Origin of the sequence: Aeromonas sp. R4-2, from assembly GCF_040908295.1 — a bacterium.
Classification (GTDB): Bacteria; Pseudomonadota; Gammaproteobacteria; order Enterobacterales; family Aeromonadaceae; genus Aeromonas; species Aeromonas veronii.
The window spans coordinates 1-57,315 of record NZ_JBFODL010000006.1 but is presented as its reverse complement, the minus strand read 5'-3'; the positions used below and the strand labels follow the sequence as shown (position 1 = coordinate 57,315).

The window sequence follows — 57,315 nt, the reverse complement described above, 5'->3', positions numbered from 1 at the left end:
AGCACCAGCGTGACTGGCTGGCCGAGCATGGCCGCCCCATGCTGCTGGAGTATGTGGAGCGGGAGCTGGCGGATCGCTCGCGCATCGTGGTAGATACCGAACACTGGCTTGCCGTGGTCCCCTTCTGGGCCGCCTGGCCGTTCGAAACCCTGCTGCTGCCCAAGGCGCACGTCCCCTCCATGCTCAATATGACCCAGGCCCAGCAACAGGATCTGGCGGTAGCGCTCAAGGAGCTCACCAGCCGTTACGACAACCTGTTCGAGTGCAGCTTCCCCTACTCCATGGGCTGGCACTTTGCCCCGCCCAAATCGGATTGCCCCGAGGCGTGGCAGTTGCATGCCCACTTCTATCCGCCACTGCTGCGCTCCGCCACCGTGCGCAAATTTATGGTGGGCTTCGAGATGCTGGCCGAAACCCAGCGCGACCTGACTCCGGAGCAGGCCGCCGAGCGGCTGCGCGCCCTGAGCCCCATTCACTACACCCAGACCAGCCACACCAATGAGGAGGCCCTATGACCCCCAGCCAACGCGTCAGCACCGTTTTTGCCGAGCAATTTGCCAAAGCGCCCGATCTGCTGGTGCGCGCCCCCGGCCGCGTCAACCTCATCGGTGAACATACCGACTACAACGACGGCTTCGTGCTGCCCTGCGCCATCGACTACGAGACCTGCGTTGCCATCGGCCTGCGCGATGACCGACAAGTGCAGGTGATCGCCGCCGACTACGACAACCAGCGCGACCTGTTCGACCTCGACCAGCCCATCGAGCACCACCCCAGCCAGCGCTGGAGCGACTACATCCGCGGCGTGGTGAAGTATCTGCAGGAGCGCGGCTATGCCCTGCGCGGCCTCGATCTGGTGGTCTCCGGCAACGTGCCGCAGGGGGCGGGGCTCTCCTCCTCCGCCTCGCTGGAAGTAGCCATCGGTCAGGCATTCAAAGAGGCGCTGAGGCTCGACATCAGCCAGGCCGAGATCGCCCTCAACGGCCAGCAGGCGGAGAACAAGTTCGTCGGCTGCAACTGCGGCATCATGGATCAGATGATCTCCGCCAGCGGCAAAACGGATCATGCCCTGCTGCTCGACTGCCGCTCGCTGGAGACCCGCCTCATCCCCATGCCGGCGGATCTGGCGGTGCTGATCGTCAATTCCAATGTGCGCCGCGGTCTGGTAGACAGCGAATACAACACCCGTCGCCAGCAGTGCGAAGCGGCCGCCCGTCACTACGGAGTCAAGGCGCTGCGCGACCTCGATCTGGCCGGACTGGAAGCGCGCAAGGCCGGGCTGGATGATGCTTGCTATCGTCGTGCCCGCCACATCGTTGGGGAAAATGCCCGCACTCTGGCGGCCGCCGATGCGCTGGCGAGCCACGATCTGACCCGTCTCGGCGAGCTGATGGCCCAGTCGCACGCCGCCATGCGCGATGACTTCGAGATCACAGTGCCCGCCATCGACGGTCTGGTGGAGATCATCAAGGCCAGGATCGGCACAGATGGTGGCGTGCGGATGACCGGTGGCGGCTTCGGCGGCTGCGTGGTCGCCCTGCTGCGCCCGGAGAAAGTGGCCGAGGTGATTGCCGCCGTCGAGGCGGAGTATCCGGCCATCTCTGGCCTCAAGGCCGACTGCTACGTCTGCTCTGCCAGCGCCGGTGCAGGCAAGCTATGAGCAGCGCCATGACCCCGTTCGAGCTGGAAAATGAAGAGGGGCTGCGGCTGCGCGGCCTCGACTTCGGCGCCACCCTCACCTCCCTCACCCTGCCGGTGGTGGGCAAACGGCGTGAAGTGCTGCTGGGCTGTGCCGACGACGCCTATCCCACCCAGCAGGTGTGGCTGGGTGCGGTGGCCGGGCGTTTCGCCAACCGCATCGGCGGTGCCGAGCTGGTGCGTGATGGACAGCGCTGGCCGCTGAATGCCAATCAGGCCCCCAACTGTCTGCACGGCGGGCAGGCAGGCTTTCATCGCCAGCGCTGGCAAATCAAGGAGCTGGAGGCGGATCGGGTCAAGCTGGCATTGCTCTCCCGAGCGGGGGATCAGGGCTTTCCCGGCAATCTGCGGGTCACCCTGGAGTACCGGCTGGAGCAGAACGATCTGGTGGTGGATTTCATCGCCAGCACGGATACCGCTACGCCGGTCAGCCTCACCAGCCACGCCTACTTCAATCTCGATGGGCAAACCGATGGCGACGATGTCCGTGACCACCTCATCAGCATCAATGCCGACCACTTCCTGCCGACCGACCCGAGCGGTTTGCCGATCACCATCACTCCGGTGGAGGGGCCGTTCGATCTGCGCCGCGAGCGCCTTGTCGGACAGGATTGGCTGAGCCATCCCCAGCAGCAACAAGCCAAGGGGTACGATCACGCCTTTGTGCTCAACGGCCCGGCGCAGGAGTGGGCTGCTCACGTGGTATCGGGTGACAGACAGCTGGCGATGGAGGTCTATACCAACCAACCCTCGCTACAGTTCTATACCGGCAACTGGCTGGCCAATACCCCGAACCGTAGCTGCCTGTCGCACCGGGATCACGACGGCTTCTGTCTTGAGGCGCAACAGCTACCGGACAGCCCCAATCGCCCCGAGCTGGGCAACCCCTGGCTGCTGCCGGGCGAGCGTTATCACCACCAGACCCGCTACCGCTTTATCCGCGACTAACTTAAAGAATTCATGATTTTTACATAGCCTCAGCAGTCACAATCGAGCAAGATATGCCGCCCCGAGACCCTTTCGGGGCGTTTTTACATCAACGAAGTTAAGGATTGTTTGTTCGATGACTGACACTTATAGCCTGCTGGTCGCCTTTATTCTGGGCGTCGTCGAGGGGCTGACCGAGTTCCTCCCCGTCTCCTCCACCGGCCACATGATTATCGTCGGCCATCTGCTGGGCTTTGAAGGGCCCAAGGCTGCCACTTTCGAAGTGGTGATCCAGCTTGGCTCCATCCTCGCCGTGGTCGCCGTCTTCTGGCGCCGCCTGTTTGGCCTGATTGGCATCCACTTCGGCCAGAAGCCGTCCCGGGATCACGCCACCCTGTCGCTGGTGCATGTCATCCTCGGCATGATGCCCGCCATCGTGGTCGGTCTGGCCATCCACAGCTGGATCAAGGCCAACCTGTTTGGTCCGCAGACCGTAATGTACGCGCTGGTCGCGGGGGGCATCCTGCTCATCATCGCCGAGAAGTTCCGCCCGGCCGTCACAGCCGAAACCCTGGATGACATCAGCTACAAGCAGGCGTTCGGCATCGGTCTGTTCCAGTGTCTGGCCCTGTGGCCCGGCTTCTCCCGCTCCGGCGCCACCATCAGTGGTGGCATGCTGATGGGGATCAGTCGTCACGCCGCCGCCGAGTTCTCTTTCATCATGGCGGTGCCCATGATGGTGGCGGCCAGTGGGCTTGATCTCTACAAGAGCCGCGATTTCCTCTCGATGGCCGACTTCCCGATGTTTGCTGTGGGCTTTATCACCGCCTTCGTGGTGGCGATGTTTGCGATCAAGACCTTCCTGACATTGATCCGCCGCATCGACTTTATCCCGTTCGCCATCTACCGCTTTATCGTGGCATTCGCCGTCTATCTGGTGTTTGTCGCCTGACCGGCAACCAGCAATCAAATGAAAAAAGGGACCAATATGGTCCCTTTTTCTATGGCGTCATAGTGCTCAGTAGAGGTGCTGGCTGATGCCATTCAGCAGCCGCGACAACCCCTTGGTGAACTGCACCGGCGCATCCTGCACCGTGTAGCAGAGGCAACCGTCCGGCGTATGCGGGCTGTGGGAGTGGCTGGCATCACGCCAGATGAAATCCCCCGCCTTGTAAAGGGTATCGCCATCCTGAATATTGCCAGCCAGCAGCAAGGTCAGCTCATAGCCCTGATGGGTGTGCTCGGGGATGCGGCCGCCCGCTTCGATATGGAGCAGGCTGGCGCGTGCCCCCATCTCGTCCAGCGGCAAACTCTGCTGACGAATAGCCCCGATATGGCGCCACTTGGGCGAACGGTAGCGGGCCAGCACCCGTGGCAAACGGTAGGCGTGACCGGCCACCTCCAGCTCGCCGGGCTGGACTCGGGGCTGGTCATATGTTGGCTCGGAGAGGGGCTCTGCCAGCGGCTGGGCCAGAATATCCGCCAGCATGGCGTCAAATCCGGCATCCAGCGCCACTTCATCGCGGGAGTCCAGCTCAGGCTCTGCTGGCGAAGCAAGATATAGCTGCGCCAGCTCCTCTTCGAATGTCTTCAGTCGGGCAGCACAATCGGGGCAGAGTTCACAGTGGGCGGAGAGCCCCACCGCCAGCGGCAGAGGGAGCTCGTCAGCGGCGAAGGCACGCAGCATAGGGTCGGTCGGATGGGCTTTAATCATGGCCTTGCTCCACTTGCTCTTTCAGTTTCTGTAACGCCAGCCGCAGGCGGGACTTGATGGTACCGAGCGGCACGCCGAGTCGTTCCGCCAACTCCTGCTGGGAGAACTCCTGCAGATAGATGCCACGCACCACCTGCTGTTGCGGCTCCGGCAGGGTGCCCAGATAATGGGCCATCTGACGAGTCAGCACCGCATCTTCCCCCCCGCTCAGGTGCTCCTCTTCGGCCTGAAACTCCAGCACCGGCCACAGCTCCTCGGCACAGAGATCCTCCTTGCTGGCGCGACGACGGCGCAGCATGTCGAAGCACTGGTTGCGCATCACGGTGTAGATCCAGGTGGTCGGCGCCCCCTTCTCGGGGTGGTAGAGACGCGCCTTCTGCCACACCAGCAGCATGGTCTCCTGCACCAGCTCCATGGCGTTGGCTTCGCTGCCGAGGTGGCGCAGGCCGTAGCTGCGAATACGCGGCGCAAAGTGTTGGAACAGGCGGGCAAAAGCAGCCTTGTCGGCCTGCTCTGCCACCCTGATCAGCAGAGATTTGAGATCGCCATCCGGGTTATCCATCACGGGCGAGGTCCTGCGTATGGTCGAGTGTGGTTGGCCAGTATATGCCATTGCGCCATCCCTTTGGTGTGCTGTCGAACATGCTGTGGTGATGACTTGTACGGCGCTGCGGCAGTGGCGGATCAGCGGGTCAGGAAAAAATCAGTGGCTGGCCACCAGCACCCCTTTGAGCAGGGCGATGGCGGGCTGATTGTCGGCGGCGGCCAGCAGCAGTTGTTTCTGTTCAGGGGGGATCGGCAGCACCTCCAGCCAGCGCTGGGCCACCCAGTTGCCATCGTCCCAGCGAGGGGAGGGATAGAGGGCGGCATAGTCGGGATAGTCGGCAAACACCTCCCGCAGCGCATCGACCAGCGGCTGCTGATCAGGATGGAGCCGGCGGGGCGGCCAGGCCGTCAGCGGCGTCACCTCGCCGATACGCAGGCCATCGGGCTCCTGCCACAGATCCTCTATCTGCACCCGCTCCATCCCCTGCACCGTGATCCCCAGCATGCCGTCCGGCAGCCGGTCGAAATCGATGATGGTGACCCGGGTGGCGATGGGCAGCATGTTGCGCAGAGCGTCGGGCTGGCGAGGGTCCACCATGCAGAGGGCAAAGCCGGACTCCCCCGCCTCTGCGATCATCCGCTGGTATCTCGGTTCGAAGATCCGCAGCGGCATGACGCCGCCGGGCAGCAGGTGGGCAGATAGGGGAAACAGCGCCAGTCGCATCGCAAACTCCTCGGTTGGGAACCTCTGTTGATACGCCGGGCCAGAGGGAGGAGATCATTCCCGTCAGCGGAAAGGAAAAACCCTTAACAATCAGGGGAAAATAGCCTGGACAAGCCGCTTCGATATGCAGTAGAAATGGATAAGCACCGTAATTTCCGCCCAATATTCTGGAATATGGCGCTAAACGCAGTGAAATATCCGCCCGACAGCGAGCGGCGGGTCATCCCTATAGTTTTCTCGGGCCGATGCGGGTAAAATTCACGCCCTTATATATCAGTCATTTTTCGACGCGCAACCTTGGTGGTCAGTTATGAAAGAGCATATTCATCATCTACTTGAACAAACGGTAGCCAATCTCAAGTCAGCAGGCGTCCTGCCGGCGGACCTGGAAGCCCGCGTGCAAGTAGACCGATGCAAGGAAAAAGCTCACGGCGACCTGGCTACCAACCTGGCCATGCTGCTGGCCAAACCGGCCCGCAAGAATCCCCGTGAGCTGGCGGCTACCATCATCGAGCACCTGCCTGCCTCCGACCTGATCGCCAAGGTCGAGATCGCCGGTCCCGGCTTCATCAACTTCTTCTTCGACCAGCGCTGGCTGGCCGGTCAGGTTGAGGCCATGGTGACCTCTGCCAACGCCAACGTACGGTTGCCCGCACCACAAACCGTGGTGGTGGACTACTCCGCCCCCAACGTGGCCAAAGAGATGGCGGTGCACCACATCCGTTCCACCGTACTCGGTGACGTGGCTGCGCGCGCGCTGGAATTCCTCGGCCACAAAGTGATCCGTGCCAACCACATCGGCGACTGGGGCACCCAGTTCGGCATGCTGATCGCCTATCTGGAAAAGATGTCCAACGAACACGCCAGCGACATGGCACTCAAGGATCTGGAAGCCTTCTACACCCAGGCCAAGCGTTGCTACGACGAAGACGAAGCCTTCGCCGAGCGTGCCCGTAACTACGTGGTCAAGCTGCAGGGCGGCGACGAGTACTGCCGTACCATGTGGAAGAAGCTGGTCGACATGACCATGGAACAGAACCAGATCAACTATGACCGCCTGAATGTCTCCCTGACCAACAAGGACATCATGGGCGAGTCCATGTACAACGACATGCTGCCGGAGATCGTTGCCGACCTGAAAGCCAAGGGGCTGGCGGTCGAAAGCGAAGGCGCCACCGTTGTCTTCCTGGACGAGTTCAAGAACAAGGATGGCGAGGCCATGGGCGTCATCATCCAGAAGAGCGATGGCGGTTTCCTCTACACCACCACCGACATCGCCTGTGCCAAATACCGTTATGAAACCTTGGGCGCCGACCGTGTCATGTACTTCATCGACTCCCGTCAGCACCAGCACCTGATGCAGGCCTGGACCATCACCCGCAAGGCGGGCTATGTGCCGGAATCCGTGCCGCTTGAGCACCACGCCTTCGGCATGATGCTGGGCAAGGATGGTCGTCCCTACAAGACTCGTTCCGGTGGCACCGTCAAGCTGGTTGACCTGCTCAACGAAGCGGAAGAGCGCGCCGCTGCCCTGCTGGAGAGCCGCAACAGCGACCTCTCTGCCGAAGAGAAGGCCAACGTGGTCAACGCAATCGCCATGGGCGCGGTCAAGTATGCGGATCTCTCCAAGAACCGCACTACCGACTACATCTTCGACTGGGATCTGATGCTGTCGTTTGAAGGCAACACCGCCCCTTACCTGCAGTATGCCTACACCCGTATCCAGTCCATCTTCCGCAAGGCTGGCGTCGATGCCGCTACCCTGACCGGCAATGTGACCCTGAACGAAGAGGCCGAAGAGGTGCTGGCCCAGAAGCTGATCCAGTTCTCCGACGCGGTCAATGGCGTGGCCGACAAAGGCATGCCGCACCTGCTCTGTACCTACCTGTACGAGTTGTCCGGCAACTTCATGACCTTCTATGAAGCCTGCCCGATCAACAAGGATGGCGTGGACGAGGCAACCCGTCAGAGCCGTCTGCTGCTTTGCGCCGCCACCGCCAAGGTGCTGAAACTGGGCCTCGGCGTACTGGGCATCCATACCCTGGAGCGCATGTAATAGATGGCAACCCGGGATTATGTCGGCAGCCGCCCGCGACGTCGGGCGGGTGGTCGAAACAGCAAGAAAGCGGCCCCTCGCCGCTTTCCTGTTATTCCAGTGCTGCTGGTCGTGGCACTGCTGGCAGGCTTTGGTGGCTTCCTTTACATGATCAATGGCAAGGGCAGCGACGCCCCCACCATCGAAGAGCAGGTAAAGGCCAACAAGCCAAAACCACAGAACAACGGGTTGCCACAGGAGAAGTGGAGCTACATCGAACGGCTTGAGAACAAGCAGGTCGATGTTATCGAGCCACCGCCCCAGCCGGGCGTGCTGCCACCGCCCCCCGCCGATACTCTGACCCTGCAGCCGGAAAAGCTGCCGCAACCGGTACCGACCGACATTCCCCAACCGGGAACACCTATCGGCCAGCCCAAGCCCTATCAGCCCAATCCGGCGACCACGCCTGACAACGGTGCGCCCGTTGCCAGCGCTCGGGAACAGGTGATCGATCGCCAGGCCGAACGGGAGCGAATGGAGCGGGAGATCCGTGCCGAGCTGGAGCGGGAGCAGGCCGAAGCGGCCAAGGCCAAAGCGGCTAACCCGCCAGCCCAGACCGCAGCCGCCGACAGCGGTCGCTATATGATGCAGTGCGCGGCTCTGCGCTCGCAGGATTCCGCAGAGTCGCTCAAGGCACGTATCGCCTTCACCGCCGGTCTCTCTTCCAGCCTGCAGGTGGTCAACACAGCCAACGGTACCGTCTACAAGGTGATGGTGGGCCCCTTCAACGGCAAGGCGGCCGCCGACGCGGCCAACGGCAAGCTGCAGAGCTCCGGCATCAGCGGCTGCATTCCCAAGAAAGGGTAATCCGCTTACCGATGACGCAGGGCCGGGTGGCAACACCCGGCCCTGTTCTTTTGGTGCCACTCGCACCCACGCTGTTTGCTACCCCGTTTATCCCGACCAAAGGCAGGGTTGAAAAGCCCGTTTGCCATCCCCATCTTTCTTGCCATGCACAGTCAGGCCGTCATTCGGCTCAAGCGAGGTAAGTAAAGTGACTACCATAGTTTCAGTTCGCCGCAACGGTCAGGTCGTCATCGGTGGCGATGGCCAGGTCTCTCTTGGCAACACCGTCATGAAGGGCAACGCCCGCAAGGTTCATCGTCTCTATAACGGCAAGGTGCTGGCCGGTTTCGCTGGCGGTACCGCCGACGCCTTCACCCTACTCGAACGTTTCGAAGCAAAACTGCAGGCCCATCAGGGTAATCTGGAGCGCGCCGCCGTGGCGCTGGCCAAAGATTGGCGCACCGATCGCGCCCTGCGCCGCCTTGAAGCGCTGCTGGCCGTGGCCGACGAACACAAATCCTTCATCATCACCGGCAACGGTGACGTGGTACAGCCGGAGCACGATCTCATCGCCATCGGCAGCGGCGGCAACTTCGCCCAGTCCGCCGCCATCGCGCTGCTGGAAAACACCGAGCTGGATGCCAGGACCATTGTCGAGAAGTCCCTCAAGATTGCGGGCGATATCTGCGTCTTCACCAACGGCAACCACACCATCGAAGTGCTGGACTACGCTGCCAAGTAAGGCCGCCAGCCAACCCAATTTCCCAAGGGGTGGGCACTGCCCGCCCCGGATACAGGAACACCATCATGTCCGAGATGACCCCGAGAGAAATCGTCCACGAGCTGGATCGTCACATCATTGGTCAGGCCGATGCCAAGCGCGCCGTTGCCGTTGCCCTGCGCAACCGCTGGCGCCGGATGCAGCTCAACGAAGAGATGCGCCATGAAGTGACCCCGAAAAACATCCTGATGATCGGCCCGACCGGTGTCGGCAAGACCGAGATTGCCCGTCGTCTGGCCAAGCTGGCCAACGCCCCCTTCATCAAGGTGGAAGCGACCAAGTTCACCGAAGTGGGCTATGTCGGCAAGGAAGTGGACAGCATCATTCGCGATCTGACCGATGCCGCCATCAAGCTGGTGCGCGAAACCGAGATGGAGAAGATGAAATACCGCGCCGAGGAAGCCGCTGAAGAGCGCATCCTCGACGCTCTGCTGCCCAACCCGCGCAACACCTGGGGTGAAGAAGAGAAAGCCGACAACTCCAACACCCGCCAGATCTTCCGCAAGAAACTGCGGGAAGGTCAGCTGGATGACAAGGAGATCGAGCTGGAACTCTCCGCCTCCCCGATGGGCGTCGAAATCATGACCCCGCCGGGCATGGAAGAGATGGCCAACCAGCTGCAGGGGCTGTTCCAGAATCTGGGCCAGAACCAGAAGAAGAAGCGCAAGATCAAGGTCAAAGAGGCCATGAAGGCGCTGATCGAAGAGGAAGCGGCCCGCCTGGTCAATCCGGAAGAGCTGAAGCAGAAAGCGATCGCTGCGGTCGAGAACAACGGCATCGTCTTCCTCGACGAGATCGACAAGATCTGCAAGCGCGGTGAGAGCTCGGGCCCCGATGTCTCCCGTGAAGGGGTACAACGCGACCTGCTGCCGCTGGTCGAGGGCTGCACCGTCAACACCAAGCACGGCATGGTCAAGACAGACCATATCCTGTTTGTCGCCTCCGGCGCCTTCCAGATTGCCAAGCCGTCCGACCTCATCCCCGAGCTGCAGGGCCGTCTGCCGATCCGCGTCGAGCTGACCGCCCTGACCACAGATGACTTCGAGCGTATCCTGACCGAACCGAACGCCTCGCTGACCGATCAGTACAAGGCGCTGATGGCCACCGAAGGGGTCAATATCGAGTTCACCAAGGATGGCATCCGCCGTCTGGCCGAAGCGGCCTGGCAGGTCAACGAGCGTACCGAGAACATCGGTGCCCGTCGTCTGCACACCGTGATGGAACGCCTGATGGAAGACATCTCCTACGACGCCTCCGAGAAGTCCGGCGAGACCTTTGTCATCGATACCGACTACGTCAACGCCCACCTCGGCAAGCTGATTGAAGACGAGGATCTGAGCCGCTTTATTCTGTAAGCGCAATTCTGTTTGTAAAAAAAACGCCTCCAGCAATGGGGGCGTTTTGCATTTTAAGACCCAGCGCCCTTCTCTCTATGTCCCACTCGCACCCAGCAGCAAAACACTCAACTGGTATACCTAATTTTGTATATCTTTGAATTTTATCGAATTACCCCTGACGAGATATATAAATAGACACTTGATTTGCATCAATTGCCCGCCCCGACTGACTGGGTAGCCTAGCCCCAGAATGATGTTTTATTACTCCAAACTAGAGGCAATCATGAGCAAAGTCAGACTGGTCGTTGTGGGCAACGGCATGGTGGGGCACCGCTTCATCGAAGAGTTGATCGAGCGGGCCGACCCGGGCCGCTACGAGATCACCGTCTTCGGTGCAGAACCCCGTCCCGCCTACGATCGCGTCCATCTCTCCTCCTACTTCTCCCATCACACCAGCGAAGATCTCTCCCTCGTCAAACCCGGCTTCTACGACAAGCACGGCATCCGCCTGCTGCTCGGCGAAGCGGTGAAAAAAATCGACAGGGCTAACCGCGAAGTGCACTCCAACAAGGGCACTGTGGTCGGGTACGACAAGCTGGTGCTGGCCACCGGCTCCTACCCCTGGGTACCGCCCATTGCGGGCAGTCAGCACCACGAGTGCTTCGTCTATCGCACCATCGAGGATCTGAAAGCCATCCGCAGCGCAGCCAAGAGCGGCAAGAGCGGGGTGGTGATCGGTGGCGGCCTGCTTGGCCTGGAAGCCGCCGGCGCCCTCAAGGCGCTGGGTCTCGAAACCCATGTGGTGGAATTTGCTCCGGTACTGATGGCCGAGCAGCTCGATGGTCAGGGCGGCCAGTTGCTGCGCCGCAAGATTGAATCCATGGGCGTGCAGGTACACACCAGCAAGAGCACCAGCGAGATCCTGATGCATGGCGGCGAGCAGGCGAAACACCGCCTCGCCTTCGCTGACGGCAGCCAGCTGGAAGTGGACGTGGTGGTCTTCTCCACCGGCATTCGCCCGCAAGATACCTTGGGCCGTTACGGTGATCTCGCCATCGCCGAGCGCGGTGGCATCGTCATCGACGATCACTGCCTCACCTCAGACCCCGACATCTACGCCATCGGCGAGTGCGCCGCCTGGCAGGGCCGCTTCTTCGGACTGGTGGCGCCGGGCTACAAGATGGCCCAGATCACCGTCGACCATCTGCTCGGCGGCGACAGCCGCTTCGAAGGGGCTGACATGAGTGCCAAGCTCAAGCTGCTCGGCGTCTCCGTCGGCTCCATCGGTGATGCCCATGGCCGCACCCCGGGCAGCCACAGCTATGTGTTCCAGGACGATCAGGCCGGCGTCTACAAGAAGATCGTGGTGAGCGAAGACAACAGCCGATTGCTCGGTGCCGTGCTGGTGGGTGACGTGGAAGATTACGGCAACCTGCTGCAGATGATGCTCAACGCCCTGCCGCTGCCGAGCCACCCGGACACCCTGATCCTGCCCGCCTACGCCGGTGCCAAACCGACGCTGGGGGTGGACGCCCTGCCGGAAAGCGCCCAGATCTGCTCCTGCTTCGACGTCTCCAAGGGCGACATCGCCAAGGCGGTGGCCGAGGGTCACACCACGCTGGCCGCCATCAAGCAGCACACCAAGGCCGGTACCGGCTGTGGCGGCTGCGTGCCGCTCATCAGTCAGGTGCTCAACGCCGAGCTGGTGAAGCAGGGCATCGAGGTCAACAACCACCTCTGCGCCCACTTCCCCCACTCCCGTCAGGAGCTGTTCCATCTGGTCAAGGTGGAGGGGATCAAGAGCTTCGACGAGCTGCTGGCCAAGCATGGCCAAGGCTATGGCTGCGAGGTGTGCAAACCGACCGTCGGCTCCATCCTCGCCTCCTGCTGGAACGAGCATGTGCTGAGCCCGCGCAACATCCCGCTGCAGGACACCAACGACATCTTCCTCGGCAACATGCAGAAGGACGGCAGCTACTCCGTCATCCCGCGCATGGCCGGCGGCGAAGTGACCCCGGAAGGGCTGCTGGCGGTGGCCGAAGTGGCCCGCGACTACAAGCTCTACACCAAGATCACCGGCGCCCAGCGCATCGGCCTGTTCGGGGCCCAGAAGGATGATCTGCCTGCCATCTGGCGCAAGCTGCTGGCTGCGGGTTTCGAAACCGGTCAGGCCTACGCCAAGGCGCTGCGTATGGCCAAGACCTGTGTCGGCAGCACCTGGTGCCGCTTCGGCGTGCAGGACAGCGTCGGCCTCGGGGTCTTCCTCGAGAACCGCTACAAAGGCATTCGCACCCCGCACAAGATGAAGTTCGGTGTCTCCGGCTGTACCCGCGAATGTGCAGAAGCGCAGGGCAAGGATGTCGGCATCATCGCCACCGACGCGGGCTGGAACCTCTATGTGGGCGGCAACGGCGGCATGAAACCGCGCCATGCCGACCTGCTGGCTTCTGACCTCGACCGCGAAACCCTCATCAAGCTGATCGACCGCTTTATGATGTTCTACGTCACCAGCGCCGACAAACTGCAGCGCACCTCGGTCTGGCTCGGCAATCTGGAAGGGGGCGTCGACTACCTGCGCGAGGTGATCGTCGACGACAAGCTGGGACTGGCCGAGACGCTGGAGCGCGATATCCAGACCCTGATCGACAGCTACGAGTGCGAATGGTCGCGCACCCTCAACGAAGAGGAGGCGCTCAAGCGCTTCAGCCACTTCATCAACAGCGACAAGCGCGACCCGGACGTTCAGTTCGTCAGCGAACGCGACCAGCATCGACCGGCGACCCCGGCCGAGCGCATCCCCGTCTACCAGATCGAGGTGGAGACCAAATGATGAAACTTGCCTGCCAACTCAACGACATTCTGCCGGGAACCGGTGTCTGCGCACTCATTGAAGGTCGCCAGATCGCTCTGTTCCGCCCGAGCGCGGCGGCCGAGGTATTCGCCATCGACAACCGGGATCCCTTCTTCGCCGCCAACGTGCTGTCGCGGGGCCTGATCTGCGAACACGACGGCGAGCTCTGGGTCGCCAGCCCGCTCAAGAAGCAGCGCTTTCGCCTGAGCGATGGCCACTGTTTCGACAACCCTGCGATGTCGGTTCAAAGCTACCCCGTTGAAGTGCGCGATCAGCAGGTCTGGGTCGCCGTCTAAAGCCAAATTCACTCTCTTTCGGGCTGCCAGAGGGCAGCCCTTTCAAGGACTCACAAGATGTACACGGAAACCATCAACAAGTGCGCCGCCAACGCGGCCCGCATCAACCGCTTCGAGCGCAGCGACAAGCTCGGCTTCTGGCTCAGCTCCGCCATGGCGGGGGCCTATGTGGGCCTCGGCATCATCCTCATCTTCACCCTCGGCAATCTGGTGGATCCCGCCATCCGGCCGCTAGTGATGGGGGCCACCTTCGGCATCGCCCTGACGCTGGTGATCATCGCCGGCTCCGAGCTGTTTACCGGCCACACCATGTTCCTCACCTTCGGGGTGAAGACGGGCAAAATCACCATGGCCGACCTGCTGCGCATCCTGCCGCAGACCTGGGCCGGCAACCTGATTGGCTCCATCGTGGTGGCGCTGATCTACTCCTACGGCGGCAGCCTGCTGCCGGACGCAGGCAGTCTGGCCCACAAGGTAGCGCTGGCCAAAACCCAGGCCCCGGCCCTGACCCTGTTTATGAAGGGGATCCTCTGCAACTGGCTGGTCTGTCTCGCCATCTGGATGGCGCTGCGCACCGAAGGAGCCGCCCGCTTCATCGCCATCTGGTGGTGCCTGCTGGCCTTTATCGCCTCCGGCTACGAGCACTCCATCGCCAACATGACCCTGTTCGCCCTCTCCTGGTTTGGCGCCCACTCGGAGGCCTACACCCTGAGCGGCATCGGCCACAACCTGCTGTGGGTGACGCTGGGCAACACTGTCTCCGGCGCCCTCTTTATGGGCCTCGGCTACTGGTATGCCACCCCCAAGGCTGAGCGCCCGGTTGCAGTGAGCGAAACCACCAGCACCGCCAACCAGACCCGAACCGCCTGATCCGGAGGCCCCATGGACTACTTGCCCATCTTTTGCCGACTCGACAACAAACCCGTGCTGCTGGTCGGCGGCGGCGAGGTAGCGGAGCGCAAGGCGCGCCTGCTGCTGGATGCCGGTGCCCAGCTCACCGTGGTCGCACCCGAGCTCGACCCCGAGCTGGCGGAACTGGCTGCCAACGGCAGCATCGAGTGGCTGGCCGGTGAATTCGCGCCGCAGCAACTGGCGGGCAAGTGGCTTGCGGTGGCCGCCACCGATCGGCGCGAGGTGAATGCGCTGGTCTACCAGAGCGCCAACCAGGCGCGGATCTTTGCCAACGTGGTAGATGACCCGAAACGCTCCAGCTTCATCATGCCGTCGATCATCGACCGCTCGCCGCTGATGGTAGCCATCTCCTCCGGCGGCAAGGCGCCGGTGCTGGCCCGGCTGCTGCGAGAAAAACTCGAAGCCCTGCTGCCCCAGCATCTGGGCGCCGTGGCGGCCTTCGCCGGCAGCCTGCGGGATCGGGTCAAGGCGCGCTTCGCCACCATGGGGGAGCGGCGCCGCTTCTGGGAGCGGCTGCTCGGGGCGGATCGGCTCGGGCAGGCGCTGGCACGGGGCGATCACGCTTCGGCCAACCAACTGGCCGACAGCCTGTTTGCCGACGAAAGTCACTCCAGTGGCGAGGTGGTGCTGGTGGGAGCAGGCCCCGGCGATCCGGGCCTGCTCACCCTGCACGCCCTGCGCCAGATGCAGCAGGCCGACGTGGTGGTCTATGACCGGCTGGTCTCGGACGAGGTGATGGCGCTGGTGCGCCGGGATGCCAAGCGCATCTTCGTCGGCAAGCAGGCGGGCAACCACTGCGTACCGCAGGAGGGGATCAACCAGCTGTTGCTGGAGGAGGCGAAGAAGGGGCAGCGGGTGGTGCGACTGAAGGGGGGCGACCCCTTTATCTTCGGCCGTGGCGGCGAGGAGCTGGAGACGCTGGTTGGCACAGGCATCGGCTTTCAGGTGGTGCCCGGCATCACCGCGGCCAGCGGCTGCGCCGCCTACGCCGGCATTCCGCTCACCCACCGCGACCACGCCCAAAGCGTCCGTTTCGTTACCGCCCACGGCAAGGGGGGCGCCCGGGATCTCGACTGGCCGCTGCTGGCCAAAGATCGGCAAACGCTGGTCTTCTATATGGGGCTCTCCTCCTGCACCACCATCCGCGAGCAGTTGCTGGCTCACGGCAAGGCGAGCAACACCCCGGTGGCGCTAATCGAGCGCGGCACCCAGCCCTGCCAGCGGGTCATTCGCGGCACTCTCGATGAGCTGCCCGCACTGGCGATGGGGGTCGAAAGTCCTGCCCTCATCATGGTGGGCTCGGTGGTGACCCTGGCCGACCGGCTCGCCTGGTTTGGCGAGGCCCCACAGCGCCAACGAGCCCTCGCCTGAGGGATCCTCGGCAACTCACCATGAGGCCACCAGCAGGTGGCCTCACTTTTACCTCCCTCTTCTCCCATCACGGTCATAACCTGTTGTTTTAAGTCTGGTATCCTATGGGCATTGAGCCCTTGGCTACCATCTCAGGAATTCATCCCATGTCTCTTCCCATCAAGAACAGCGCCAGGCAGCGCGCGGATGACAGATCCCGCATTCTCACCCTGCTGCTGCGCGATGATGCCCTCACCGACAGCCTGCTCGACCCGCAGGCGGTGCAGGATGCCGAGCAGCGCGATCAGACCAGCGAACTCACCACTCTGGTCAACGGGTTGCCCGCCGCCGACGTCGCCGATGCGCTGGAGTCGCTGCCGCCCGATGAACGTCATGCCCTGTGGGCACTGGTGGAGGAGGAGAAGCGCGGCCAGATTCTGGTCGAAGCGTCGGAGACGGTGTGGGACAGCCTCATCAGCGGTATGAGCGACAAGGAGCTGCTGCACGCCCTGCGCACCCTGGATATCGACGACCAGATCTATCTGGGCCAGTACCTGCCACGCAACCTGATGGGGCGGCTGCTCACCTATATGGCCCCCGCCGACCGGGATCGGGTGCGGGAGGTGATCCGCTACGGCAAGCACACCGTCGGCGCCATGATGGACTTCGAGATCATCACCATCCGCCCCGAAGTGAGTCTGGCCACTGTGCAGCGCTATCTGCGCCTGCGCGGCAAGATCCCCGCCAACACCGACAAGCTGTTCGTCATCGATCGCCGCAACCATCTGCTGGGGGAGCTGGCCCTCACCACAGTGCTGCTGCACAAACCCGCTACCCTGGTGAGCGACGTGATGGAACGGGATCCGGTCACCTTCGATCCGGAGGATAACGACGAAGCGGCGGCCCGCACCTTCGAGCGGGATGACCTGCTCTCCGCCGCCGTGGTGGATGGCAAGGGCAAGCTGATGGGCCGCCTCACCGTCGAAGAGGTGGTGGATCTGGTCTATGAGGAGAGTGACACCGACCTGCGCCGGATGGGGGGTATCAGCGAGGATGAAGACGTGTTCGCCCCTGTCTCCAAGGCGGTCAAGACCCGCTGGGCCTGGCTTGCCATCAACCTCTGCACCGCCTTTGTCGCCTCGCGGGTGATCGGCCTGTTCGAGCACACCATCTCCCAGCTGGTGGCACTGGCGGCGCTGATGCCCATCGTCGCCGGTATCGGCGGCAACACCGGCAACCAGACCATCACCATGATAGTGCGGGCGCTGGCACTGCAGCACATTCAGGCGGGCAACCTCTCCTTCCTGCTGCTGCGGGAACTCGGGGTCGCCTTTATCAACGGGCTGGTGTGGGGCGGCACCATGGGCATCGCCACCTATCTGCTCTATCAGGATGCGGCGCTCGGCGCCGTGATGACCCTGGCCATGATGCTCAACCTGCTGGTGGCCGCCCTGATGGGAGTCATCATCCCCATGACCATGACCCGACTCGGCCGCGACCCGGCAGTCGGTGCCAGCGTGATGATCACCGCCATCACCGATACCGGCGGCTTCTTTATCTTCCTCGGGCTGGCGACCCTGTTCCTGCTGTAAACCGTGCGTTGAAAACAACAAGGGAGCCACTGGCTCCCTTGTTGTTTCAGGCGCGTTTGCACGCCCCTGCCGTTGGGCTGCTTATCGCTTGTCAGCGGTGATCTGCAAGCCATTGGTGTCGGGGAAGCCGATGACCAGCGCCTCTTTTTTGGCATCCGTGGTATAGGTGGTGACATAGGCGACGCTGTTATCCATCGCCCGGGCCAGAGCTGCATTCCAGAGGTTTTCGATCGGCGTGGCGGCAGCGGATTGCTTGAAGTTGCACTTGCCAAACCCGGTCATGGTCAGCTTGCTCAACCCGGCAGTGGCACTCCCCTCGCCCACCAGCGTACAACCTGCCGCCGGAAACTCGATCGCCACCGTCAGCTTGCCGCCGTTGTTGGTGGTATCCACCTTGCCCACCATGTCGCTGCTGAAGCCATCGCTGCCCGTGGCACTCCAGCTGGCCGTGGTCACCGCTTTGGTGGTCAGAGCCGTCACCGCCACATGACCGCTGAAACCGGAATAGATGGGGGAGTTGTCGGAGAACTTGGTGCCAGTTCGGGTGAAATCAAAAACCCAGCGCTTGATCTCCTTGCCCTGCAGATCGATGACCGGCTGATCCTGGAAGGTGATGAGGTTGTGGTCGTTGGTCACCGAGCTGAGCGCCGTGCTGGTGCCGAGCCGTTCGCTGTTGCGGATCAACTGCACCGGGTAGATCCCGTCTTTGTCGGCTTTCTGGTCAGCCTGACCCAGCCACTGGCTGTTGGTCTCGACCTTGCCCACCTGATGATCCACCCAGACACCCCAGTGCTGCACGGTTTCACCCTTCGGGTAGACCAGCGCCAGACCATCCAGATCCTTGATCATGCGCGGCGTTGCCTTGTCGCCGTCGCGGCTCATCAGATTCGCTTGGTAAAGACCCGCCTCCGGCAGAGCCAGAGGCACCCGCTTGGCAATGCTGTTGGCAGCTTTTTCGCTGTCACAGGCAGACAGGGCCGCAGCGCAGGCGATGGTCAGCAGCGCTTTGTTGTGCATTTTCATGAGGTTTTATTCCTTGCTGTCGCTTTGTAATTTTTAGATGCAATCAATCGCCGCTGAATTTAAGGGAAAGGTCATCTATCAGTCGAATGAAGATCTGTAACCAACCATTACAACCTCGCAGGAGCGGCAGACCGCGCCGCTTGCCCCGACCGCACAGCGGTGACGACAACAGGGTGACTAACAGTGAAATAGCATTGAGGGTGGCGGCCCTGAAGAAAGACAAAAAAGAGATTAAAATCAGAGCCATAACTCTATTAACAGGAGGGTAATTAGCCCGAATTGCCAGCCTGCTCACAATCGGATTCTTTTGCTGTCGATAGAATGCACCACGCTGGCATACCCATAACAAGAGAATTCAACAATGAAAACCACCCTCAAACTGAGCGCGGTGGCAGTTATCTTTTTGCTGTCCGGCTGTGACGACAACAACTCTCAGGCCCCCGGTGATCTCACCCTGCGGCTGATCGAAACCTCTGATATCCACTCCAACCTGCTGAGTTACGACTACTACCAGAACAAGCCGGATGCCTCGCTGGGCTTCGCCCGCACCGCTGTGCTGATCCGCAAGGCCCGCGAAGAGAACGCCAACAACTTGCTGATCGACAACGGCGACCTGATCCAGGGCACCCCGCTGGCCGACTATATCCACGACCAGCAGGTCAAACAGCAGTGGCTGAGCAAGCAGACCCACCCCGCCATCAAGGCGCTCAACACCATGAGCTATGATGTCGGCAACCTGGGCAACCACGAATTCAACTTCGGTCTCGACTTCCTCTCAGAGACCCTGAAAGGGGCCAACTACCCCTACATCAACGCCAACGTCTTCCAGGCCGATGCCTTCAGTCGTGATGGCAAGGGCACCATCGACTGGAGCAAGCAGAAGTTCAAACCCTATGTGGTGCTGGATCGTCAGGTGAAGGATGCCAACGGCAATACCCAGACCATCAAGGTCGGTGTGCTGGGCCTGACTCCGCCCCAGATCACCCAGTGGGACAAGCGCAATCTGGAAGGCAAGGTGGTGGTGGCCGATATGGTCGAGACCGCCGAGCACTATGTACCCGAAATCCGCGCCAAGGGCGCTGACATCGTCGTGGTCGTGGCCCACACCGGCATCATTGGTGACCCGCGCGAACCCATGATGGAGAATGCCGCACTGCCGCTGGCCAAAGTGAAAGGGGTCGATGCCCTGCTGCTGGGCCACGCCCACCGCACCTTCCCGGGCGACTACCCCAACATGACCGACGTGGACAACGAGAAAGGCACCCTGGCGGGCGTACCGACCGTGATGCCGGGCGTCTGGGGTAACCACCTCGGCATCATCGACCTGCACATGACCTGGAAAGAGGGTCGCTGGGAAGTGGCCTCCAGCCAGTCCCAGCTGCGCAAAATCGACAGCAGTGCCAGCAGCACCGAAGATCAGGCGGTAGTCGATCAGGTCATTGCCGAGCACGAGCAGGCCAACCAGTGGCTGGACGAGCCCCTCAGCAAGATCACCAAACCGATCCACAGCTTCTTCGCGCTGGTGCAGGATGACCCCTCCATCCAGATCGTCAGCGACGCCCAGCTGTGGCATGCCAAGAAGCTGCAACAGGATGGTCAGCTCAAGGAGAAATGGCCCATCCTCTCCGCCGCCGCGCCATTCCGCGGCGGTCGCAACGGCCCGACCGACTTCACCTATGTACCGGCTGGCGATATCTCCCTGCGCAACGTGGCCGACCTCTATGTCTACCCCAACACCCTGCAGGTGGTAGCCATCAATGGCGCGACCGTGCAGGAGTGGCTGGAGAAGAGCGCCGTCCAGTTCAACAAGATCGATGCCGCCAGCACCGCCACCCAGTGGCTGGTGAACGAGAAGTACCGCACCTACAACTTCGACGTGATCGACGGGGTGAACTATCAGGTCGATGTGACCAAACCCGCCCGTTACGATGTGGATGGCAACAAGGTGAGCGACAGCTATCGCATCACCAACCTCACCTATCAGGGCAAGGCAATCGACCCGGCCCAGATGTTCTACGTGGTGACCAACAACTACCGCGCCAGCGGTGGTGGCAACTTCCCGGGCATCAACGCCAAGGTGATCGTCCATGAAGATCAGTTCGAAACCCGCGAAGTGCTCTCCGAATACCTCAAGGATCTGGCAGAGAAGAATCCGGCCGGTTTCGAGCCCCCGGCAGACAACAACTGGCAGCTGGCCCCCCTGCCCGCCAATCTGGATCTGCGCATCTACAGCTCGCCACGCAGCGAGGCGCAAGCCCTGACCGGTGGCAAGCTGAACTATGTGGAGACGCTGCCTCCCACCGATGCCAAACACCCCGGCTTTGGCGTCTACAAGCTGGTGCTGGCTCCCTGAGCCTCAGGGTTCATCCGGCAATAACCTCTGCAACCCCCTCCTGATAAGAGGGGGTTTTTAATGGTACTGGCAGCGGGATATGCACCTGTAAGCCAGCCGCTACCCGCAGCAACTCACACAGCCCGTTTATCCCTTCACGCCATCATCCCCCTCTATCACACCATCCAGATCCCGGCTGGTCTGCCCCATCCCGCCCATAAAAAACAGGCCCACCGAAGTGGGCCTGCTGTTATTTGCTTGGGTGGGAGTATCGCAATCAAAAGCGCTACTCCCGCTCCTTCACATAAGGTGTACCAAGTGCCTTGGGGGCCACCGCTCGGCCGATAAAACCGGCCAGCAGGAACACGGTCAGGATGTAGGGCAGTGCCTCGATGGCCTGCACCGGAATGGCGAAACCACCGATGCTGACCCCTTGCAGGCGGATGGCGACCGCATCTAGGAAGCCGAACAGCAGACAGGCGGCCATGGCATTCCATGGGCGCCACTTGCCGAACACCAGCGCCGCCAGCGCCATAAAGCCCTTGCCCGCACTCATGTTGGGGATGAATTGGGCCGTCTGGGCCACCGCCAGATAGGTGCCACCGATACCGGCCAGCAGGCCGCCGATGAGGAGCGCGGTGTAGCGCATCCGCATCACAGAGATACCGGCGGTATCGACCGCTGCGGGCGCCTCGCCCACCGCCCGCAGACGCAGACCGAAGCGGGTACGGAACATCACCCACCAGGCCAGCGGTACGCAGGCGAACGCCACGTACTCCAGCAGGGAGTGGCCGCTCAGCAACTCGCTGTAGAGCTGGCCGATCACCGGCACATCCCACAACTCCTTGGCATAGGGCAGATCGATGGGGGCAAAACGGGCATCGCCGGAGAGTGCCGGCGTCTGGCCACCCTGATCGAACCAGTAACGGCCCAGGGTGACGGTCAGACCGGCCGCCAGAATGTTGATGGCCATGCCGCTCACCACCTGATCACCGCGGTGGGTGATGGTGGCAAAGCCGTGCATCAGGGCAAACAGGATGGAGACACCCACCCCGGCACCCAGACCTATCCAGGCAGAACCGGAGACCGCCGCCGCCGCACCACTGGCGAACGCCGCCGCCAGCAGTTTGCCTTCCAGCGCGATGTTGACCACCCCGGAGCGCTCGCAAAACATGCCCGCCATGGCGGCGAGAATGAGGGGCGGCGCGGTACGAATGGTCGCATCCAGCATCAGGATCAGAATTTCAAACATGATCAGACTCCTTTAGCGTGCGCGGCTGAGCGGTTGGCAAACGCCAGATAGAGCTGCTCGATGCGCGGGCGCATCATGTGCTCAAGGGCGCCACAGAACAGGATCACCAGACCCTGCAACACCACCACGATGTTGCGATCGACACCGAACTCGAAGCTGAGCTCGGCGCCCCCCTGATAGAGGAAACCGAACAGCAGGCTGGCGATGATGACGCCGACCGGATGGTTGCGCCCCATCAGCGCCACCGCGATACCGGTGAAGCCGAACCCTTCCACGAAGTTGAGCTTGATCTGGTGCAGCTCACCCTGCAGCACGTTGAGGGCGAAGAAGCCCGACAGCATGCCGGAGATGACCATGGCCAGGATCACCACCTTGGGATAGGAGATACCGGCGTAGGCGGAGGCGCTTTGGCTGGCGCCGACCGAACGGATCTCGTAGCCCCAGCGGGTGTGCCAGATAAAGACCCACACCAGCGCCGCACAGATCAGCGCCCAGAAGAAGCTGATATTGAGCGGGCTGTTGGGGATCTCCATCCCGAACAGGTTCGCCAGCCCACTCATCTTGGGCAGCCAGCTTGCTTCGGCAAACACCTTGCTCTCGGTCGCCATCGAGCCGGGCGGCTTGAACACCTCCACCAGCAGATAGGCCATCAGCGAGGCGGCGATGAAGTTGAACATGATGGTGGTGATCACGATATGGCTGCCGCGCTTGGCTTGCAGCCAGGCCGGAATAAAGGCCCAGGCCGCACCGAACAGACCACCGGCAATGATGGAGAGCGGCAACAGCAGGGCAAACGGCAGCACATCGCCGAGCATCAGACAGACCAGACCCACACCGAGCCCGCCAATATAGGCCTGACCTTCACCACCGATATTGAACAGACCGGCGTGGAAGGCGACCGCCACCGACAGACCGGTAAAGATAAAGCCGGTTGCGTAGTAGAGGGTGAAGCCGACCCCTTCACCTGTGCCGAACGCGCCGTACCACATGATCTTGGCGGCATCGACCGGGTTGATGTCGAGGTAGTAGAACAGAATGGCCGACACCAGGAAGGCCAGCAGAATGTTGACCGCAGACAAGACGCCCACGGAGACCCAGGCAGGAATACGTACTTGGCTCATCAGTGGGCCTCCTTGGCTACGCCAGACACGCCAGCAACTTCGTCCGGCACTATGTTCGCCATCATCAGACCAATGGTGCGCTCATCCGCCTTGGCACCATCCAGCTCGCCGACGATGCGACCATCGGCAATCACCAGAATCCGGTCAGCGAGGCTCATGATCTCGTCCAGCTCCACCGAGACCAGCAAGACCGCCTTGCCCTTGTCGCGCATGGCGATGATCTGCTGGTGGATATACTCGATGGCGCCGATGTCGACCCCGCGGGTCGGCTGGCCGATCAACAGCACATCCGGGTCCTGCTCCACTTCGCGGGCGATCACCAGCTTCTGCTGGTTACCACCGGAGAAGTTGGCGGTCTTGTGGTCGGGATGGGGCGGGCGCACGTCCCACTTCTCCATCTTGGCCTGACAATCCTGCTGGATCGCCTCCTTGTTTTGCAGCCACCCCTTGTTGTATTGCGGGCGGCGGTGATAACCGAGGATAAAGGCCTCTTTCGCCTCGAAGCGGTTGATCAGCCCCATCTTGTGCCTGTCTTCCGGCACATGACCGAGGCCGTAGTTGCGCACCAGCTCGGGATCGGCCGGGTGCTCCGCGCTCACTTTGTGCACACCGCTGCGGCTGCTGATGGTGAAGCCCCCCTTGCTCGGCTTGAGAATGCCGCCAAGCAGGCTGAGCAGTTCGGACTGGCCGTTGCCGGAGACCCCGGCGATGCCGACCACTTCACCGGCCCGCACCTCGAAGCTGACCGATTTGACCCGCTCCACCTTGCTGGCATCGAAATAGCTGAGCCCTTCGATCTTCAGCTTGGCTTCACCGGGTTGGGTTGGCCCCTTGTCGACCTTGAGGCGCACCTTGCGGCCCACCATCAGTTCGGCCAGCTGCTCCTTGTCGGTATCTTTGGTGGCGACGTGTGCCACCATCTCGCCACGGCGCATGATGGAGACCTGATCGGTAATGGCCAGGATCTCCCGCAGCTTGTGGGTGATGAGGATGATGGTCGCCCCCTGATCCCGCAGCTTTTTCAGCACCTCGAACAGGTGATCCGCCTCTTGCGGGGTCAGTACCCCGGTCGGCTCGTCGAGGATCAGGATGCGGGCGCCGCGATAGAGCGCCTTGAGAATTTCGACCCGCTGTTGCAAGCCAACCGGCAGATCTTCGACCTTTTCGTGCAACGGCACGTCGAGGCCATAGTCTCGCGCCAGTTCGCCAAGCAACTTTTCGGCTGACGCCACGCTCTGCTGAAGGTGCCAGCCGTTCTCAGCGCCGAGGATGACGTTTTCCAATACGGTGAAGTTATTGACCAGCATGAAGTGCTGGTGAACCATGCCCACGCCTGCGGCAATCGCATCTTGTGAGCCATGGGGTTTGAAAGGGTTCCCGTCGATCAGCATCTCGCCTTTGTCGGCATGGTAGAAACCATAAATGATGCTCATCAGGGTGGACTTACCGGCGCCATTTTCGCCGACAATGCCGTGGATACTGCCTTTGCGAACCTTAAGGTCGATCAGCTTGTTGGCGTACACTTCGCCGAACCGCTTATCGATACCTCTTAATTCGATGGCATAGCGATCTGTCTGGTCCATGATGCAGCCCTGCGTTTCATGAAATAAGACTAAAAACCGGCCCGTGCGGGCCGGTGGTGCGTTGAGAGTCGTAGCAACTATCTAATTAGTATTTGCAGGTGTTATCGCTCATGTAGTCATGAACCTTGACCTTGCCAGCGATGATTTCAGCCTTGATGGCATCCACCTTGGCTTTCATTTCCGGGGTGATCAGCTTCTCGTTGTCCTTGTCGAGTGCCCAATCCACACCACCTTCGGCCAGACCCAGGTTCTTGATACCCGGCTTCCACTCGCCTTTGGCAGCGTCATCCCAGGTCTGGTAAGCGGCCAGACCCACAGACTTGACCATGGAGGTCAGCATGGTGCCCGGTTGCAGGTGGTTCTGGTTGGAGTCCACCCCGATGGCGAACTTGCCGCTGTCCTTGGCTGCCTGATAGACACCGATACCGGTACCGCCAGCTGCGGCGTAAACCACGTCAGCGCCTTTGGCGAACTGGGACTTGGCCAGCTCGGCACCTTTGGCCGGGTCAGCAAACGCGGCCGGGGTAGAGCCCGCCATGTTCTGGAACACTTCGATCTTCGGATTGACGAACTTGGCACCCTGCTCGTAACCGCACTGGAATTTACGGATCAGCGGGATATCCATGCCGCCCACGAAGCCGACCTTGCCGCTCTTGGAAGCGATGGCAGCCAGCGCACCCACCAGGAAGGAACCTTCATGCTCCTTGAAGATGACGGACTGGACGTTCGGCTTGTCGACCACCATGTCGATGATGGTGAACTGGGTTTTCGGGAATTCGGTCGCTACTTTCTCAACGGCAGAACCCATGTTGAAACCGACCGCCACGATCGGGCCGTTGCCACGGCTGGCCAGACGACGCAGACCCTGCTCGCGCTGGGCTTCGTTCTGGGGTTCAAACTCTTTGACCTTGACGCCCTTGTCCTTGTTGTAGAGCTCGACGCCGTTACGGAACACGGCTTCGTTGAATGATTTGTCATACTTGCCCGCGGTGTCATAAATGACGGCTGGCTCGGAAGCAGCCTGAGCAGAGAGAGCAGCGAGAGTGAGGGAGGCCACGGTGGCCAGCTTGAGCACTTTAGTCACGATCGTATCCTTGATTGTTATTAAGTGAGGGAACTTGCTTGCCTGTCAGAGCAGGCTATCTAGCACGCAGGCTTACTCTAAGTCAGCCCCGATGCGGGTCAAGCAAATGATAAGGGAAAAACGTTTGCGTTAACGGTTTAAATTCTAAGCAAATAACCTTATAAGCAGTTGTTTTTTAGCTACTTTTCAGTTTTTTATGCTAACAATCAAAAGACCCAAACGACATTTCTCTTATTGTTCAGCAAGTTACTGTAAACCGTTTTCCCCTGTTATTCATCCAGCCCCCCGGCAAGCCCGTGATCCGGCTCGCAAAATCCCCACAAACCGCGCGAGCAAGAGTTGGCTACAGCTGGGAACCTCAGCCCCCTCTTCTTTCTGTGCTAGCCAAAATTGGCCGCATCGGCGCCCCTGCAAGTCCCCATCTCGCCCCTCCCCCCGAGTTTGGATTTGGTCTGGCAGGGGGGATGGCCGTATAATCCCCGCCTGTATAAATAAACAGGAGTGGTGATGGACGTTTCAACCCTGCTCGACGGGCTCAACGACAAGCAAAGAGATGCCGTTGCGGCGCCCCGCAGCAACCTGCTGGTGCTGGCCGGTGCCGGTTCGGGCAAGACCCGGGTGCTGGTGCACCGTATCGCCTGGCTGATGCAGGTGGAACGCTGTTCACCCTTCTCCATCATCGCGGTCACCTTTACCAACAAGGCGGCGGCCGAGATGCGCGGCCGGGTCGAGAAGGTGATCGGCGACGGCGTGCGCGGCATGTGGATCGGCACCTTCCACGGCATCGCCCACCGCCTGCTGCGGGCCCACCATCTGGATGCCGGCTTGCCGCAGGATTTCCAGATCCTCGACTCCGATGACCAGTACCGTCTCATTCGCCGGGTGCTCAAGGCGCTCAACCTCGACGAGAAGCACTGGGCCCCGCGCGCCGTGATGGGCTACATCAACGGCAAGAAGGATGAGGGCTTGCGCCCCGGCGACATCGACCTCTACGGCGATCCCGTCACCCGCACCTATCAGCAGATCTACAAGACCTATCAGGAGACCTGCGATCGCTCCGGTCTGGTGGACTTTGCCGAGCTGCTGCTGCGCGCCCACGAGCTGTGGCTGAACAAGCCGCACATCCTCGAGCACTACCGCGACCGCTTCCAGAACATCCTGGTGGACGAGTTTCAGGATACCAACGGCATCCAGTACGCCTGGTTGCGGATGCTGGCGGGCAACAGCGGCAAGGTGATGATCGTCGGCGACGATGACCAGTCCATCTACGGCTGGCGCGGCGCCAAGATTGAGAACATCCAGCGCTTCCTGACCGACTATCAGGGGGCCGAGACCATCCGCCTCGAGCAGAACTACCGCTCCACCGCCAATATCCTCAAAGCGGCCAACAGCGTCATCGCCAACAACGCCGAACGCCTTGGCAAGGAGCTATGGACCGAAGGGGCCGAGGGCGAGCCGATTTCGCTCTACGCAGCCTTCAACGAGGTGGACGAAGCGCGCTTCGTGGTCGGCCGCCTCAAGGATTGGAAGGAAAAAGGCGGCCTCCTGGCCGACTGCGCCATCCTCTATCGCTCCAACGCCCAGTCACGGGTGTTGGAAGAGGCGCTGATGCAAGATGCCATGCCCTATCGCATCTACGGCGGCCTGCGCTTCTTCGAGCGGCAAGAGATCAAAGACGCCATGGCCTACCTGCGGCTTATCAACAACCGCGGCGACGACGCCAGCTTCGAGCGGGTGGTCAACACCCCGACCCGCGGCATCGGCGATCGCACCCTCGAGATCCTGCGCGGCAACGCCCGCGATCAGGGGCTCAACCTGTGGCAATCGGCCAAGGCCCTGCTCAATGACAAGGTGCTGACCGGTCGCGCCGGTAACGCGGTGCGCGGCTTTGTCGATCTCATCGACGCGCTGGAGGAGCAGGTCTCCCTGCTGCCGCTGCACCAGCAGGCGGATATCGCCATCCAGAACTCCGGCCTCAAGGCGATGTATCTGGCGGAAAAGGGCGAGAAATCCCAGGCGCGGGTAGAGAACCTGGACGAACTGGTCACCGCCTGCCGCCAGTACCAGCGCCCGGACGAGCTGGAAGACATGAGCGATCTCTCCGCCTTCCTCGCCCACGCAGCGCTTGAGTCCGGCGAGAATCAGGCGGACGAATATGCCGATGCGGTGCAGCTGATGACCCTGCACAGCGCCAAGGGCTTGGAGTTCCCGCTGGTGCTGCTGGTCGGTGTCGAAGAGGGGATGTTCCCCAGCCAGCAATCCACCGAGGAGTCGGGCCGGCTGGAAGAGGAAAGGCGCCTGTGTTACGTCGGCATGACCCGCGCCATGGAGAAGCTCTACATCTGTTATGCCGAGAGCCGCCGTATCTACGGCCGCGAGATGTTCCACAAGCCGAGCCGCTTTATCCGCGAGATGCCCGCCGAGTGTCTGGAAGAGATCCGGCTGCGCACTCAGGTCAGCCGCCCCACCCAGTACGGCCGCTTTAGCCAGAACGAGGTGCAGCAGAGCTTCGACGCCAGCGGCATCAAGCTCGGCCAGCGGGTGCTCCATCCGAAATTCGGGGAAGGGGTGGTACTCAATTTCGAAGGGGTCGGCCAGCAGAGCCGGGTGCAGATCCAGTTCGACGACGTCGGCGCCAAGTGGCTGGTGACGGCCTATGCCAGATTGGAAGCGCTCTGATTTTTCCCGTCTTTTGATACAACCAACCCGGCTTAGGCCGGGTTGATTGCATCAAATAGTGCGTTTTTTAAACGTTAAATTATAGAATCGTAAGAGCTATTTTTTATTGACTCAAGCAGTATTGCAGAAGCATCACTATCTTTAATTTTTGAGATAGCTTTTTTAAGCTCGCTTATATATTTCACTTTATCAGAATCATAAGCGCTGTAATTATTAATCATTTCATTAATACTATTTATTTTATTCAGTAGATTAGGCTGCTGGCCAGCGTCCGATAATACAGACAGTAATCTCTGAGCAAAGTTTGGGTCAGAAATTATTACATCTGCAAGAGACTTCAATAGTTGCTTTTCATCTAAAGATAGGCCCATTTTGAAGCTCCCCTTACTGTGCCAAAAAATGACGATTGTGGATCATAGTAGCAGATTTTCTATTTTCTTCAAGATATATAGAAGAATGGAATATTTTCCGTACTACAGGTTTCTCTTTGTTTCTACCATCCATTGACCACATCTCTTCATTTTTAATTTCCAGCTCCATTACTATACCAATAGCACCCTCATCAATATTTAATGTTTCAGAACCTTTTTGCGGTTCACTCCATAAGGCTACGGCACGGCTAGGGGGATTACCTAAACCTGTAGAACGTAGTGTCATTCCCAACGAAGTAAATGACAAAACTGATGAGCCAGGATCATCCGACAATACAGCAGAATATTTTCCCGGCCATCGTTGAGAAATCTGTGGTCCATCAAGTAGCAAGCTAATTACTAAGTTCGGCCCAACAGATCTGACTGATTGTGCAACAGGCTCTTGTCGTGCAAGATCTTCACATATTAAAGGACATAGTTTTAGACCATTTGCAGAATGTAACATTAAAAGGTTTCTGCGTTCTACATTCATATCCTCCCACCATTTTTTGTCAGGGTCTAGAGATGTTGCGAGGTTATAATTTCGAAGTTGATTTTTATCCAAAAACCATCGGTGATGTTTTTTCTGCTCAATGGAATCGTACTTTTTGGTTTCTCCGATAAATGATAGTTTGGCAGAGTTTTTCTGTTCTCCATTCAAATCACAATATATCCCAGATAAGATAGATGGTGCATTTTCACCAAACTTTTTATATAAAATAGTTGTAAACCTATCGAATGCTTTTTCACTTAATGCACATTCTGGAAAAACGATTAAATCAATAGAGCCAGCTCTCAACTGGGCCGCTTCTATTGCATTTATTATATATGTGTCACTAGGTGCATTCTCTGGTGCATATGAGAAAAACCCAAAAAAACTATTCATATCAATATCAAAAACCTTTTTTGATTCTTTAAAGAATGAGGGTTTAATTTCATTTGGCCAAGGAAGCAATAAAACATTTAAACTTTTTTTGTTAAATCCATTTCGTTGGAACTTATTCACAACGATCTTTGGCTTAACTGATGGTTTTATCGATGTGAGGTACTGTGTAAGATTATTAATAGTTAGACCTGACTGTGGAACACTTGATTTGAGAGTAATAAACCCTAACTTACCATGTGCATCAGATAAATTATCTGTATTATCTAGCAACCATTTACGCATTGTGATATGAAAGTTTACTGGATTTTGACCATCATTATTACAGTAGCTTGCGTTAGAGAATAGCTCATCAATAGAAATGAACAATACAAATAAATCTTTAAGATATGTTGAGTTATTTAAAAGAATATATATATCTTCTTCTAGAGCATCTTTGGAAAAAACGTATTTAATTTTTTCTAATAATCCCCCACAGTTACTTTTATCAATATGGTCTTGAAAGTTTAGTTGTTGACTCAACAAATCCAGCCATTGATTAGCGAGATTTTTTGCATCTTCGACATGTGAACTCCGCCATGAAAAATCATCTGTAGGAGAGACGATTTTTCTATATTTATCTGTAAAGTCGAGGACGGAATATATTATAAGGAATATATTAGGAGGCCATGATAATATATCGTTGAGGTTTTTATTTTGCGTTAATACACTAAGTGAACTAGAAAAGTTTATCGGATGTGTTAATACGAGTTCAGGAAAGTAATTTGAAACAAAATTCTTTAATTTCACTTTAAGGCCCATTCTTTATAAATCATCTACATCCTACCATATTGTTGTTGATATTTTTATCTAAAAACGTAAGCAACCTTTATCACTTAACCAACTTGCTGTCCATCACCCCTTGCTTGCCCTCCTCTTCACTGACCTGACTCAGCTTGGAGCGGGCCATCAGCAGGCCCATCTTGACCTCCTGCCATACGTAGTAGTTTTTACCCGCCTCGGTACTGAGGGTCAGGGTGGCATCGTTCTCCGACTTGGAGGTGATGGTGTGGCTGCCCGGTGTCACCTGCTTGAGGATATAGCTGTGGGCCACGGTATCGCCGACCGCCACGCCATCCACCAGCAACGGCATTTTAATGGCCGCCCCGAAGGTCTCGTTGCGATAGATATAGAGGTTGGCCGCATCCTTGGGCGCCACAAACTGCTTGGCCTGAGCGTCTGCGGTGGCATCGGCCATGGGTACGGAAGCACAACCGGAAAGCAGCGCCGCCGACAGCATGGCGGCACTCATCATTATTTGCCTGAACATAGTCGTTATTTTTTAGTGAGTTAACGGGGTTTAAAGGTTCGCATGAGCCTGCGCTGGCTGACAATCGCTCAAATCGGTCGGGGTGTGACCCGGCTCAATTTTTCGGCATTTGGTGGGATGAAGGGGGGAACTCAGAAACCCGGCCGCCAGATGGGACGCGGCGGCCGGGTGAATTGTAAAGAGTAGGGTGACAGGGAAAGGGATCAGCCTAGTCTAATCAACTCGATGGGGGCGTAACGCTCTCCGGAGTTTGCCAGCAGCACGCACTTCTCATGCTCCGCCTGATAGGGGGTCATGTTGTCGGTGTGGGCCTCTTTCAGAAAGTCGACTGCGCCAGTGGCGGCAATCATGACGCGCTGACCCAGGTTCAGCACATTGCGGTTACGGTCATAGATCTTCATCTCATTCTCCTTTTCTTGTGTCCTGGCGAATGCGCAGGCGTCTGTCCAGGACAACGGCATTCAGCCTACGCCCCTGAAAAAAGGTGATTTATGTCACAGATCAAAAAAGGGGCGATAAGGGACTCGCAGGCTCAAAAAGCGAGCATGGCGGCTTGGCCAACGGCTGTCGCGCGAAGTAGCGCTACCCTGCCCTTTTCATCGTGGCAGGCTCGAACCCGGCAGCGGTTGGGGTATATTGGTGGCCGATTAGCCAGTCTCATTCACCGTGGCCGCGCACGCGGGCCGCTGTTTCAACAAGATGGAGAGTGCTCATGAATCGCGATATCACCGCCCAGTTCATCAAGATGCTGACCAACCTCGACCACTGTCTGGCCAAGGCCGAGGCCCACGCCGCGGCGAAGCAGTTCAACGTGGAGAACTTCTTCGGCGATCGGCTGATCGTCGATATGCTGCCCTTCAGCAAGCAGGTGCTGATCTGCTGCGATTCGGCCCGCAGCGTGGTGGCCACCGCCAGCCACAGCGAGCTGCCGGCCATGGGCGATGAGCCCAAAACCATCGCCGATCTGCGCGCCCATATCGGCAAGACCATCACCTATCTGCAAGGCAAGCTGGACGCGGACTACAGCCAGTATGCCAGCGGTCGTTACGTGCCCCACTGGGCGGGCGGCAAGGGGATGGATGGCCATACCTGCGTCCATGAGTACGGCATTCCCAACTTCTACTTCCACCTCACCATGGCCTACGCTCTGCTGCGCCGCGCCGGGGTCGATCTCGGCAAGCGCGACTATCTGGGCGGGCTCAATATGCAATAAGCGCCGCTCGCCACAGGCGGCAAACAGATAGCAAAAGCCTGCCAAGCGGCAGGCTTTTTTATATCGGGTGGTGCATAGCTGGTACGCAGAAGAGCTGCGCCCTAGAAGGGGCCGTTGCGCTCGCGCAGCTTGTCGGGCAGGCCGTCGTGATCCCCCAGCTCACGCTCGGGCACGTCATCCCAGTGCAGCTTGCCGAGGGTGATATTGCGCTCGGGATGCACGGCGTAGTGGATGCGGTTGTCCTCCCGATCCGTGTCGCCAATGCAGAGCAGCCGGACAGTCTCTTCGGTGTTGTTGATAAAGGCGTGGGCCAGCCCGTCACCGGCCTTGAAGCCCACCGAGTCGCCCGGTTGCAGCCGATAGAGGACGCCATCGAGCCAGACATCCGGCGTCCCTTCCAGCACGTGAACAAACTCGTCCTCGGTCTTCTCGGCATGGGGCCAGCTGGTGCGATGGCCGGGCTCGACGATCTCGTGGTGAATGCCGATGCGGCTAAAGCCGAAGTGTTTGCCAAGGGCGCAACCGCGCGACAGGGGCTCCTGACTGCCAGAGTAGTAGCGCGGCGTCTGCTCTTGCAGCTCGCGCCAGTGTTTGATGCAGGGGTGGCGATTCATAGTGGTTCCTTTTCCATGAGGATGCAGTCACGGGAAGGGTCATCCTGACTGTCAGAATGCGGGGAGAAAAGCAGAAATTTTCTGGTCAGATGAGCCCCTCTGACGAGGGGCTCAACAAGCAGGAATTACTTGGCCTTGACGCAAGGCAATGGAGGAAGCTCGCCCTGTGCAGCCGGGCGGGTCATCTGGTAGTTGCCGGCAAGATCCCGATAGACACGGGTGTTCCACACCTCTCCGTTGTCGAGCTGGAACTCGATGTCGTAGTTGACCCCGGAGACCACCTGGCTGCGCACCTCGCGGATGCTCTGCAGTTTGGCGGCCGTGTTCATGCGAGCCAGCACGCTGGCCAGCGCAGCCTCTCCTTCCGCATTGGGTAACGGCTGACTCTGCCAGCCACCCGCCATCGGCGCACACTCAGGCGTGGGTGACGAGGTGCTGCAGGCACTCAACAGGCCAGCAACAAGGATGGGTAACAACACGCGTTTCATATCATTTTCTCCTGCCTGCAAAATGACCACCTTATCAACATCTTGCCATTATTGCAGCCCAAAAGGCTCCCGCTGCGCCCCGCTTGGACGCACCAATCGATCAGCGCCCCAGATTGTCCGCCAGCTGTTTGGCGCGGCTGGCCGCCCACTGATCGATCATCTTCTCCATCTCCTCGGCGGTGATGGGCTCATCCTTGTGGGTAGTATCCGTACTCTCGCGGGCATCCATCACCCGCACCAGCAGCTTGCCGCTCTGGGAGTCGAGCAGCTGGGCCATGCTGCCCACCTTGAGCAGGTAGGGCTCCTTGCCGATCACTTCGCGGGTGACATTGATGGCGATCTTGGCCGGCAGCAGGTCACGCAGCTTGGGGTCGGGGCGGGTCAGGTCGAAGTTGGTGACGGCGGCCTGGATCCGCATGACTTTCGGGCCGGGGGCGGAGGCGATCTTGACGCCCTGCTTGATCAGCTCGCTTTGGAACTTGTCGTGGTAGTAGCGGCCAATCTGGTTCTGTTCGTTGGCGGTCAGCAGATACCACTGACCGTTCTCCTGCCGGATAAACTGCAGCGGATCGAGCAGCACCTCATTGTATTGGCGCAGGTCAACGCCCGGCTCCTTGTAGACGCGCTGATTGGGGTTGCTCTCGCTCTGCTGGAAGGCAGTCAGCGGGATCGCCTGCAAGCTGTGGGATACCTGATTCTTGACGGCGCAGCCACCCAGAAGGGCCGCAGCCACGGCAACCATCACGACCTTTTTCATATTTGCTCCTGCATTGACCGATTGTTTTTGCTGTGGATTTAGCACCACATGACTGGAGAACCCGTGCCGGATGCCGCCAATGTCACAGAGAAATAACCTATTCATCACCTTCCCACAAGGGACAGATCAGGATTGTTCAGCTCACATCCAAGTTGTCACAATTGAGGCACTTTTGTACAGGGTCAGCCAGGGTACGAACGGCAATCTGGCGAGGGCTCGGTTGTTTAATCCGGCTAAATGGGGCTGCGGAAAGCGCTCAGTTTTTTCAAACGATAGAGGCCAGCGAGCGGCGTGAGTTGAACGGGGGAATGCCCTGGAACGCGCGATGACCGATCATCAGCCATCTTCCGCAAACTTGCCTGCCGCCGGAGAAGCGGCAGGCTCATTCATCAGTTATCGAGATCCCAGGGGCACTGCTTGACCAGCCCCTCTTTGCCGCTGGCGACGATCGCCTGCTGCACCATCCGTTTGTAACGATTCTTGATATGGGCGGGCAGCGCAGGCACCAGCAGCCGCTCGTCAAACTCCGGTAGCGGGCGATCCGGCAGCACCGCCTGCTCCTGCGGGCTGAGGGGTGGCCGGGAGGCAATATTGCTGGCCGAAATGGTGGGCGTGCCCACCAGCATCTGGCGTTGCAGCGGCGCGCTCAGCAGAAAATCCACAAGCAGGTAGGCGGCCTTGAGCCGAGCGGGATCATCGCCGACATGACGGGCGATAGAGATCGCATCGAGGGCATAGATGGCCCCCTCCTGCACCATGGCGATCCGCCACAGCTGCTCGTTCTGCTTGTTGCACTCCACCAGCTCCAACCCCCAGGTGGTGGCAAAGGTCTGCTGGCGCAGATCCTCGCAGCGGTTGGCCTGATTGAACCAGAAGCCGCGACTGGCTCGCAGCCGCTGCGAGAGCTGCTGCTCCACCTCTTGCTGCAAGGTCTTGTCGGCCAGCATCTCGCCGCTGGCAAACAGGGCGGGCGACTTGCCCAGCGAGAGCAGCACCGAAAAGAGCAGCGGCTCAAACTGGTCGCAGAACTCGGCAAACTGGCCCGGCGGCGAGCTGTTGGCGAGCACCTGCCAACTGGTGGGCACTTGCGGCACCTGCTTGCTGTCATAGGCGAGGCTGAACATGGCGTAGGAGAAGGGCACCGAGTAGTTGCGCTCCCCCTGCTTGTCATACTCGGTGTTCTTGAGGGCGGGCTTCACCTCGGCGTAGTGCTGCAGGCGACTGAAATCGATGGGGAGCAGCAGCTTGAACAGCGGCTGGTGATGGGCCTTGTAGAAGTAGCTGGTCGGCAGCACCACATCGGCGCTGCGGGTGCGCAGGGCGCGGTAGACGCTGTCGAAATCGGTCAGCAGCGGCTCGATCCGGCTGACCGTTGCCTCCACCCCATGAGCTTTGGCGTAGTCGGCAAACTGTTGTTCATAACCCGCTGGCAGATAGCCCCACTCCAGCAATTTGAGCTGAACCGGGGCCGCCAGCGCCGGGGTCATCCCCAACAACCAGCAAAGAGGCAGTAGACGCATGGCCGGGTACTCCTGACAGGTAAACCTTGTTGGAGTATAGGCCCATGCGCCGACTCGTCAGACCATCAGCTCGGCGCCCATGCTCGCCAGAATGGAGAGGCTGACCACCGCAAACAGCACGCCTGTCACCAGATTGAGTGGCCGCTGCACCCGCAGCAGCAGGCGCTGGGCACGATCGGTGGAGAGACTCCACGCCAGCAGCCCGAACCAGCAGAGAGAGATGATGAAGAGCTCGCCCACCAGCAGGCTGCGGGTCATCCCGTCTACCTCTGGCGTCACCATGGCGGCCAGCAGGCCGATAAAGAACACCAGCGCCTTGGGGTTGAGCAGATTGGTCGCAAGGCCAGTGCGCACGCCCCTGCCCCAGCCGCGCAGCTCGTTGGCGGCGCTGGCCATCAGGGTACTGCTCTGCTGGCGAGCCGCCATCAGGGCTCCCCACCCCAACCAGCCCAGATAGAGGGCGCCGCAGCACTTGATCACCATAAACAGCAGCGGATGGCTGGCAATCAGCATGCTGATCCCGGTCAGGCTCAGGGTGGCGTGCACCATGATCGCCAGCGAGATGCCCAGCGCCGCGCCAAGGGCGGTCGGCCGGTGCAGGCTGGTGCGCAGGATCAGGGCGAAATCGGGGCCGGGGCTGGCCAGTGCAATCAGGTGCATCAGGCCGAGGGTAACGAACAGACTGGTCAGCATAACAACTCTCGCTTTAACGACGGAGAGCCAGCATGGCGGATCAGCGGGGGGCGCGGCTTGTAAAAGATTGCATCTGGGCACGAAATTCGGCGGGTGTCAGACCGAATGCCTGGCGAAAGCCGTGGTGGAAGTGACTCTGATCGAAGAAGCCGACCGCCAGCGCCACCTCGCTCACCGCCATGCCGCTCGCCAGCAGCCGCTTGCCCTGCTCCAGCCGCAGCCGTTTCAGCCAGGCATAAGGGGTCATGCCGCTGCGCTTCTTGAACTGGCGTAGGAAGGCGAAACGGTCAAGCCCGAGCAGCCCCGCCAGCTCTTCCAGCGAGTGGGGCTCGTCGAGGGCCGCCATCAGGTAGTCGCGCAGAAATCGCAACTGGGGATCCGCCAACTGGTGTACCTCGGGGGCCAGATGCAGCAGCTCCCCCAGCAGGGCAAGCAGCTGGCTCTCGATCAGCAGGCCATCGGCCTTGGGGTTGTCGAGATAGCTGTGCAGCTGGGCAAAGCCCTGATAGAGGTCGGGGCGGCTCTGCAATCCCTTGTCGAAGAAGGGTTCAGGCTGCTCCGGCAGCCAGAGCGCCAGCTGCTGGGGATCGATGGCGAAGACCCGTACCTCATACCCTTCCGGCAGCAGGCTGAGGCCGTCGTGCACCTCGTCCGGGTTGACGGTAGAGAGCACCCCGCGCACCAGATGGTGGCTGTTCCCCTTGTGGATAAACTTCTGGCCACCCCGCTGCACCAGCCCGATATGGTAGTCGAGATGGACATGGCGGCCGTAGCTGAACGCCCTGTGGTGGGAGTGTGACAGCTCGACCCCCGGCAGGTGCGGGGATTGCCAGTAGCGGATGAGGGAATCGGTGGTATTCATGGGTTATAGATACACCAGAAGCGGGCCTTGGGCTTGTAGATTATTGCACGCAAGCCCCTCTCAACGCCCCCACAGCCGCGGGGTTGACTCCACCAGCGAGGCGAGCGGCACCCGCTCCACCATCTGACGCATACGCTGCACCAGTTCGGGATTGCCATCCCCCAGCGACTTGTTCAGCACAATATGCACCTGCAGTGGGGTGACCGGCAGGTAGATGAGGCGGGTCGCCGCAGGGAGCTTGGCACGAAAATGGTTGGCGGAAATATCGTTGGAGAAGAGCGCGGCATCGATGCGCCCGCGCAGCAGCTTCTGCATGTTGCCATGCTCCCAGCTGAGCTGGGAGAGGGTGTCGATGTGGATCTGCGGATGCTGCAACAGCGGCGGCACGATCGCCTGGCTCGACCAGCCGATGGTGGTGCCGTAGAGATCTTCTTGCCGTTCAACCGCGTGAAGTCGCGATGGCACCAGTACCACCAGCACCGGCCGCAGCAGCAACAGGTGGGGGTCGATATAGCGAAAGTGACGGGCACGCTCGGGACTGTAACTCAGCAACGGGGTCAGATCGCACTCGCCGCTCTCGAGGTTGCTGAGCAGCCGCGCCACATTGAGCCCCTGCCACTCGATGGTGCGTCCAATTACGGGTTCGATATGACGGCGAAAGTAGTCGATCACCGGCCCGGAGACCTTGCCCTGCTGATCAATGGTGACCAGCGGCGCCAGCTGGAAGACACATCCCCGCAGTGGCGCGTTGATCGCCACGGCCAGGCTGATGGTCATAAGAGGGAGAAGAAGTGCCGATAGCAGTAATAACAAACGCGTGCCCGAACGAGAGATGCCCATAGGTGCCGACCCGATGCCCTGATAGCCATCAGCATGGCACAAGGCAAAGGGGTGGGCTATCCGCTCCCGCCGCGCTTCGGCCTCTTGCGCCCCCTGCTTTCATGACCATCGACCACCCATTTTATTGCGGTGAAAATCAATACTTCCGCGGCTTTGATGGATTTTGGTCTCTTGAGATATAGTGCGGCCCCATTCATTAAACCGGCGGATGAGCGCCCCGCCGGACAGGTAGATTCATGAGACTGTTTTTGCTGTTGTTGTCGTTGTTTGCCACGACCGTAAATTCTGATGAAAAGCCGCGCCTGCCCTATTACGACTGGGGTCGCTGCCCGTTTGAGGGTTGTACCTATCAGTCGTGGACCACCAAGCAAGAGGTGATCGTCAGAGCCGAACCATCCCTGACGGCCAAAGCGCTGTTCCGTCTACCCCGCGGCCAGCAGGTGGAAGGACTGACCGGGGTTGTCATTACCGAACTACCGGGGATCGTCGAAATACTCAGATCGGTCAAGCTGGGCTACAACGAGGAGGGAAAAGGGCCGCTGTTGAATATGAAGGCAGGGGAAACGCTTTATATCCTCGGCGGACTGGGCGAAGGCAATAGCCTGTTCTGGTACAAGGGCAAAACCTACATCCTCGATTATGACTATGCGCGCAAAGAGATCAGATACGGCCGGTCACCGCAAAACCAGTGGTGGGTAAAAATTCGGGACAAGCAAGGGCGTGAGGGTTGGGTTGCCGAAGCCAAAAACTTCGCCCATATGGACCGTTTAGAATAGTGACAGCCAGCCCCCGAGATCGGGGAGCTGGCCGTGGATGACTCACTGCTTGGGTTGCAGCTTCATCTCTTGCAGATACTCCAGCACCTGGGTTTTGTAGTCCGCCTGATAGGAGAACTTGGTGCTGTCGCACGCCGCGATCAGGTTCACAGCGGTGCAGAACAGAGTTGCCGCCAGCAGCCCCTTGCCAACCCACTGCGGATGACGACGGCTCCAGCGCACCAGCAAAAGCAGGATCGGGAACAGGGCGTAGGGGAAGATCAGCATCAGGTGCCAGTAGTTGAAGATGATGGGCGAGAGCGCCGCACTCACCAGCACCGCCAGCACCGCCGCCAGCGCATAGAGACCGAGCCAGCTTTCACCATCCACTGGCGCGCGGTCGCTGCGCAGCAGGCGCGGCTTGAGTTCACGCCACAGCTGCCAGTTGGCCTTTGCTGCCAGCAGCACGGTGGCCGAGCCCACTCCGTAGATCACCACCCGCCACAGCCAGATGGCCGCCATCTGCAGGTATTCGTGCCCAGCCAGCCAGATGAACTGGGTGTCGTTGACCAGCTTGCTGGCAAACAGCCAGGAGCCGTAGCGCAGCCAGTAGAGAACTGATTTCAGCACCGGATAGACATGCACCAGCCCCCAGCCGATATAGCGCTGGCGCGCCTCGGGATCGACGTTCTGGGTGATGTGGCTGTTGCTCATCACTTCCATGGCGTAAGGGATCAGGGAGGCACCAATCAGCAGGGTAGCCACCACCACCCCGCTCCAGCTCACCTTGAGAATGCGGCGCCAGAACAGATAGGTGGACATTACCGCCAGCAGCGGCCAGGAGTAGTGCAGCTGCATCGCCATGCCGATGGCCAGCAGGTGAACGATCATGTGCCAGAAGGAGGCCCGCTCGCGCATATGCCAGGCAGACCAGCAGTGCATGGCCGAGAAAAGGAACAGATAGGAGGGGTTGTAGAGCAGACTCTCGTACTGGAACCAGGGGTTGAGCCAGCAGAGCACCAGAAACAGCAGACGTACCCTGTCATCAAACACCTGACGGATCACTGCATCAAACAGCAGGAATCCGACCAACCGCATCGCCAGCAGCAACACCATGGGAGCATAGGGAGAATCCCACAGCAACAGCGGCCCGCCAATCAGCCAGGCCGACAAACTCCCCGGCACATTGCCCACCGCACTCGCCGCATTGCCATAGCTGAGCCAGACCCCCTCATAAGCCCCAAGGTAACCCTTGTAGAGCATCTGGGTCTGATCGCCGGTGAGGAGTTGGTGGCTAAAGAACAACCAAGATAACATCAGCCCAGACAAAATAACGGCCCCAAACATCATCTTGCTGTAGCGCTCACTAAACACAACCATCAAATTCATACCAACCAGAAAAATTTGACTGGAACTTTAACAGTTATTCACCAATGTTTCCCAACTGCAACTCACATTTTATCATCGACATCAAGCGTTAAGAATGAATGCAAAAAGTGTATCATTCCTTAACTCCTGAAGCGAAATAGCTCTTTTTGATATTCATATAGAAACCCCAACATACCCTTATGTTTTGATTTCAGGAATACTAATCCGTTTGAGCGTTTCCAACTATGTTGAAACCAGTGTGTTACATATCTATCTGGGTGTGGAGTATAATTTATTTTTTCGCCACTATAATCATAAAAATAATGTTTATCAAAAACCCCAACATTTTCCACAATAGATTCATTTTTAAGAATATAGGTCATAATATCAGGCCCCATATAGAGCTCTGAATTCATGATTTCATTCTCGTAGAAATGGATCAACCGTGCTAATGTAGAAGAATCCTGCTTGGCGTAAATTATTGCCGTACCAATTCTATCACCCTCTTCATAACCAACCCCAAAATTATAGCCATGGAAAATAGCAAACGGATTTTTATTTATTGTAACATCCGTATCCATATATAGACCACCCTCTTCAGCAAGAATTTTCAAGCGAAGATAATCAGTCACAAAAGCATAGAGACCCTTTTCATAGCATCGCCTGGAAAATTCACACCCAGCGATCCAATTTTTTATTTTAGGGTCACAATCTAACCATATCTTATATTTGTACCCCTGCTTACTCCAATCATCAATACATACATGAGCAAGTGGTGGCAAGCGGTCTCCCAACCATATTGCATGTATTTTATCACAACCTATTTCTACATTATTTTTTGTAGTTTTCATGTTACCCCTTCTGATTTTTATATTTTTTATTCCAAAAATACATTCTTACAAAGCGATAAAATCTATATATTTCTCGAGATGCCTTAAAAAGTAGTGGCACCTTAGCCAAGGCTACTTTGTTTTGAATTCCACTCTCCATATCACCGGGACTATATATTGCATATGGTAGCACACCGACTGACTGGACTTTGTGTCGATATGACTCACCAATAAAGTTATCTACTGAACATAGCCATCTGCTACTGCAATCAACCAGCTTTCTGGCTCCTTCAGGATTAATACTATATCCCGTCGTCCACCTAACATTGTTATGCCAGAGTATTGTTTGTATTCCATGCTCATATTCCAGTACCGTCGCGTCACCGATCTGCGGCTCCAGCTTCAAATACTCATATTTTTCATGTAGTTTAGGTAGGGCTTCGAATATATCACAGAAATATCTTGTCGGTAGAAAATCATCCTCAAGGACAATTATCGGCTCATTTAGCTCTATGCATTTCTCCCATAGTAAATAATGACTTGCATAGCAGCCTTTCTCACCAGGAGTCAGTGGACGACTTCTTAATAATTTTCGGTGCATATCATCCGGACACCCTTGTAATCTTTCGGGCAGTCCAGCAAAACCATTTATTGCATCAAAAAATTCAAACTCAACATCAAGTTCTGCCAAAACTCGCTTAACTCGCTCACGGCGAGACTCAGCATTTTTTAAGCTGACAATAAAAATTTTCATATATTATATTCGTCCAATTTATTTCGGCGAGATTGATATTCAAGAAAGTCACTATATAATGCAAATGAATACACTGTTCCCATAAAGGTATTGAAAACCCATTGACCTGAACGCATATACAAGAACGATTCAAAATTGTTAATTATTAGCCAATAGATCAAGAAACTAATGGCAATACCTTTTATTAAGGTAGGAGCATTACTCCTCACAGCCTTGTATACAGGATAACACATCAGTACATAGGTGAATACGAGCCCCATTGCACCATAAGAAACTGCAGTTTCAAAATTTGAATTATGCAGATGTCTAAATTCCGCCTTAATATAGTCAGGCAAAACAGTTGACTGAGTAATCACTAAAGAACGACTGCCATCACCGGTACCAAAAATAGGATGAGAATAAAACCAATTAATCGCCTCCAGCCATGTCTGTAGCCTGACACCAATACTTATATCTTTCACCTCCCGCCAGTTCCCTGATAACATGTTATGTAAATCACCTGGATGTGAAAAGCCAGCATAAATACGATTATGAACAAAATCAACATGATATATGAGAATTCCGATGACGAATAATATACCATATAGCATGATAATCTTTCTGAGTGAAACCCTGTCTCTAAAATAAGCATACAACAATGGTATCAAAAATATAGATATGAACACTGCCAGCCAAGATTGTCTTGACTGTAACATCATCAACAATGCCCCTAAAAGAACCAAAAACAAACATGATATTGAAACAACAATACTTTTGTTATTTATTTTTCGTGGCGCAATAGTATATATAAACCAAAGTGTAAAAATGAAAGCTGCGCCTATTATCAAGGAACCATGCTGCGCATTTCTATAGCCAAAGTCTACTCGACTACCGTGCATTCCAATTATAAATTGTTCAAAAAAATCAGAGTAATAAAACAACGTAAAAACACTACCAACAGAAAATGCAAGTAGTGTCACGATAGATCGCTTAAGTGACCCCTTGAGCCAAAAAGCCACGACAAGAAACACCATTAAATAAGAAAACGGTTTGAGATTAGGAGTAGGCTGTGCGAGTTCAGGTATAGTTCTAGTTGACATAAACCAGCTTGCGAACTGAATTACTCCTCCAATTACCAGCAACCAAAATACTACATTTCTGGAAAAAAAATCCCGATACACTGCTATTGCTACCAAACCACCAATAATCATAACGGTTTGAAAGAAATCGCCAACAACCTGAAATGAATCTTTAAACATCACGTAGCATATAATGGAGAGAAACATTAATGATGAGCAACGCTCACTCTCCAAGTATCGCTTTATAGAGTCTGTCATACCTATTAATTACCTTGAGTATGGCAGGAAGCTATCAGTTCACTTCCTGAACACATAATTCCCGCGAATTTTGCGCCACAATCCGAACACATCGGTTCGGGGGAAGATAGCAATCCGGCGGATCTGGAAAGGGTCCTGGTGCATCGCTTTGGGGCCGCTATTGGTAGCGACGGCAAAACGATACCCAGCGGCGATAGCCTGCTCCTTGGCACTCTCGTTCATATCTCCATAAGGGTAGGCGAACGAGAGCAGCGGATGGCCAAGCAGGGCCTCCAGTTGGCGTTTATTCTCCTGAATTTCATGGGCTTGTTGTTCGGGTGTGAGCTTGCTCAAGCGGGGGTGAGTCAGGGTATGACCACCAATTTCCACATGACCGCTGGCGGCCAGCGCCTTGACCTGCTCACCACTCATCAATGAGACCTTGGTGTCCGGATTGGTCGGATGCTCCACATCCCAACGGTTATAGCCTTCACCGGTGACCACGTACACCACGGCTTTGTAACCATATTTTTCCAGCAGTGGCAGCATGCGGGTCAGGTTGTCCTGATAGCCGTCATCGGCAGTGATCATCAGGTACTTCTTGCCGTATTGCAGACGGTGGATAAAGCCTTTGTCCGCCAAATCGCGGAAAGTCAGGGTTTCGTAGCCTAGCCACTTCATCAGTCGCAGATGCTTCTCGAACATGGTGATCGGCATCCAGGTGCCATGCACCCCTTTCTCGCTATCCTGTTCGATAAAGCGGTGGTACATGATGACGGGCATCTCGCGGCGCAGGGTTTCGACTACGGCATCCTGATAGATGGTTTCGAGGCCAGATACTACCCCCTGCAAGCCATACTCATCCTGAATGCGCTGCCGAATGACTTCCGGCACCGTCTTGCTGGCCAGGGCGGTCTCGATTTCTCCCTTCAGGGCAGCAAAATCGATAGCCAGATCCTTGGGGCCGATATCGCCAAAATTACTCGCCAGAGCATCATCCAGATTCTGTTCGGTCACCAGACCAATGGCCCTGGCTTCACCAATGGCAAAGGCGGGCCGACCACAGAGCAGTGCTTCCATCGCTACCCGACCGGCGCCGATCACCAGATCGCAACTCGCCAGCAGAGCGGGGATATCAGCGACATAGCCAACAAACTCGGCGCGTCCTTCGAAACGGGCAAAGCGCTCCGGCACCTTGGTACCGCTGACAATCTGCACTCGACAGGCATCCAGATCGAGCACTTCGTCGAGCAGACGGTAACAGAGCTCCCCCTTGGGGCCGCTCAGGCGCCCGATGATGGCAATCACCGGCTTTGGATTATCCGGCGCAGGCACAGGCTGGAATTTGTCGGTTTCGATACCGTTGCGCAGCACCTGCACGATCGCGGGATCCACCCCCAGATTGTCGACAATCTGATGGGCAATATCCTCACAAACGGCAACCGCCCTAAGCCCAAGGGCATGGAATGCCTTGCGCGAAGCGTGCACCGGCTGGCGACCATGAACCGTGGTAATCATTGGTGTGCCAGTCAGTTTGCAAGCGACATAGCTGCTCCAGCCGGAGGCGCGGGAGTGAGCATGCACCAACTGGATATGGTGCTTCTTGATGAGATAGATGAGGTAAAAGACGTGCCAGAAGCGGCGCAGAATGCTGCGCTTGTTGAATCTCAGCTTGAAGACGGGACCAAGCGTCGGCTTGGTCAGGGTATCTGACACATAAAAGACGTGGTGACCACGCCGGGTCAGTTCGTTACCGACCGTGGTGGCATAGACCTCAGCTCCCGTTACCTCGAGCTGGGAGAGTGCCATCAATATATTCATCGCGCGGTTACCCGGTAGAGAAGAGAGGAACGGCAAGCAGCCACAGAGACCAGAAACCGGAAGCAGGCGAGAGCCCACTTCCGGTTTTGCGCTCAAACTGCCGCGTTGTGCTCACCCGTTAGCGGTTGAGCCAGGCCATGTAATCCGCTACCCCTTCGGCAACGGTTTTGAACTCGGCGTCATAACCCACGCTGCGCAGCTTGGTCATGTCAGCCTGGGTGAAACTCTGGTAGCGACCCTTGAGGTGATCCGGGAAGGGAATGTATTCGATAGAACCCTTCTGATGATGCTTGATCACCGCTTCGGCCACGTTCTGGAACGGCTCGGCACGGCCGGTACCGCAGTTGAAGATGCCGGAATGCTGCGGGTTCTGCCAGAACCAGAGGTTTACCTTGCAGACGTCGTCGATATAGATGAAGTCACGCATCTGACCACCGTTCGGGAAGCCATCGCAACCTTCGAACAGCTTGGGATTCTCGCCCTTCTTCACCTGGGTATTGAGGTGGAAGGCAACGGAAGCCATGGAGCCCTTGTGCTGCTCGCGCGGGCCGTAGACGTTGAAGTACTTGAGGCCAACGACCTGAGAGTTGATCTCCGGCATCCAGCGGCGCACGTACTGGTCAAACAGCTGCTTGGAGTAGCCGTAGACGTTGAGCGGCTGTTCGAACTTGGGATCTTCGATGAAGTTGTCATTGCGGCCACCGTAGGTCGCGGCAGAAGAGGCGTAAATAAACGGGATTTCACGCTCGATGCAGTAGTGGAACAGATCCTTGGAGTACTCGTAGTTGACCTCCATGATGAACTTGCCGTTCCATTCGGTGGTAGCAGAGCAGGCGCCTTCGTGGAAGATCACCTCGATACCGTTGTCCCACTCTTCAAACTCGTCGCCGGAGACGATCCGAGCCTGAAACTCGTCTTTGTCCATGTAGTCAGCGATGGTCAGATCGACCAGGTTGACGAACTTGGTGCCGTCGGTCAGGTCATCAATGACCACGATATCGGTCCGTCCTTGAGCGTTCAGCTGCTTGACCAGATTGCTGCCGATAAAGCCAGCACCGCCAGTTACTACGATCATGGAGTTTGCCTCTCGTACGTTGATGGCTACATGTGACTGCTTGTTAAAGCTGTGTATAGTGAGCCAATTTGAAATTGCCGAAAAGTTTATCACGGGCCGTCCGGGGATTCGACCTTGTTCAAAACTGCCCCGAGCGGAACCTGTTGGAGGAATGAGTGATGAAAACCAGAGACAGGATCATTCACAGCGCGACCGAGCTGTTCAACGATCAGGGTGAACGCAACATTACCACCAACCATATTGCGGCGCACATGGGCATCAGCCCGGGCAACCTCTACTACCACTTCCGCAATAAAGAAGACATCATCCACTCCATCTTCGACCAGTATGCCCGTCACCTGAGCGAGAGCTTCGTGCCGACCCGCAACCGTGAAATCACCCTGCAGGATCTGATGGGCTATCTCGATGCCATCTTCTATCTGATGTGGCAGTTCCGCTTCTTCTACGCCAACCTGCCGGACATCCTGAGCCGTGACGAACCGCTGCAACAGAAGTACCTCAAGGCCCAGGAGCAGATGCGCTCTTCCGTGGTCGCGCTGCTCAGAAGCCTGCGCGAAGGCGGCATTATCGATGTCAGCGATGAAGACCTGCCGGATCTGGGCCAGACCATCAAGATGGTGGTGACCTGCTGGATCCCGTTCCAGATTGCCCAGGCCCCCAACACCCGCATCACCAAACCGCTGCTCTATCAGGGCGTATTAAAGGTGCTGTTCCTGCTGCGCCCCTATGTGCAACCCCAGGTGGCCGGACAGATCCAGCAACTGGAACAGCACTACCGTCAGCTGGCCCAACCAGCTGGGTGAGATCTGTTTCACATTTGTTGAATATCAGCACAATCATTTGAATTTACCGCAACAGATTGCAGTAAAATGTCGCCCTCTGTTGATACGCAGCTGAAATAGCCACTAAGGATCGAGGATGTCTAACGGATTCTATCGTCACCTGACCGAGCAACTGAACCAGGTGCAAGCTGAAGGGTTGTACAAGCAGGAGCGCATCATCACCTCCGCCCAACAGGCCAGCATCGCCGTCGGCGGTGAGCAGGTACTGAACTTTTGTGCCAACAACTATCTGGGATTGGCCAACCACCCGGATCTGATCGCCGCCGCCCATCAGGGACTCGACAGCCACGGCTTCGGCATGGCCTCGGTACGCTTCATCTGCGGCACCCAGGATCAGCACAAAGCGCTGGAGCAGAAGATGTCTGCCTTCCTCGGCACTGAAGACACCATCCTCTACTCCTCCTGCTTCGACGCCAATGGCGGCCTGTTCGAGACCCTGTTCGGCGCCGAAGATGCCATCATCTCCGATGCCCTCAACCACGCCTCCATCATCGACGGCGTGCGGCTGTGCAAGGCCAAGCGTTATCGCTACGCCAACAACGACATGGCCGAACTGGAAGCTCAGCTCAAGCAGGCTGATGCCGACGGCGCCCGCTTCAAGCTGATCGCCACCGACGGCGTCTTTTCCATGGATGGGGTCATCGCCGACCTCAAATCCATCTGCGATCTGGCAGACAAATACGATGCGCTGGTGATGGTGGATGACTCCCACGCCGTCGGCTTTATCGGCGAAAACGGTCGTGGCACCCACGAATATTGCGGCGTGATGGATCGGGTCGACATCATCACCGGCACTCTGGGCAAGGCGCTCGGCGGCGCATCCGGCGGCTATACCTCCGGCAAGAAAGAGGTGATCGACTGGCTGCGTCAGCGCTCCCGCCCGTACCTCTTCTCCAACTCGCTGGCTCCCTCCATCGTTGCCGCCACTATCAAGGTGATCGACATGCTGGCGGAAGGTCACGACCTGCGCGCCCGCCTGAAAGAGAACAGCCGTTACTTCCGCGAGCGGATGAGTGCCGCCGGCTTCACTCTGGCTGGTGCCGACCACGCCATCATTCCGGTGATGCTGGGGGATGCCAAACTCGCCTCCGAAATGGCGAGCCGCATGCTGGCAGCTGGCATCTATGTGGTGGGCTTCTCCTTCCCGGTCGTGCCCAAGGGTCAGGCCCGCATTCGCACCCAGATGTCTGCCGCTCACACCCGCGAGCAGCTGGACAAGGCGATCGACGCCTTTATCCGCATCGGCCGTGAACTCGGCGTTATCTGATTTGAATCAAGGGGCTGCAGCCCCTTTTTTCTGCATTCATATTGAAGGAACAGCCATGAAAGCACTCTCCAAACTGCACAAAGAGGTCGGCATCTGGATGACGGATGTCGCGGCCCCCGAGCTCGGCCACAACGACCTGCTGATCAAGATCCGCAAAACCGCCATCTGCGGCACCGATATCCATATCTACAACTGGGACGAGTGGTCCCAGAAGACCATTCCGGTACCCATGGTGGTCGGCCATGAATATGTTGGGGAAGTGGTCGCCATCGGTCAGGAGGTGCGCGGCTTCGCCATCGGCGATCGGGTCTCCGGTGAAGGGCATATCACCTGCGGTCACTGCCGTAACTGCCGCGCTGGCCGCACTCACCTCTGCCGCAACACCATTGGTGTTGGCGTCAACCGCCCGGGCGCCTTTGCCGAGTATCTGGTGATCCCTGCGTTCAACGCCTTCAAGCTGCCGGACAATATCCCGGACGAGCTGGCTGCCATCTTCGACCCGTTTGGCAATGCGGTGCACACCGCCCTCTCCTTCGATCTGGTGGGTGAAGATGTGCTCATCACTGGTGCGGGCCCCATCGGCATCATGGCAGCCGCCGTCTGCCGTCATGTGGGTGCGCGCCACGTGGTGATCACCGACGTCAACGAATACCGGCTGGAGCTGGCCCGCAAGATGGGCGCCACCCGCGCGGTCAACGTGGCCAAGGAGAAGCTGGCCGACGTGATGAGCGAGCTGGGCATGACCGAAGGCTTCGACGTGGGGCTGGAGATGTCCGGCGTCCCGAGCGCCTTCCAGGAGATGCTCGACAAGATGAACCACGGCGGCAAGATCGCCATGCTTGGCATCCCGCCCTCCACCATGGCCATCGACTGGAACAAGGTGATCTTCAAGGGGCTGTTTATCAAAGGGATCTATGGCCGCGAGATGTTCGAGACCTGGTACAAAATGGCCAGCCTGATCCAGTCCGGGCTGGATCTCTCCCCCATCATCACCCACAGATTCCACATCGACGAATTCCAGCAGGGGTTCGATGCGATGCGCTCCGGCCACTCCGGCAAGGTGATCCTGAGCTGGGATAAATAACCCATTTCACCCCTTGGGTACCCGAAACCTGGCGAATGCCGGGTTTCTTTTTATCTCCACCACCCGAATTGCCGTGATATCGCCCAAAACTTTGTACGCAGAGTGTTTAACACTTCACACACAAGCGTTTAAATGGCTGTAACTATTCGGTTATAATCCCGTCGTTTACATGGATAATAAAAGACTGCTGGGAGTATATGAGCGTGTTGAAAAAACTGAGCTATTTGCTGGCTGTCGGGATGACGGCCGCCAGCTTGTCTGGGGCAGTGCTTGCTGCCGATGAGATGTCACCGGAGGCCATTGCCGAGCGGATCAAACCAATCGGTCAGGTCTATACCGCCAAGGATCTGGAAGGTATTGCCGGCGCGAGTGCTGCTCCTGCTGCGACCGCCTCCTCCGGTCCCCGCGATGGCGAAACGGTATACAAGGGCGCCTGCTTTGCCTGTCACGACACTGGCGCCGCTGGAGCCCCCAAACGGGGTGACAAGGCCGCTTGGGATCCTCGCATCGCCCAGGGCATTGATACTCTCAAGAAACATGCCATTGAAGGCTTTACCGGCAAGTCCGGCATGATGCCTCCACGCGGCACCTGTGCGAACTGTAGTGATGAAGAGATTGAAAACGCCATCCACTACATGATCGACAAGCTGTAAGTATTTGAAAGGGCCGCAATTGCGGCCCTTTCAATCTATCGGCTTCCGACTACTCTTGTAAGGTAGACATATCGGGAGTTGCACATGTCGTCCCAATCCATCGAACCCCACTACTCAACTCCTCTGTTGGCGTTGGTCTCTGCCATTATGGACTTCCCGGCGCCACAAACCGCCACGTCTGACGATTACGATGCCCTGATCCAGCAGATTGACCAACTCTGCCCGCTGCAACATTTCGGCATGCTGGGCCTCTCCGATACCGGTCTAAACTGGCTTTACGCCTACAAGGTCAGCGACATCTTCAAGCAACAGCTGGGCCGTGAGCAGTCCCGCATCACCGATCAACTCACCCAGCTGGATGAAGCCGAAGGGTGGTGCGTCTTCCCCATCGAGCATGGCCAGATACAGTGGTTGCTGGCGCGTGGCACACCAGCCGACCTGCCGACACTGCGTCTGCTGCTGGAGTGTCTGGCCAAACGGCTGACTGAAACCCAGGCGGGCTCCCATCTCACCGAGCTCCCTTCGCCGCTGATTCGCAAAGACCCGAACTGGAAAAAGAAAATCGAGAGCATCAGCCGCATCATGCGGCTCGCCAATACCCTGCCAGCTCAGGCGCTCTTCTCCCAGCTGGAAGCGGTACTGCGCCAGATGCTCACCATCGAGGACATGCTGCTGGTCAGGTTAACCAGTCAGAAGCTGGAAAAGATCTACCCCGCCCATCCCCATCAGGGAGACGAGTTCATCAGTGGCTTATGCCACAGCACCAGCAATATCGAGGTGAGCAGGGAGTCACGCTACTGGCACAGCATGCCGCTGCGGCTGCAACAACAGTACTTCGCCCACTTCATCATCAGCACGGCTCAACCGCTGGAGACCGACGACAAGCTGTTTCTAGACTTCCTGCGTGGCCAGCTCACCCTGCTGCTGGAGCTGAGACGGATCCGCCAGCAGCTCAACGACATCAATACCGAAGACTCCATCAACCAGCGGCTGCAACAGCTGCGTCAGACCAACCTCAGGCTGCAAAAGCAGCTCAAGCAGCATCAGGAGCTGGAACGGCGGCTGCAATTCGATGCGCTTCACGACCCGCTGACCCAGCTGCCCAACCGCGCACTGTTGATGAACCACCTCAACCACGCCATGACCCACTACAACCGCTACAAGTCACCGGGATTCGCGGTGATTTTTATCGATGTGGATCATTTCAAGCAGATCAATGACACCCTGGGCCACAGTGCTGGCGATCAGCTGCTCAAGGAGGTGAGCCGCCGCCTGCAGACCTGCATCCGGCAAAACGATCTGGTGGCCAGACTGGGGGGCGACGAGTTTGTCATCTATCTGGACAGCAGCAAGAGCGACGATGACATCAGCCCGGTGCTCAACCGCATTATCAGCCGTCTCTCCTACCCGTTCCGGCTACTCGGCAACGAGCTGAGCATTACCGTCAGCCTTGGGGTATCGAGCGTCTCCGAGCAAACCTCAGATATCAGCCAGCTGCTCCATCAGGCCGATCTGGCCATGTATCAGGCCAAGCGCAATGGTCGCAGTCGCATCGTCAGCTACTCGGATGATTGCATCAACCAGAACTGGAATTCGCCGGAAGAGATGCTGGCCAGAGCCCTGCGGGAGGGGCGTATCGTCCCCTATTTCCAGCCGGTGATCCGGCTGCAGGATAGCCGCCTGACCGGACTGGAGGTGATGGCGCGCTGGCTGACCGAGGAGGGGATTCTGAAGGATGCGTTCGACTTTATTCCGCTGGCAGAGCAGTGCGGTCTGATACTGGAGCTGGATTACCAGATCCTGCGTCACACCTGTCAGCAACTGAAGAACTGGCTGCCAATCTCCGGGCAGGGCAAGTTCAAGGTCGCCATCAATCTGTCGGGCAAGCATCTGGTCAACCATGACCACATCATGCGGCTGATGGGAATTATCGAAGAGGAGGGGGTCGCCCCCGGCTATCTGATTTTTGAATTCAACGAGCGGGAGCTGTCGCGGCAAGATTCCGATACGCTGGCATCCCTGCATGACCTGAGGGCCAAGGGTATCCAGATCAGCCTCGATGATTTCGGCACCGGCTTCTCCTCCCTCAACGCCCTGTTCCACTTCCCGGTGGATTACATCAAGGTGGATGACAGCTTTACCCAGCGGATGCTGCAATCACCCAAAGATTTGGCGCTGATCCGCGCCATGCGGGATATCTGTCAGGATCTCGATTACACCCTGGTGGTCGAGGGGATCGAGAACCAGCAGCAGTTGCAGAAGCTGATTGATATCGGCTGCCGGATGGGGCAAGGGCGCTATATCTCACCGCCCATGCCGGGAGCAGACATAGTACCGCTACTGACCCCGGCCAATCCTTAGGGTTAATCCTTCTTGAACAACGCCCGCAGGTTGGCAACACCGACCTGCCCCTTCTGCTGGCGCTCCTCGGCAGTCACCTTCTTCTGGTTTTCCCATTCAAGGTCATCCTGCGGCAGCTCCAGCAGGAAGCGGCTCGGCTCCGGACGTACCGACTCGCCAAACTGACGCCGCTCCTTGCAGAGGGTGAAGGTCAGTTCGGTCTGAGCCCGGGTGATCCCCACGTAGGCGAGACGCCGCTCCTCCTCCACATTGTCCTCGTCGATGCTGGTCTGGTGGGGGAGCAAGCCCTCCTCCATCCCCACCATGTAGACATAGGGGAACTCCAACCCCTTGGAGGCATGCAGCGTCATCAACTGCACCTGATCGGCATCATCCTCCCCTTCGTTGCGTTCCATCATGTCGCGCAGGGTGAGGCGAGTGACCACCTGAGCCAGCGTCATCGACTCCTCCAACTCATCCCCTTCCAGCATCTCGGTGATCCAGCGATAGAGGGTGGAGACGTTCTGCATCCGCATCTCGGCCGCTTTCGGGCTGGGGGAGGTCTCGTAGAGCCACTCTTCGTAGTGGATCTCCTTGATCATGTCCCGCACCGCCTCCACCGGATTGCCGCGCAGCGCTTGATCGCCAAGGCGAACCAGCCAGTTGGTGAATGCCTGCAGGGCGACGAGGCCACGGCCGGAGAGATGCTGCTCCAGCCCCAGCTCGAAGCTGGCAGCAAACAGGCTCTTGCCGCGCTGATTGGCATACTGACCCAGTTTTTCGAGCGTGGTAGGGCCAATCTCGCGGCGCGGCAGGTTGACCACCCGCAGGAAGGCGGTGTCCTCGTCCGGGTTCACCAGCAACTTGAGGTAGGCCATGATGTCCTTGATCTCGGTGCGGGAGAAAAACGAGGTGCCGCCGGAGATACGATAGGGAATGCGGTTGGTCATCAGCGCCTTCTCGAAGATGCGCGACTGATGGTTGCCCCGGTAGAGGATGGCGTAATCCTTGAACCGGGTGCGATTCATGAACTTGTGGCCCATCATCTCGGCGGCGATCCGCTCCGCTTCGTGCTCCTCGTTCTTGGCGAACAGCACCTTGAGCTTCACCCCCTCATCCAGCTCGGAGAAGAGCGCCTTGTCATAGACGTGCGGGTTGTTGGCGATCAGGATGTTGGCGCACTTGAGGATACGCCGCTTGGAGCGGTAGTTCTGCTCCAGCTTGATAAGCCGCAGATTGGGAAAATCTTCGCTCAGCAACACCAGATTCTGCGGCTTGGCACCGCGCCAGGAGTAGATCGACTGGTCATCATCCCCCACCACGGTAAAACGGGCCCGCTCACCGACAATCTGCTTCACCAGCTCGTACTGGCTGGTGTTGGTATCCTGATACTCATCGACCAGCAGATAGCGGATCTTGTTCTGCCAGCGCTCGCGCACCTCCTGATTGCTCTTGAGCAGCAGGGTCGGCATCACGATAAGGTCGTCAAAATCCAGCGCGTTATAGGCCACCATCTGGCGGTGATAGCGCTCATAGAGCTGGGCCAACAACACTTCCTCCGGGCCGCGGGCGATGCGCATGGCACGAGCCGGCAGGATGAGGTCGTTCTTCCAGTTGGAGATCTGGCTGATGAGGGCCGAGAGCTTGTCCTTGTCGTTGTCGAGCTCCGCCTCGGTCAGCTCTTTCAGCAGCGCCAGCTGATCGGTGTCGTCGAACAGGGAGAAGTTCGCCTTGAGATTCAGGCTCTTGTGCTCCCGTCGGATGATCTCGAGCCCCAGAGTATGGAAGGTGGAGACCATCAGCCCCCGCGCTTCCTTGCGGCCCAAAGTCTGGCCGACCCGCTCCTTCATCTCCCGTGCCGCCTTGTTGGTAAAGGTAACTGCGGCGATGTTGCGCGCGTTGTAACCACACTGCTGCACCAGATAGGCAATCTTGTTGGTGATGACGCGGGTCTTGCCCGATCCGGCACCCGCCAGCACCAGGCAAGGGCCGGAAACATACTTGACCGCTTCGTTCTGATTGGGGTTGAGCTTCATGGGCCGGATCTCTTGGCTTATGATGAGGGGTGGCATTGTACCAGAAATCACCAGACGAGCCGTACCTGCTGCACGGCAGGCAACCGCCAATTGGGCTTATCGCGCCTTGTGTTCAGGCGCTATTTTCAGGATCATGGCCGACCTTTCGAGATGATGACTTTTTCCAGATGATGAGGGGAGCATGAATCAGCAACAGCACGACCAACTGCGCAGCCAGTTTCCGGCCTTGGCGCAGGAGGTAAACGGCCACCCTCTGGTCTATCTGGACAACGCCGCCACCACCCAGAAGCCGCACGCGGTACTGGATGCCATCGCTCACTACTATCGGGCCGACAATGCCAACGTGCACCGTGCCGCCCACGCCCTGAGTGGCCGCGCGACCCGCGCCTTCGAAGCTGCCCGCGAGACGGTCGCCCGCTTTATCAATGCGCCTCACTCTCGCGAGGTGATCTGGACCCGCGGCACCACGGAGGCGATCAATCTGGTGGCCCAGAGCTGGGGGATGAGCGAGCTCAAGGCGGGGGATGAAATCATCCTCAGCACGCTGGAACACCACGCCAATATCGTCCCGTGGCAACTGGTCGCCCAGCGCACCGGCGCGGTGATTCGGGTCATCCCGCTCGATGAGCGAGGCGATCTCGATCTGGATGCCTATCATGCCATGCTGGGGCCACGCACCCGGCTGGTGAGCGTGGCCCACGTCTCCAATGCCCTCGGCACCGTCAATCCAGTCAAAGAGATGGTGGCAGCGGCCAAGGCAGTCGGCGCTCTGACCCTGATCGACGGCGCTCAGGCGGTGGCTCATCTCGGCGTCGATGTGCAGGCCATCGGTTGCGACTTCTACGCCTTCTCCGGTCACAAGCTCTATGGCCCGACCGGAATCGGCGTGTTGTGGGGCCGCATCGAACTATTGGAACGGATGCCACCCTGGCAAGCCGGTGGCGAGATGATCGATCGGGTCAGTTTCAGCGGCACCACCTTCAATACCCTGCCCTTCAAGTTCGAGGCGGGTACCCCCCATATCGCTGGTGCTATCGGCCTCGCCGCCGCAATCGACTTTGTGATGGCGCAAGACCGGCAATGGCTCGCCAAGCATGAGCAGGTACTGACCGACTATCTGGTCGCTGGTCTGCAACAGGTGCCAGGGCTGCGTCTGGTCGGCGAACCCAATCAGCGCGCCGGAGCGGTCTCGTTCCTGCTGGAGGATATCCACCCGCAAGATGCCGCTACCCTGCTCGATATGCAGGGGATCGCCCTGCGAGTCGGCCATCACTGCGCTATGCCGCTGATGGAGTCGCTCGGGATCGGCGGCACGATGCGCGCCTCGCTGGCCTGCTACAACAATCGGGACGATGTCGACACCCTGCTGGCCGCCCTGCACAAACTCAGTGACTTCTTCTAAGGCAGACAACCGAATGAGTGACCTCGCAAGCTATACCCAGATTGGCCTTGAGCCCAACGCCGACACCATCCGCCAGCAGTTTGCCGCCGCTCACGGCTGGGAGAACCAGTACCGGCTCATCATCCAGCTCGGCAAGCAGTTACCGGTGCTACCCTGCGAATGGCAGCAGGAGGCATTCCGCCTCAAGGGTTGTGAAAGCCAGGCGTGGCTGAAGGGAGAGAAGAGCGAGGATGGCTGCTGGCATTTTGCCTGTGATTCCGATGCTCGCATCGTGCGGGGCCTTATCGTCATCGTGCTGGCGGCAATCAACCACCAATCGTCTGCGGCGATCCAGGCTTTTGATATGGAGGGCTATTTCAGCGAACTGGGGCTTGAGAAACACTTGAGCCCGTCACGGGGTAACGGGCTCAGAGCGATCGTGCTGGCGATCCGGGAGCAGGCAGTCTAACCCGCCTTGTTCAGCGGTCGATTACGCTTCGCTAATCGACCCGGCGTTTTCATTCCCGGCCTCTTTCTCGGCGCGGGCACCCCGCTCGGCAATTTTCTTCAATACCCGGGACGCAGCAACCAGCCCGAAAGTTGCCGTCACCGGCGTCACGGCGCCAAAGCCGGAGGCGCAATCCATCTTCATGGTGCCATCGCTGGCTGCCTTGGCCTGACAAGTGCCACCATTGCCATCCGGATAGCTCAGCTGCTCGGTTGAGAAGACACACTCCACCCCGAATTTGCGCGCCGGATTCTTGCTGAAGTTGTGCAATCGGCGCAGATCGGAGCGCACCTTGGCTGCCAACGGATCCTGAATAGTCTTGGCCAGATCGGCCACGGTAATTTGGGTCGGGTCCATCTGCCCGCCAGCACCGCCGGCCACGATCACCGGGATCTTGTTGCGCTTGCAGAAGGCAATCAGCGCCACCTTGGCCTTGACCGAGTCGATGGCGTCCACCACATAGTCAAACTCCCGCTTGATATGCTCGGCCAGGTTATCAGCGGTGACGAAATCGTCCACCTCGATCACTTCGCAATCAGGATTGATGGCGCGAATACGCTCGGCCATCACCTCGATTTTGAGGCGACCAACCGTACCCTGCATGGCGTGGATCTGGCGATTGGTGTTGGTGATGCAGATATCGTCCATGTCGATCAGGGTGACCTGGTTGATGCCGGCACGAGCCAGCGCCTCTGCCGCCCAGGAGCCCACGCCACCGATACCCACCACACAGACCTTGGCCTGGCTAAAGGAACGCAGTGCGCTCTGACCATAAAGACGGGCAATGCCCCCGAATCGCTGTAGATATTCTGCTTTCATACCACCACCTTGCTTGAGGGCGGCCATTATAGCGACAACCACCGCCAGCGGCGATGGCATAACCGGAGAAAATCGGGGAGGGAAAACAGAGAAAACGACGGAGAAGAGAGAATGAACGGTCAATTATCAGGCTATTTGCTGATTTTCAGACAATAAAAAACCCCGCTCGATGAGCGGGGTTCTTAAATTTGGTGCCTGGCAGTGTCCTACTCTCG

51 protein-coding genes (1 of these 51 only partly in view) are annotated in these 57,315 nt (G+C 58.3%); 24 read left to right on the top strand and 27 right to left on the bottom strand.

Translation table 11 applies throughout. The annotated features are described in order from the left end of the window. The 4 genes from AB5Y99_RS02435 to bacA all read left to right on the top strand — a co-directional run. Positions 1–515 carry the end of a UDP-glucose--hexose-1-phosphate uridylyltransferase gene (locus AB5Y99_RS02435; RefSeq protein WP_368208644.1) on the top strand. Its footprint begins 544 nt before the window's first position, so the window shows 515 of its 1,059 coding nt (coding positions 545–1,059); the start codon falls outside the window, past its left edge; the stop codon is at positions 513–515. Continuing rightward, complete coding sequence (galK, locus tag AB5Y99_RS02430; RefSeq protein ID WP_368208597.1) at positions 512–1,660, top strand: galactokinase; 1,149 nt, start codon at positions 512–514, stop codon at positions 1,658–1,660. The genes AB5Y99_RS02435 and galK overlap by 4 nt, the downstream gene beginning before the upstream one ends. Continuing rightward, positions 1,657–2,646 (top strand): galactose-1-epimerase, encoded by a 990-nt coding sequence (gene galM / locus AB5Y99_RS02425; protein ID WP_368208596.1) that lies wholly within the window; start codon positions 1,657–1,659, stop codon positions 2,644–2,646. Before galK ends, galM begins: the two co-directional genes overlap by 4 nt. 115 nt (positions 2,647–2,761) lie before the next feature. After that, positions 2,762–3,577 carry an undecaprenyl-diphosphate phosphatase gene (gene bacA / locus AB5Y99_RS02420; protein WP_005355537.1) on the top strand — a complete coding sequence of 272 codons (816 nt, stop codon included), beginning with the start codon at positions 2,762–2,764 and terminating at the stop codon, positions 3,575–3,577. Between the two features lie 66 nt (positions 3,578–3,643). Here bacA and AB5Y99_RS02415 read toward each other — a convergent pair whose 3' ends face one another. From AB5Y99_RS02415 to AB5Y99_RS02405, 3 genes are all read right to left on the bottom strand, one after another. Next, a complete protein-coding gene (locus AB5Y99_RS02415) occupies positions 3,644–4,339 on the bottom strand; it encodes a ChrR family anti-sigma-E factor (RefSeq protein WP_368208595.1) in 696 nt (231 codons plus the stop codon). Beyond that, positions 4,332–4,901 carry a sigma-70 family RNA polymerase sigma factor gene (locus AB5Y99_RS02410; RefSeq protein ID WP_005355542.1) on the bottom strand — a complete coding sequence of 190 codons (570 nt, stop codon included), beginning with the start codon at positions 4,899–4,901 and terminating at the stop codon, positions 4,332–4,334. The genes AB5Y99_RS02415 and AB5Y99_RS02410 overlap by 8 nt, the downstream gene beginning before the upstream one ends. Positions 4,902–5,042: 141 nt before the next feature. Continuing rightward, on the bottom strand, positions 5,043–5,609 hold the full coding sequence (locus AB5Y99_RS02405; RefSeq protein WP_236322915.1) for an LON peptidase substrate-binding domain-containing protein: 567 nt from the start codon (positions 5,607–5,609) through the stop codon (positions 5,043–5,045). Between the two features lie 310 nt (positions 5,610–5,919). Here AB5Y99_RS02405 and argS point away from each other — a divergent pair, with 310 nt between their 5' ends. From argS to mgtE, 9 genes are all read left to right on the top strand, one after another. Then, a complete protein-coding gene (argS, locus tag AB5Y99_RS02400) occupies positions 5,920–7,665 on the top strand; it encodes an arginine--tRNA ligase (RefSeq protein ID WP_368208593.1) in 1,746 nt (581 codons plus the stop codon). Positions 7,666–7,668: 3 nt separating this feature from the next. After that, positions 7,669–8,511, top strand: a complete 843-nt coding sequence (locus AB5Y99_RS02395) for an SPOR domain-containing protein (RefSeq protein WP_368208591.1) — start codon at positions 7,669–7,671, stop codon at positions 8,509–8,511. A gap of 187 nt (positions 8,512–8,698) precedes the next feature. Then, positions 8,699–9,232 (top strand): ATP-dependent protease subunit HslV, encoded by a 534-nt coding sequence (gene hslV, locus AB5Y99_RS02390; RefSeq protein ID WP_005342555.1) that lies wholly within the window; start codon positions 8,699–8,701, stop codon positions 9,230–9,232. Positions 9,233–9,297: 65 nt separating this feature from the next. Then, complete coding sequence (gene hslU / locus AB5Y99_RS02385; RefSeq protein ID WP_033136355.1) at positions 9,298–10,626, top strand: HslU--HslV peptidase ATPase subunit; 1,329 nt, start codon at positions 9,298–9,300, stop codon at positions 10,624–10,626. Positions 10,627–10,891: 265 nt separating this feature from the next. Then, positions 10,892–13,438 carry a nitrite reductase large subunit NirB gene (gene nirB / locus AB5Y99_RS02380; RefSeq protein WP_042864761.1) on the top strand — a complete coding sequence of 849 codons (2,547 nt, stop codon included), beginning with the start codon at positions 10,892–10,894 and terminating at the stop codon, positions 13,436–13,438. Next, positions 13,438–13,755, top strand: coding sequence for a nitrite reductase small subunit NirD (nirD, locus tag AB5Y99_RS02375; RefSeq protein ID WP_041202829.1), 318 nt, complete (start codon positions 13,438–13,440; stop codon positions 13,753–13,755). Before nirB ends, nirD begins: the two co-directional genes overlap by 1 nt. Before the next feature lie 57 nt (positions 13,756–13,812). Next, positions 13,813–14,625 carry a nitrite transporter NirC gene (nirC, locus tag AB5Y99_RS02370; protein WP_268031994.1) on the top strand — a complete coding sequence of 271 codons (813 nt, stop codon included), beginning with the start codon at positions 13,813–13,815 and terminating at the stop codon, positions 14,623–14,625. Positions 14,626–14,637: 12 nt separating this feature from the next. After that, on the top strand, positions 14,638–16,038 hold the full coding sequence (gene cysG / locus AB5Y99_RS02365) for a siroheme synthase CysG (protein WP_368208589.1): 1,401 nt from the start codon (positions 14,638–14,640) through the stop codon (positions 16,036–16,038). Positions 16,039–16,184: 146 nt separating this feature from the next. Beyond that, on the top strand, positions 16,185–17,609 hold the full coding sequence (mgtE, locus tag AB5Y99_RS02360; RefSeq protein WP_123172126.1) for a magnesium transporter: 1,425 nt from the start codon (positions 16,185–16,187) through the stop codon (positions 17,607–17,609). Positions 17,610–17,690: 81 nt separating this feature from the next. Here the strand turns inward: mgtE and AB5Y99_RS02355 are convergent, their stop codons facing one another. Beyond that, positions 17,691–18,632, bottom strand: coding sequence for a hypothetical protein (locus AB5Y99_RS02355; protein WP_368208588.1), 942 nt, complete (start codon positions 18,630–18,632; stop codon positions 17,691–17,693). A gap of 361 nt (positions 18,633–18,993) precedes the next feature. Here AB5Y99_RS02355 and AB5Y99_RS02350 point away from each other — a divergent pair, with 361 nt between their 5' ends. Next, positions 18,994–20,985, top strand: a complete 1,992-nt coding sequence (locus tag AB5Y99_RS02350; RefSeq protein ID WP_021230729.1) for a bifunctional 2',3'-cyclic-nucleotide 2'-phosphodiesterase/3'-nucleotidase — start codon at positions 18,994–18,996, stop codon at positions 20,983–20,985. A gap of 265 nt (positions 20,986–21,250) precedes the next feature. Here the strand turns inward: AB5Y99_RS02350 and AB5Y99_RS02345 are convergent, their stop codons facing one another. From AB5Y99_RS02345 to AB5Y99_RS02330, 4 genes are all read right to left on the bottom strand, one after another. Next, entirely contained in the window at positions 21,251–22,216 is a 966-nt protein-coding gene (locus AB5Y99_RS02345; RefSeq protein ID WP_252656952.1) for an ABC transporter permease, read from the bottom strand. A 2-nt stretch (positions 22,217–22,218) separates the two neighbouring features. Then, positions 22,219–23,337, bottom strand: a complete 1,119-nt coding sequence (locus AB5Y99_RS02340) for an ABC transporter permease (RefSeq protein ID WP_368208586.1) — start codon at positions 23,335–23,337, stop codon at positions 22,219–22,221. Beyond that, positions 23,337–24,920, bottom strand: a complete 1,584-nt coding sequence (locus AB5Y99_RS02335; RefSeq protein ID WP_139746971.1) for an ABC transporter ATP-binding protein — start codon at positions 24,918–24,920, stop codon at positions 23,337–23,339. The genes AB5Y99_RS02340 and AB5Y99_RS02335 overlap by 1 nt, the downstream gene beginning before the upstream one ends. Before the next feature lie 85 nt (positions 24,921–25,005). Then, on the bottom strand, positions 25,006–26,004 hold the full coding sequence (locus AB5Y99_RS02330) for a BMP family protein (RefSeq protein ID WP_005340803.1): 999 nt from the start codon (positions 26,002–26,004) through the stop codon (positions 25,006–25,008). 507 nt (positions 26,005–26,511) lie between these two features. On the opposite strand from AB5Y99_RS02330, the gene uvrD reads away from it, so the two are divergent. Next, positions 26,512–28,683, top strand: a complete 2,172-nt coding sequence (gene uvrD, locus AB5Y99_RS02325; protein ID WP_115521530.1) for a DNA helicase II — start codon at positions 26,512–26,514, stop codon at positions 28,681–28,683. 74 nt (positions 28,684–28,757) lie between these two features. Here the strand turns inward: uvrD and AB5Y99_RS02320 are convergent, their stop codons facing one another. The 4 genes from AB5Y99_RS02320 to ydfZ form a co-directional block, all read right to left on the bottom strand. After that, positions 28,758–29,054, bottom strand: a complete 297-nt coding sequence (locus tag AB5Y99_RS02320; RefSeq protein ID WP_236322923.1) for a hypothetical protein — start codon at positions 29,052–29,054, stop codon at positions 28,758–28,760. A 13-nt stretch (positions 29,055–29,067) separates the two neighbouring features. Then, a complete protein-coding gene (locus AB5Y99_RS02315; RefSeq protein WP_368208585.1) occupies positions 29,068–30,777 on the bottom strand; it encodes a hypothetical protein in 1,710 nt (569 codons plus the stop codon). A 70-nt stretch (positions 30,778–30,847) separates the two neighbouring features. After that, the gene (locus tag AB5Y99_RS02310) at positions 30,848–31,285 is read right to left on the bottom strand and encodes a DUF2846 domain-containing protein (RefSeq protein ID WP_368208584.1); all 438 of its coding nucleotides are present in this window, start codon (positions 31,283–31,285) and stop codon (positions 30,848–30,850) included. A 203-nt stretch (positions 31,286–31,488) separates the two neighbouring features. Further along, a complete protein-coding gene (ydfZ, locus tag AB5Y99_RS02305) occupies positions 31,489–31,686 on the bottom strand; it encodes a putative selenium delivery protein YdfZ (protein WP_005342516.1) in 198 nt (65 codons plus the stop codon). 311 nt (positions 31,687–31,997) lie between these two features. On the opposite strand from ydfZ, the gene AB5Y99_RS02300 reads away from it, so the two are divergent. After that, complete coding sequence (locus AB5Y99_RS02300) at positions 31,998–32,498, top strand: DUF1993 domain-containing protein (protein WP_368208583.1); 501 nt, start codon at positions 31,998–32,000, stop codon at positions 32,496–32,498. Positions 32,499–32,599: 101 nt separating this feature from the next. On the opposite strand, the gene AB5Y99_RS02295 is transcribed toward AB5Y99_RS02300, so the two are convergent. From AB5Y99_RS02295 to AB5Y99_RS02265, 7 genes are all read right to left on the bottom strand, one after another. Then, on the bottom strand, positions 32,600–33,112 hold the full coding sequence (locus AB5Y99_RS02295) for a cupin domain-containing protein (RefSeq protein WP_107683288.1): 513 nt from the start codon (positions 33,110–33,112) through the stop codon (positions 32,600–32,602). A gap of 125 nt (positions 33,113–33,237) precedes the next feature. After that, positions 33,238–33,600, bottom strand: coding sequence for a cystatin domain-containing protein (locus AB5Y99_RS02290; RefSeq protein ID WP_042054283.1), 363 nt, complete (start codon positions 33,598–33,600; stop codon positions 33,238–33,240). A gap of 100 nt (positions 33,601–33,700) precedes the next feature. Next, positions 33,701–34,357: a DUF3313 domain-containing protein gene (locus AB5Y99_RS02285; protein WP_279491513.1), complete on the bottom strand. Its 657-nt coding sequence runs from the start codon at positions 34,355–34,357 to the stop codon at positions 33,701–33,703. A gap of 389 nt (positions 34,358–34,746) precedes the next feature. After that, on the bottom strand, positions 34,747–35,877 hold the full coding sequence (locus AB5Y99_RS02280) for a PotD/PotF family extracellular solute-binding protein (RefSeq protein WP_368208581.1): 1,131 nt from the start codon (positions 35,875–35,877) through the stop codon (positions 34,747–34,749). A gap of 57 nt (positions 35,878–35,934) precedes the next feature. After that, the gene (locus tag AB5Y99_RS02275) at positions 35,935–36,570 is read right to left on the bottom strand and encodes a LysE family translocator (protein ID WP_069556353.1); all 636 of its coding nucleotides are present in this window, start codon (positions 36,568–36,570) and stop codon (positions 35,935–35,937) included. A 40-nt stretch (positions 36,571–36,610) separates the two neighbouring features. Then, positions 36,611–37,432 carry an AraC family transcriptional regulator gene (locus AB5Y99_RS02270; RefSeq protein WP_058056423.1) on the bottom strand — a complete coding sequence of 274 codons (822 nt, stop codon included), beginning with the start codon at positions 37,430–37,432 and terminating at the stop codon, positions 36,611–36,613. A gap of 60 nt (positions 37,433–37,492) precedes the next feature. Continuing rightward, positions 37,493–38,209, bottom strand: a complete 717-nt coding sequence (locus tag AB5Y99_RS02265; protein ID WP_368208579.1) for a substrate-binding periplasmic protein — start codon at positions 38,207–38,209, stop codon at positions 37,493–37,495. A 299-nt stretch (positions 38,210–38,508) separates the two neighbouring features. Between AB5Y99_RS02265 and AB5Y99_RS02260 the strand changes: the two genes are divergently transcribed. After that, positions 38,509–39,048, top strand: a complete 540-nt coding sequence (locus AB5Y99_RS02260; RefSeq protein ID WP_368208577.1) for a hypothetical protein — start codon at positions 38,509–38,511, stop codon at positions 39,046–39,048. Positions 39,049–39,090: 42 nt separating this feature from the next. Here AB5Y99_RS02260 and AB5Y99_RS02255 read toward each other — a convergent pair whose 3' ends face one another. The 6 genes from AB5Y99_RS02255 to rfaD form a co-directional block, all read right to left on the bottom strand. Beyond that, complete coding sequence (locus tag AB5Y99_RS02255) at positions 39,091–40,290, bottom strand: 3-deoxy-D-manno-octulosonic acid transferase (RefSeq protein WP_100647181.1); 1,200 nt, start codon at positions 40,288–40,290, stop codon at positions 39,091–39,093. A gap of 245 nt (positions 40,291–40,535) precedes the next feature. After that, the gene (locus AB5Y99_RS02250; RefSeq protein ID WP_216949937.1) at positions 40,536–41,246 is read right to left on the bottom strand and encodes a glycosyltransferase family 32 protein; all 711 of its coding nucleotides are present in this window, start codon (positions 41,244–41,246) and stop codon (positions 40,536–40,538) included. Between the two features lies 1 nt (position 41,247). Beyond that, complete coding sequence (locus tag AB5Y99_RS02245; RefSeq protein ID WP_216949936.1) at positions 41,248–41,979, bottom strand: glycosyltransferase family 25 protein; 732 nt, start codon at positions 41,977–41,979, stop codon at positions 41,248–41,250. Next, the gene (locus AB5Y99_RS02240) at positions 41,976–43,295 is read right to left on the bottom strand and encodes an O-antigen ligase family protein (RefSeq protein ID WP_368208575.1); all 1,320 of its coding nucleotides are present in this window, start codon (positions 43,293–43,295) and stop codon (positions 41,976–41,978) included. Before AB5Y99_RS02240 ends, AB5Y99_RS02245 begins: the two co-directional genes overlap by 4 nt. Positions 43,296–43,334: 39 nt before the next feature. Beyond that, positions 43,335–45,095 (bottom strand): polysaccharide deacetylase family protein, encoded by a 1,761-nt coding sequence (locus AB5Y99_RS02235; RefSeq protein ID WP_368208573.1) that lies wholly within the window; start codon positions 45,093–45,095, stop codon positions 43,335–43,337. A gap of 118 nt (positions 45,096–45,213) precedes the next feature. Next, complete coding sequence (gene rfaD, locus AB5Y99_RS02230; RefSeq protein ID WP_040069912.1) at positions 45,214–46,170, bottom strand: ADP-glyceromanno-heptose 6-epimerase; 957 nt, start codon at positions 46,168–46,170, stop codon at positions 45,214–45,216. Between the two features lie 158 nt (positions 46,171–46,328). Here rfaD and AB5Y99_RS02225 point away from each other — a divergent pair, with 158 nt between their 5' ends. From AB5Y99_RS02225 to AB5Y99_RS02205, 5 genes are all read left to right on the top strand, one after another. Continuing rightward, a complete protein-coding gene (locus AB5Y99_RS02225) occupies positions 46,329–46,973 on the top strand; it encodes a TetR/AcrR family transcriptional regulator (RefSeq protein ID WP_005340848.1) in 645 nt (214 codons plus the stop codon). A gap of 115 nt (positions 46,974–47,088) precedes the next feature. Further along, positions 47,089–48,279 carry a glycine C-acetyltransferase gene (locus tag AB5Y99_RS02220; RefSeq protein ID WP_005342487.1) on the top strand — a complete coding sequence of 397 codons (1,191 nt, stop codon included), beginning with the start codon at positions 47,089–47,091 and terminating at the stop codon, positions 48,277–48,279. 55 nt (positions 48,280–48,334) lie between these two features. After that, positions 48,335–49,363 (top strand): L-threonine 3-dehydrogenase, encoded by a 1,029-nt coding sequence (gene tdh / locus AB5Y99_RS02215; protein ID WP_058059338.1) that lies wholly within the window; start codon positions 48,335–48,337, stop codon positions 49,361–49,363. A 197-nt stretch (positions 49,364–49,560) separates the two neighbouring features. Continuing rightward, positions 49,561–50,016 (top strand): cytochrome c5 family protein, encoded by a 456-nt coding sequence (locus tag AB5Y99_RS02210; RefSeq protein WP_058056430.1) that lies wholly within the window; start codon positions 49,561–49,563, stop codon positions 50,014–50,016. An 84-nt stretch (positions 50,017–50,100) separates the two neighbouring features. Next, complete coding sequence (locus tag AB5Y99_RS02205) at positions 50,101–52,377, top strand: putative bifunctional diguanylate cyclase/phosphodiesterase (RefSeq protein WP_368208571.1); 2,277 nt, start codon at positions 50,101–50,103, stop codon at positions 52,375–52,377. Positions 52,378–52,379: 2 nt separating this feature from the next. Here the strand turns inward: AB5Y99_RS02205 and rep are convergent, their stop codons facing one another. Then, positions 52,380–54,392, bottom strand: coding sequence for a DNA helicase Rep (rep, locus tag AB5Y99_RS02200; protein ID WP_368208570.1), 2,013 nt, complete (start codon positions 54,390–54,392; stop codon positions 52,380–52,382). 181 nt (positions 54,393–54,573) lie between these two features. Here rep and AB5Y99_RS02195 point away from each other — a divergent pair, with 181 nt between their 5' ends. Together AB5Y99_RS02195 and AB5Y99_RS02190 are read left to right on the top strand one after the other, a co-directional pair. Continuing rightward, on the top strand, positions 54,574–55,794 hold the full coding sequence (locus tag AB5Y99_RS02195; RefSeq protein ID WP_368208568.1) for an aminotransferase class V-fold PLP-dependent enzyme: 1,221 nt from the start codon (positions 54,574–54,576) through the stop codon (positions 55,792–55,794). 13 nt (positions 55,795–55,807) lie between these two features. Next, positions 55,808–56,242, top strand: coding sequence for a SufE family protein (locus AB5Y99_RS02190; RefSeq protein ID WP_368208566.1), 435 nt, complete (start codon positions 55,808–55,810; stop codon positions 56,240–56,242). A gap of 21 nt (positions 56,243–56,263) precedes the next feature. Here AB5Y99_RS02190 and tcdA read toward each other — a convergent pair whose 3' ends face one another. Next, positions 56,264–57,100 carry a tRNA cyclic N6-threonylcarbamoyladenosine(37) synthase TcdA gene (gene tcdA / locus AB5Y99_RS02185; protein WP_323893188.1) on the bottom strand — a complete coding sequence of 279 codons (837 nt, stop codon included), beginning with the start codon at positions 57,098–57,100 and terminating at the stop codon, positions 56,264–56,266. Positions 57,101–57,315 lie beyond the last annotated feature (215 nt).

Excerpts from the sequence above, each read along its gene's own strand:
- AB5Y99_RS02300 (WP_368208583.1), top strand. The coding sequence starts at position 31,998 with ATGAATCGCGATATCACCGCCCAGTTCATCAAGATGCTGACCAACCTC.
- cysG (WP_368208589.1), top strand. The coding sequence starts at position 14,638 with ATGGACTACTTGCCCATCTTTTGCCGACTCGACAACAAACCCGTGCTG.
- AB5Y99_RS02270 (WP_058056423.1), bottom strand. The coding sequence starts at position 37,432 with ATGAATACCACCGATTCCCTCATCCGCTACTGGCAATCCCCGCACCTG.
- nirD (WP_041202829.1), top strand. The coding sequence starts at position 13,438 with ATGAAACTTGCCTGCCAACTCAACGACATTCTGCCGGGAACCGGTGTC.
- AB5Y99_RS02280 (WP_368208581.1), bottom strand. The coding sequence starts at position 35,877 with ATGCGTCTACTGCCTCTTTGCTGGTTGTTGGGGATGACCCCGGCGCTG.
- nirB (WP_042864761.1), top strand. The coding sequence starts at position 10,892 with ATGAGCAAAGTCAGACTGGTCGTTGTGGGCAACGGCATGGTGGGGCAC.
- rep (WP_368208570.1), bottom strand. The coding sequence starts at position 54,392 with ATGAAGCTCAACCCCAATCAGAACGAAGCGGTCAAGTATGTTTCCGGC.
- galK (WP_368208597.1), top strand. The coding sequence starts at position 512 with ATGACCCCCAGCCAACGCGTCAGCACCGTTTTTGCCGAGCAATTTGCC.
- AB5Y99_RS02190 (WP_368208566.1), top strand. The coding sequence starts at position 55,808 with ATGAGTGACCTCGCAAGCTATACCCAGATTGGCCTTGAGCCCAACGCC.
- AB5Y99_RS02240 (WP_368208575.1), bottom strand. The coding sequence starts at position 43,295 with ATGACAGACTCTATAAAGCGATACTTGGAGAGTGAGCGTTGCTCATCA.
- argS (WP_368208593.1), top strand. The coding sequence starts at position 5,920 with ATGAAAGAGCATATTCATCATCTACTTGAACAAACGGTAGCCAATCTC.
- AB5Y99_RS02335 (WP_139746971.1), bottom strand. The coding sequence starts at position 24,920 with ATGGACCAGACAGATCGCTATGCCATCGAATTAAGAGGTATCGATAAG.
- AB5Y99_RS02275 (WP_069556353.1), bottom strand. The coding sequence starts at position 36,570 with ATGCTGACCAGTCTGTTCGTTACCCTCGGCCTGATGCACCTGATTGCA.
- nirC (WP_268031994.1), top strand. The coding sequence starts at position 13,813 with ATGTACACGGAAACCATCAACAAGTGCGCCGCCAACGCGGCCCGCATC.
- hslU (WP_033136355.1), top strand. The coding sequence starts at position 9,298 with ATGTCCGAGATGACCCCGAGAGAAATCGTCCACGAGCTGGATCGTCAC.
- AB5Y99_RS02220 (WP_005342487.1), top strand. The coding sequence starts at position 47,089 with ATGTCTAACGGATTCTATCGTCACCTGACCGAGCAACTGAACCAGGTG.
- AB5Y99_RS02255 (WP_100647181.1), bottom strand. The coding sequence starts at position 40,290 with ATGCTCTACAAGGGTTACCTTGGGGCTTATGAGGGGGTCTGGCTCAGC.
- rfaD (WP_040069912.1), bottom strand. The coding sequence starts at position 46,170 with ATGATCGTAGTAACTGGCGGTGCTGGCTTTATCGGCAGCAATCTGGTC.
- AB5Y99_RS02205 (WP_368208571.1), top strand. The coding sequence starts at position 50,101 with ATGTCGTCCCAATCCATCGAACCCCACTACTCAACTCCTCTGTTGGCG.
- AB5Y99_RS02265 (WP_368208579.1), bottom strand. The coding sequence starts at position 38,209 with ATGACCATCAGCCTGGCCGTGGCGATCAACGCGCCACTGCGGGGATGT.
- AB5Y99_RS02260 (WP_368208577.1), top strand. The coding sequence starts at position 38,509 with ATGAGACTGTTTTTGCTGTTGTTGTCGTTGTTTGCCACGACCGTAAAT.
- AB5Y99_RS02245 (WP_216949936.1), bottom strand. The coding sequence starts at position 41,979 with ATGAAAATTTTTATTGTCAGCTTAAAAAATGCTGAGTCTCGCCGTGAG.
- AB5Y99_RS02295 (WP_107683288.1), bottom strand. The coding sequence starts at position 33,112 with ATGAATCGCCACCCCTGCATCAAACACTGGCGCGAGCTGCAAGAGCAG.
- AB5Y99_RS02350 (WP_021230729.1), top strand. The coding sequence starts at position 18,994 with ATGAAAACCACCCTCAAACTGAGCGCGGTGGCAGTTATCTTTTTGCTG.
- AB5Y99_RS02250 (WP_216949937.1), bottom strand. The coding sequence starts at position 41,246 with ATGAAAACTACAAAAAATAATGTAGAAATAGGTTGTGATAAAATACAT.
- AB5Y99_RS02395 (WP_368208591.1), top strand. The coding sequence starts at position 7,669 with ATGGCAACCCGGGATTATGTCGGCAGCCGCCCGCGACGTCGGGCGGGT.
- tdh (WP_058059338.1), top strand. The coding sequence starts at position 48,335 with ATGAAAGCACTCTCCAAACTGCACAAAGAGGTCGGCATCTGGATGACG.
- AB5Y99_RS02285 (WP_279491513.1), bottom strand. The coding sequence starts at position 34,357 with ATGAAAAAGGTCGTGATGGTTGCCGTGGCTGCGGCCCTTCTGGGTGGC.
- AB5Y99_RS02405 (WP_236322915.1), bottom strand. The coding sequence starts at position 5,609 with ATGCGACTGGCGCTGTTTCCCCTATCTGCCCACCTGCTGCCCGGCGGC.
- ydfZ (WP_005342516.1), bottom strand. The coding sequence starts at position 31,686 with ATGAAGATCTATGACCGTAACCGCAATGTGCTGAACCTGGGTCAGCGC.
- AB5Y99_RS02320 (WP_236322923.1), bottom strand. The coding sequence starts at position 29,054 with ATGGGCCTATCTTTAGATGAAAAGCAACTATTGAAGTCTCTTGCAGAT.
- AB5Y99_RS02410 (WP_005355542.1), bottom strand. The coding sequence starts at position 4,901 with ATGGATAACCCGGATGGCGATCTCAAATCTCTGCTGATCAGGGTGGCA.
- AB5Y99_RS02195 (WP_368208568.1), top strand. The coding sequence starts at position 54,574 with ATGAATCAGCAACAGCACGACCAACTGCGCAGCCAGTTTCCGGCCTTG.
- AB5Y99_RS02340 (WP_368208586.1), bottom strand. The coding sequence starts at position 23,337 with ATGAGCCAAGTACGTATTCCTGCCTGGGTCTCCGTGGGCGTCTTGTCT.
- mgtE (WP_123172126.1), top strand. The coding sequence starts at position 16,185 with ATGTCTCTTCCCATCAAGAACAGCGCCAGGCAGCGCGCGGATGACAGA.
- AB5Y99_RS02315 (WP_368208585.1), bottom strand. The coding sequence starts at position 30,777 with ATGGGCCTTAAAGTGAAATTAAAGAATTTTGTTTCAAATTACTTTCCT.
- AB5Y99_RS02225 (WP_005340848.1), top strand. The coding sequence starts at position 46,329 with ATGAAAACCAGAGACAGGATCATTCACAGCGCGACCGAGCTGTTCAAC.
- AB5Y99_RS02355 (WP_368208588.1), bottom strand. The coding sequence starts at position 18,632 with ATGAAAATGCACAACAAAGCGCTGCTGACCATCGCCTGCGCTGCGGCC.
- AB5Y99_RS02345 (WP_252656952.1), bottom strand. The coding sequence starts at position 22,216 with ATGTTTGAAATTCTGATCCTGATGCTGGATGCGACCATTCGTACCGCG.
- AB5Y99_RS02310 (WP_368208584.1), bottom strand. The coding sequence starts at position 31,285 with ATGTTCAGGCAAATAATGATGAGTGCCGCCATGCTGTCGGCGGCGCTG.
- AB5Y99_RS02290 (WP_042054283.1), bottom strand. The coding sequence starts at position 33,600 with ATGAAACGCGTGTTGTTACCCATCCTTGTTGCTGGCCTGTTGAGTGCC.
- AB5Y99_RS02415 (WP_368208595.1), bottom strand. The coding sequence starts at position 4,339 with ATGATTAAAGCCCATCCGACCGACCCTATGCTGCGTGCCTTCGCCGCT.
- tcdA (WP_323893188.1), bottom strand. The coding sequence starts at position 57,100 with ATGAAAGCAGAATATCTACAGCGATTCGGGGGCATTGCCCGTCTTTAT.
- AB5Y99_RS02210 (WP_058056430.1), top strand. The coding sequence starts at position 49,561 with ATGAGCGTGTTGAAAAAACTGAGCTATTTGCTGGCTGTCGGGATGACG.
- bacA (WP_005355537.1), top strand. The coding sequence starts at position 2,762 with ATGACTGACACTTATAGCCTGCTGGTCGCCTTTATTCTGGGCGTCGTC.
- AB5Y99_RS02235 (WP_368208573.1), bottom strand. The coding sequence starts at position 45,095 with ATGAATATATTGATGGCACTCTCCCAGCTCGAGGTAACGGGAGCTGAG.
- uvrD (WP_115521530.1), top strand. The coding sequence starts at position 26,512 with ATGGACGTTTCAACCCTGCTCGACGGGCTCAACGACAAGCAAAGAGAT.
- galM (WP_368208596.1), top strand. The coding sequence starts at position 1,657 with ATGAGCAGCGCCATGACCCCGTTCGAGCTGGAAAATGAAGAGGGGCTG.